General features: G+C 67.5%; 39 protein-coding genes. 17 read left to right on the plus strand and 22 right to left on the minus strand.

The window, feature by feature from the left end; genetic code table 11:
• The first annotated feature begins 162 nt into the window (after window positions 1-162).
• The 3 genes from NN4_RS36850 (at window position 163) to NN4_RS36860 (ending at window position 3,258) form a co-directional block, all read left to right on the plus strand.
• On the plus strand, window positions 163-1,239 hold the full coding sequence (locus NN4_RS36850) for an RNA polymerase sigma-70 factor (protein ID WP_147140868.1): 1,077 nt from the start codon (window positions 163-165) through the stop codon (window positions 1,237-1,239).
• A 98-nt stretch (window positions 1,240-1,337) separates the two neighbouring features.
• Window positions 1,338-2,426 (plus strand): NAD(P)/FAD-dependent oxidoreductase, encoded by a 1,089-nt coding sequence (locus tag NN4_RS36855; RefSeq protein ID WP_147140870.1) that lies wholly within the window; start codon window positions 1,338-1,340, stop codon window positions 2,424-2,426.
• Between the two features lie 103 nt (window positions 2,427-2,529).
• The gene (locus tag NN4_RS36860) at window positions 2,530-3,258 is read left to right on the plus strand and encodes a Clp protease N-terminal domain-containing protein (protein WP_147140873.1); all 729 of its coding nucleotides are present in this window, start codon (window positions 2,530-2,532) and stop codon (window positions 3,256-3,258) included.
• A gap of 45 nt (window positions 3,259-3,303) precedes the next feature.
• Here the strand turns inward: NN4_RS36860 and NN4_RS36865 are convergent, their stop codons facing one another.
• On the minus strand, window positions 3,304-3,978 hold the full coding sequence (locus NN4_RS36865; protein WP_147140874.1) for a suppressor of fused domain protein: 675 nt from the start codon (window positions 3,976-3,978) through the stop codon (window positions 3,304-3,306).
• A gap of 103 nt (window positions 3,979-4,081) precedes the next feature.
• The gene (locus tag NN4_RS36870) at window positions 4,082-6,148 is read right to left on the minus strand and encodes an NAD(+) synthase (RefSeq protein ID WP_147140876.1); all 2,067 of its coding nucleotides are present in this window, start codon (window positions 6,146-6,148) and stop codon (window positions 4,082-4,084) included.
• Window positions 6,149-6,235: 87 nt separating this feature from the next.
• Between NN4_RS36870 and NN4_RS36875 the strand changes: the two genes are divergently transcribed.
• Together NN4_RS36875 and groL are read left to right on the plus strand one after the other, a co-directional pair.
• Window positions 6,236-6,529: a hypothetical protein gene (locus NN4_RS36875; protein ID WP_107659693.1), complete on the plus strand. Its 294-nt coding sequence runs from the start codon at window positions 6,236-6,238 to the stop codon at window positions 6,527-6,529.
• 248 nt (window positions 6,530-6,777) lie between these two features.
• Window positions 6,778-8,403, plus strand: coding sequence for a chaperonin GroEL (gene groL / locus NN4_RS36880; RefSeq protein ID WP_147140878.1), 1,626 nt, complete (start codon window positions 6,778-6,780; stop codon window positions 8,401-8,403).
• A 138-nt stretch (window positions 8,404-8,541) separates the two neighbouring features.
• Here groL and NN4_RS36885 read toward each other — a convergent pair whose 3' ends face one another.
• Entirely contained in the window at window positions 8,542-9,546 is a 1,005-nt protein-coding gene (locus NN4_RS36885; protein ID WP_147140880.1) for an SMP-30/gluconolactonase/LRE family protein, read from the minus strand.
• 122 nt (window positions 9,547-9,668) lie between these two features.
• Here NN4_RS36885 and NN4_RS36890 point away from each other — a divergent pair, with 122 nt between their 5' ends.
• Window positions 9,669-10,133 carry a MarR family winged helix-turn-helix transcriptional regulator gene (locus NN4_RS36890; RefSeq protein WP_186818813.1) on the plus strand — a complete coding sequence of 155 codons (465 nt, stop codon included), beginning with the start codon at window positions 9,669-9,671 and terminating at the stop codon, window positions 10,131-10,133.
• A 38-nt stretch (window positions 10,134-10,171) separates the two neighbouring features.
• On the opposite strand, the gene NN4_RS36895 is transcribed toward NN4_RS36890, so the two are convergent.
• A complete protein-coding gene (locus NN4_RS36895; protein ID WP_147140883.1) occupies window positions 10,172-10,858 on the minus strand; it encodes a ZIP family metal transporter in 687 nt (228 codons plus the stop codon).
• Between the two features lie 465 nt (window positions 10,859-11,323).
• Here NN4_RS36895 and NN4_RS36900 point away from each other — a divergent pair, with 465 nt between their 5' ends.
• Both NN4_RS36900 and NN4_RS36905 read left to right on the plus strand, forming a co-directional pair.
• Window positions 11,324-11,956: a TetR/AcrR family transcriptional regulator gene (locus tag NN4_RS36900; protein WP_228540259.1), complete on the plus strand. Its 633-nt coding sequence runs from the start codon at window positions 11,324-11,326 to the stop codon at window positions 11,954-11,956.
• Window positions 11,957-12,006: 50 nt separating this feature from the next.
• Window positions 12,007-12,867 carry an alpha/beta hydrolase family protein gene (locus NN4_RS36905; RefSeq protein WP_147140885.1) on the plus strand — a complete coding sequence of 287 codons (861 nt, stop codon included), beginning with the start codon at window positions 12,007-12,009 and terminating at the stop codon, window positions 12,865-12,867.
• On the opposite strand, the gene NN4_RS36910 is transcribed toward NN4_RS36905, so the two are convergent.
• From NN4_RS36910 to NN4_RS36920, 3 genes are all read right to left on the minus strand, one after another.
• Window positions 12,864-13,517 carry a TetR/AcrR family transcriptional regulator C-terminal domain-containing protein gene (locus tag NN4_RS36910; protein WP_147140887.1) on the minus strand — a complete coding sequence of 218 codons (654 nt, stop codon included), beginning with the start codon at window positions 13,515-13,517 and terminating at the stop codon, window positions 12,864-12,866. The genes NN4_RS36905 and NN4_RS36910 overlap by 4 nt on opposite strands.
• Window positions 13,518-13,595: 78 nt before the next feature.
• On the minus strand, window positions 13,596-15,653 hold the full coding sequence (locus tag NN4_RS36915; RefSeq protein WP_147140889.1) for a prolyl oligopeptidase family serine peptidase: 2,058 nt from the start codon (window positions 15,651-15,653) through the stop codon (window positions 13,596-13,598).
• 41 nt (window positions 15,654-15,694) lie between these two features.
• Window positions 15,695-16,240 (minus strand): AMIN-like domain-containing (lipo)protein, encoded by a 546-nt coding sequence (locus NN4_RS36920; RefSeq protein ID WP_147140891.1) that lies wholly within the window; start codon window positions 16,238-16,240, stop codon window positions 15,695-15,697.
• A gap of 207 nt (window positions 16,241-16,447) precedes the next feature.
• On the opposite strand from NN4_RS36920, the gene NN4_RS36925 reads away from it, so the two are divergent.
• A complete protein-coding gene (locus NN4_RS36925) occupies window positions 16,448-17,422 on the plus strand; it encodes a dipeptidase (protein ID WP_147140893.1) in 975 nt (324 codons plus the stop codon).
• Here the strand turns inward: NN4_RS36925 and NN4_RS36930 are convergent.
• The 3 genes from NN4_RS36930 to NN4_RS36940 all read right to left on the minus strand — a co-directional run bounded on the left by NN4_RS36930 (window position 17,419) and on the right by NN4_RS36940 (window position 20,063).
• The gene (locus NN4_RS36930) at window positions 17,419-17,757 is read right to left on the minus strand and encodes an MmcQ/YjbR family DNA-binding protein (protein ID WP_147140895.1); all 339 of its coding nucleotides are present in this window, start codon (window positions 17,755-17,757) and stop codon (window positions 17,419-17,421) included. The two genes, NN4_RS36925 and NN4_RS36930, sit on opposite strands and share 4 nt — an antisense overlap.
• 95 nt (window positions 17,758-17,852) lie before the next feature.
• The gene (locus NN4_RS36935) at window positions 17,853-18,899 is read right to left on the minus strand and encodes an NADP-dependent oxidoreductase (protein WP_147140897.1); all 1,047 of its coding nucleotides are present in this window, start codon (window positions 18,897-18,899) and stop codon (window positions 17,853-17,855) included.
• Window positions 18,900-19,028: 129 nt separating this feature from the next.
• Entirely contained in the window at window positions 19,029-20,063 is a 1,035-nt protein-coding gene (locus tag NN4_RS36940) for an AraC family transcriptional regulator (protein WP_246181286.1), read from the minus strand.
• 144 nt (window positions 20,064-20,207) lie between these two features.
• On the opposite strand from NN4_RS36940, the gene lpdA reads away from it, so the two are divergent.
• On the plus strand, window positions 20,208-21,611 hold the full coding sequence (gene lpdA, locus NN4_RS36945) for a dihydrolipoyl dehydrogenase (protein WP_147140900.1): 1,404 nt from the start codon (window positions 20,208-20,210) through the stop codon (window positions 21,609-21,611).
• A 121-nt stretch (window positions 21,612-21,732) separates the two neighbouring features.
• Complete coding sequence (locus NN4_RS36950) at window positions 21,733-22,434, plus strand: polysaccharide deacetylase family protein (protein ID WP_147140902.1); 702 nt, start codon at window positions 21,733-21,735, stop codon at window positions 22,432-22,434.
• Here NN4_RS36950 and NN4_RS36955 read toward each other — a convergent pair whose 3' ends face one another.
• Window positions 22,435-22,851, minus strand: coding sequence for a PPOX class F420-dependent oxidoreductase (locus tag NN4_RS36955; RefSeq protein ID WP_107659679.1), 417 nt, complete (start codon window positions 22,849-22,851; stop codon window positions 22,435-22,437). It abuts the gene before it with no gap.
• Between the two features lie 54 nt (window positions 22,852-22,905).
• The gene (locus NN4_RS36960; RefSeq protein WP_147140904.1) at window positions 22,906-23,304 is read right to left on the minus strand and encodes a winged helix-turn-helix transcriptional regulator; all 399 of its coding nucleotides are present in this window, start codon (window positions 23,302-23,304) and stop codon (window positions 22,906-22,908) included.
• A 99-nt stretch (window positions 23,305-23,403) separates the two neighbouring features.
• Here NN4_RS36960 and NN4_RS36965 point away from each other — a divergent pair, with 99 nt between their 5' ends.
• On the plus strand, window positions 23,404-24,255 hold the full coding sequence (locus NN4_RS36965; RefSeq protein WP_147140907.1) for an SDR family oxidoreductase: 852 nt from the start codon (window positions 23,404-23,406) through the stop codon (window positions 24,253-24,255).
• A gap of 120 nt (window positions 24,256-24,375) precedes the next feature.
• On the opposite strand, the gene NN4_RS36970 is transcribed toward NN4_RS36965, so the two are convergent.
• On the minus strand, window positions 24,376-24,753 hold the full coding sequence (locus NN4_RS36970) for a VOC family protein (RefSeq protein WP_147140909.1): 378 nt from the start codon (window positions 24,751-24,753) through the stop codon (window positions 24,376-24,378).
• Between the two features lie 296 nt (window positions 24,754-25,049).
• Here NN4_RS36970 and NN4_RS36975 point away from each other — a divergent pair, with 296 nt between their 5' ends.
• The gene (locus tag NN4_RS36975; RefSeq protein WP_147140930.1) at window positions 25,050-25,772 is read left to right on the plus strand and encodes a TetR/AcrR family transcriptional regulator; all 723 of its coding nucleotides are present in this window, start codon (window positions 25,050-25,052) and stop codon (window positions 25,770-25,772) included.
• A gap of 9 nt (window positions 25,773-25,781) precedes the next feature.
• On the opposite strand, the gene NN4_RS36980 is transcribed toward NN4_RS36975, so the two are convergent.
• Complete coding sequence (locus NN4_RS36980) at window positions 25,782-26,315, minus strand: carboxymuconolactone decarboxylase family protein (protein WP_147140931.1); 534 nt, start codon at window positions 26,313-26,315, stop codon at window positions 25,782-25,784.
• A 317-nt stretch (window positions 26,316-26,632) separates the two neighbouring features.
• Here NN4_RS36980 and NN4_RS36985 point away from each other — a divergent pair, with 317 nt between their 5' ends.
• Both NN4_RS36985 and NN4_RS36990 read left to right on the plus strand, forming a co-directional pair.
• The gene (locus tag NN4_RS36985) at window positions 26,633-27,499 is read left to right on the plus strand and encodes a nuclease-related domain-containing protein (RefSeq protein WP_147140911.1); all 867 of its coding nucleotides are present in this window, start codon (window positions 26,633-26,635) and stop codon (window positions 27,497-27,499) included.
• A gap of 157 nt (window positions 27,500-27,656) precedes the next feature.
• The gene (locus NN4_RS36990; protein ID WP_147140913.1) at window positions 27,657-29,483 is read left to right on the plus strand and encodes an acyl-CoA dehydrogenase; all 1,827 of its coding nucleotides are present in this window, start codon (window positions 27,657-27,659) and stop codon (window positions 29,481-29,483) included.
• A 61-nt stretch (window positions 29,484-29,544) separates the two neighbouring features.
• Here the strand turns inward: NN4_RS36990 and NN4_RS36995 are convergent, their stop codons facing one another.
• Window positions 29,545-30,378 carry a TetR/AcrR family transcriptional regulator gene (locus tag NN4_RS36995; RefSeq protein ID WP_246181287.1) on the minus strand — a complete coding sequence of 278 codons (834 nt, stop codon included), beginning with the start codon at window positions 30,376-30,378 and terminating at the stop codon, window positions 29,545-29,547.
• Between the two features lie 75 nt (window positions 30,379-30,453).
• Between NN4_RS36995 and NN4_RS37000 the strand changes: the two genes are divergently transcribed.
• The gene (locus NN4_RS37000; protein ID WP_147140915.1) at window positions 30,454-31,677 is read left to right on the plus strand and encodes an MFS transporter; all 1,224 of its coding nucleotides are present in this window, start codon (window positions 30,454-30,456) and stop codon (window positions 31,675-31,677) included.
• A 767-nt stretch (window positions 31,678-32,444) separates the two neighbouring features.
• Here the strand turns inward: NN4_RS37000 and NN4_RS37005 are convergent.
• The 6 genes from NN4_RS37005 to NN4_RS37030 form a co-directional block, all read right to left on the minus strand.
• Window positions 32,445-32,759 carry a DUF3349 domain-containing protein gene (locus NN4_RS37005; RefSeq protein ID WP_147140918.1) on the minus strand — a complete coding sequence of 105 codons (315 nt, stop codon included), beginning with the start codon at window positions 32,757-32,759 and terminating at the stop codon, window positions 32,445-32,447.
• A gap of 17 nt (window positions 32,760-32,776) precedes the next feature.
• Window positions 32,777-33,112, minus strand: a complete 336-nt coding sequence (locus NN4_RS37010; RefSeq protein ID WP_147140920.1) for a DUF3349 domain-containing protein — start codon at window positions 33,110-33,112, stop codon at window positions 32,777-32,779.
• A gap of 10 nt (window positions 33,113-33,122) precedes the next feature.
• Window positions 33,123-33,407 carry a hypothetical protein gene (locus NN4_RS37015; protein ID WP_147140922.1) on the minus strand — a complete coding sequence of 95 codons (285 nt, stop codon included), beginning with the start codon at window positions 33,405-33,407 and terminating at the stop codon, window positions 33,123-33,125.
• A gap of 13 nt (window positions 33,408-33,420) precedes the next feature.
• Window positions 33,421-34,710, minus strand: coding sequence for an inorganic phosphate transporter (locus NN4_RS37020; protein ID WP_246181288.1), 1,290 nt, complete (start codon window positions 34,708-34,710; stop codon window positions 33,421-33,423).
• A gap of 92 nt (window positions 34,711-34,802) precedes the next feature.
• Window positions 34,803-36,038: a lipase family protein gene (locus NN4_RS37025; RefSeq protein ID WP_147140933.1), complete on the minus strand. Its 1,236-nt coding sequence runs from the start codon at window positions 36,036-36,038 to the stop codon at window positions 34,803-34,805.
• Between the two features lie 402 nt (window positions 36,039-36,440).
• A complete protein-coding gene (locus NN4_RS37030; RefSeq protein WP_147140924.1) occupies window positions 36,441-37,952 on the minus strand; it encodes an ATP-dependent DNA ligase in 1,512 nt (503 codons plus the stop codon).
• 93 nt (window positions 37,953-38,045) lie between these two features.
• Between NN4_RS37030 and ramB the strand changes: the two genes are divergently transcribed.
• Window positions 38,046-39,452, plus strand: coding sequence for an acetate metabolism transcriptional regulator RamB (gene ramB / locus NN4_RS37035; protein WP_147140925.1), 1,407 nt, complete (start codon window positions 38,046-38,048; stop codon window positions 39,450-39,452).
• Window positions 39,453-39,609: 157 nt separating this feature from the next.
• Here ramB and NN4_RS37040 read toward each other — a convergent pair whose 3' ends face one another.
• Complete coding sequence (locus NN4_RS37040; RefSeq protein ID WP_147140927.1) at window positions 39,610-40,497, minus strand: PDDEXK-like endonuclease domain-containing protein; 888 nt, start codon at window positions 40,495-40,497, stop codon at window positions 39,610-39,612.
• Window positions 40,498-40,648 lie beyond the last annotated feature (151 nt).

Below are 40,648 nucleotides of genomic sequence, written 5' to 3' on the forward strand. Positions count from 1 at the left end.
AGCGCAGGCCGGTGATCCGCCGCCCGGCGATCCGCGGCTCCACTGCTCGCCTGCGGTTACGCAGGCCGGGCGGCAAGCAGCGCGAAGGCAACGACCTGCCCCGCTGAGGCTGCTGGGTTTTCTTAAGGTCTTGGAAAGCCCGCCCAGGAATGCTCTTGCAGTATGGGCACGCTGGCGATAGGTGGCTTCGGTTTCAGTGGCTGGGGTGTCGGCGGCTTCGGCGTCGCCAGGTTCGGCCTGAAGCGGCTGCTCGGTATCGCGGATTCGGCGGTGACCGAATCCATGCGGCTGTCCACGCGGGCGAGCGGTACGGTCATACCCGGCGGGCGGGCGCGAAAGAGGGTAGCGATGGAGCCGGACGGGTTGGGCGTATTCATGACGCATCGCCCCCGCCTGTTCGCACTCGCCTACCGGATGCTCGGGTCCGCCGGTGAAGCCGAAGACGCCGTGCAGGAGACCTACCTGCGCTGGGACGCCGCCGATCGCAGCCGAATCCGTTCCGCCGAGGCCTGGCTGACCACCGTGCTGGTGAATCAATGCCGGGCCTGGCTGATTTCGGCACGGGCCCGCCGAGAGACCTACGTCGGGCCGTGGCTGCCCGAGCCGGTGGCCACCGAGCGCGGCGAGCTCGGTCCGCTGGAGACCGTCGAAGAGCGCGAGCTGGTTTCCTTCGCGCTGCTCACCGCGCTGGAGCGATTGACTCCGGTCGAGCGAGCGGTGTTCGTGCTGCGCGAGGCGTTCGGTTACGCCCATCGCGAGATCGCCGACATGCTCACCATCACCGAGGGCAACTCGCAGCAGATCTACCGGCGGGCCGGGCTGCGGGTGCGCGCGGGCCGGGCCCGCTTCGATGTGCCGTCCGAGTACGCGGGCGAGCTGATCAAGCGGTTCCTGAAGGCCGCGCGCAACGGCGACATCGAGTCGCTGGAACAGTTGCTCACCGCCGATGTGGTGTCGATCGCGGACGGCGGCGATCAGATCAACGCGGCCCGCAGGCCGATCGTCGGTGCGAACAAGGTCGCGCGGTACCTGGTCGGGTTGTTGCGGTGGGAGGTGCCCGGCATGGAGCTGCTCATCGAGGAGGTCAACGGCGCGCCCGCCGCGGTGGCCCGGGTGAACGGTGCGCCGATGCTCGTTGTCGGAATCGAGCTGGTCGACGGAGCGGTGGCTACGCTGCGGCTGGTCGTCAACCCCGAGAAGCTGGCCTACTTCGCCAAATCCACGGGCGCTGCGCAGTAATTCGCCGGCAGCGTGACGTGCTTCACGCCCGAAAGTTGTCAGCAATGGCGGGGCTGTCCGATCTGAAGGGTGTCGGCCGAACGAAAAGGAGCCACCTCATGACCGGACAGCATCGGATCGTCGTCCTCGGCGCCGGGTACGCGGGACTGGCGGCAGCGGGCCGCCTCGCGAGCAAGGCGCGTGGGGCGCGGATCACCGTCGTCGATGCCCGCACCGACTTCGTCGAACGGGTACGGCTGCACCAGCAGGCCGCCGGGCAACAGATTTCGAGCTGGAGCCTGCGGGAACTGTTGGACAGCAAGAAGATCCACTTCGTGCGCGCTCGCGCGACGGAGATCGATACCGCGAGTAAGCGGGTATTGCTGGATACCGCAACAGTTCTCGACTACGACACCCTCGTCTACGCGCTGGGCAGTACCGCGGACCGGGCCAGTGTTCCCGGCCTGGCCGAGCATGCCTACTCGGTGTCGACGCCGGAGGACGCGGGCCGTTTCGAAGCTCCCTCCGGCACTGTTCTTGTCGTCGGTGCCGGTGCCACGGGTATCGAACTGGCCGCGGAACTCGCTGAGTCACGTCCTGATTCGCGCGTGTGCCTGCTCAGCCCGGAGGAACCGGGGGCGTGGTTGTCGCCGCGGGCGTGGAAGCATATTCGCCGTGTGCTCGAGCGGCTCGGCGTCGAGATCCGCTCCGATGCCAAGGTGCTCGAGGTGACCGCGGCCGGAGTGCGGCTGGCCGACGGCACGCTGATCGAGGCCGCCGCGACCGTGTGGACCGCGGGTTTCGCCGTGCCGGATCTGGCGCGGCGATCGGGCCTCTCGGTCGACGGAACGGGACGGGTGCTGGTAGACGCTGCGTTGCGGTCGATCTCGCACCCGGACGTGTACGCGGCGGGTGACAGCGCCGTGATAGCCGGACCCGGCGGGCGCGACCTGCGGATGGCCTGCGCGACCGCGTTGCCCACGGGAAAGTACGCGGCCGATGCGATTGCCGCTCGGCTACGCGGCGCGGAACCGGGGAAGCTGCGGTTCCGGTACGTCGTCCAGTGTCTGAGCCTCGGCCGTCGGGACGGCCTCATCCAGGTGCTGCACGCGGACGACTCGCCTGCACGAACCGTGCTGACCGGGCGGCCGGCGGCGTGGGTGAAAGAGCAGGTCGTTCGTGGTGCGGGATGGGCGGCCCGCCGCTGAATCGCCAACGATTCCGGCGGCTACGGCACTGGCGTCCGATAGCGGATCAGGTTTCGTCAACTTTGGGTTGACGCTGTCGAATCGTCAACCTATCGTTGACGGCATGACGCAGCCATACCGCCTCGACGACCTGATCGACGGCATCAAAAAAGCCCGCCCCGACAATGTGCTCGACCAACTGTCCGACGCCGTGGTCACCGGCAATCACCTCGGCGAACTGGCCGATCATCTGATCGGCCACTTCGTCGACCAGGCCCGCCGCGCCGGCGCCTCGTGGACCGACATCGGCGCCAGCATGGGCGTCACCAAGCAGGCCGCGCAGAAGCGCTTCGTGCCGAAAGGGCCCGGCGGCCTCGGACAAGACGCCCTGATGGATCCGAGCGCGGGCTTCGCCAGGTTCACCGAGCGGGCCCGCGGGGTCATCATTGCCGCGCAGGAAGCCGCACGTACCGCGGGTAACTCGGAGATCAGCACCGCGCACCTGGTGCTCGGCCTGCTGTCCGAGCCCGACGGCATCGGCGCGAAAGAGATTCTCACCAGCGGTATTTCGCTGTCGGCCGTGGGCGAAGCGGTGGCCGCCGCACTGCCCGCCGGTACGGGCGACGTGCCGCCGCTCATCCCGTTCGACGCGGACGCCAAGAAGGCGCTCGAGCTGACCTTCCGCGAGGCACTTCGCCTGGGCCACAACTACGTCGGCACCGAACACATCCTGCTCGCGCTGCTCGAACAGGAGAACGGGGAAGGCCTGCTCACCGGTCTCGGCATGGACAAGACGAAGACCGAGGCCCACATCGTCGAACTCCTCGCCCCGTACATGCCCAAAAAGCAATGAGACGACGGTGGGCGGCCGGATGTACGCCGCCTGAAAGCCGCCGAGCTACGCCCGCCCGCGCAGGCCGCCACCCCAACGGGGCCATTGCGCTTGGGGTTTCGGCTCGGCAACCAACGGGTCGCGATCGATATCGGTGACGTACAGCGGAAGGCGCGGGGCCAGTTCCGCCAGTAGTTCCAACGCTTTACCGCCCTGCGCGGCTCGGTACTCGGGCATCGTCAGCCCGACCAATTGCAGGAATCGCATGCTGCCGTGCGGGGTTTCGATGGTGCCGAGCTCCGGGTCGACGGTGAAGCCGACGGCGCGGATGCCGGAGTTCGGTCGGTCGGCGGCGATCGGGCCGTTCGCTTTGATGGTGTGTCCGGGCTCGAACCACTTGCCGGACTGGAAGACATAGCGGGCGAGATTCTGCAGGAAGTTCGCGGGCCACACCGGCGGCTCGGTATCGGCGGGCTTGCGCACCAGCCGGAAGGTGAACTCGAACCCCCAGCCGGACTTCTCGGGGTTGTCCCACTCCTTCTCGTACAGCTCGGTCATGCCGTAACTGACGTAGTGCCAGTGCGGTACCGGTTCGGTGCGTGAGTACGCGCTGATCCCGTCGAGCGGGTCGGGACCGCCGAGCGACCAGCGGTGATCGGTGGCCCAATGGAAAGGTTCGATATCGCCGTACAACGGCCGCAGTGCGCCGTCGATGGCATTCCAGCCGGGTGCTTCACTCACCCCGCCACCATAAGGGGAACCGCCGCCGTCGTCGGCGGCCCGCGCGCGGACTCGGTCTCGAGCAAATGGTCGCCTGAGCCGGATGCCGTTGGCAGGCAGCCGATCAGGCGTCCGGCACGTTGCGCTCGAGCTCATCCAGCCAGGCCGCGGCCGACGCGTCGCTCGGCGCCCGCCAGTCACCGCGCGGGGACAGCGAGCCACCGGAGCCGACCTTCGGCGCGTTGGGCAGCGTCGAGCGTTTGAACTGGCTGGTCTGCACGAACCGGCGCAGGAACTCCGCGAGCCACCGCTTGATCGTGGCCAGCTCGTAGGCGTTGCGCTGGTCTGCGGGGATCAGATCAGGCCAGCGGCCGCGGTTCGGGTCGGCCCACGCGTGCCTGGCCAAATAGGCGATGCGGCTGGGGCGGTAGCCGAAGCGGAGCAGGTAGTAGAGGTGGAAATCCTGGAGCTCGTACGGACCGACGGTGGCTTCGGAGCTCTGACTCGGCGCCGCGGTGGTCGGGTCAGCGTTGTCGGGCACCAACTCCGGCGAGATCTCGGTCTGCAAAATCGAGGTGAGTACCTCGCCCGCCGCGGGCCCGAACTGCCCGGTCTCGACCGACCAGGCGATCAGATATTTGATCAGCGTCTTGGGGACCGAGGCGTTCACGCTGTAGTGCGCCATGTGGTCGCCGACGCCGAAAGTGCACCAGCCAAGGGCGAGTTCGCTCAGATCGCCGGTGCCGACGACGAGCGCGCCGTGCTGGTTCGCCAGCCGGAACAGGTGCGAGGTGCGCTCGCCCGCCTGCACGTTCTCGTAGGTGATGTCGTACTGCGGCACGCCGTCGGCGGCCGGATGGCCGAGGTCGCGCAGCATCTGCGTCGCCGACGGACGGATATCGATCTCCTGCGCGGTCACGCCGAGCGCGTCCATCAGCCGATGCGCGTCGGTGCGGGTTCGGGTGCTGGTCGCGAAGCCGGGCATGGTGTAGGCCAAGACATTTGCCCGGGGCAGGCCGAGCCGGTCCATGGTCTCGGCCGCGACGATCAACGCCTGGGTGGAGTCCAGCCCGCCGGACACTCCGATGACCACCCGCTCCATCCCGGTGGCGCGCAGCCGGGTGCTCAACCCCTCGACCTGGATGTGCTGCACCTCGGCGCAGCGGTCGTTGCGCACCGCAGGATCGGCCGGAACGTAAGGGAAGCGCTCGATCTCGCGTCGCAGCTCGACGACACCCCCGGGGATCGGCAGCTCCACCTCGACGCGCCGCAGCCGAGCCAGCCGTTCCCGGTGGTCGTGCACATTGTCGGCAAAGCTGCTGGTGCGCAGTCGATCTGCGGCCAGACGGCGCAAATCCAGGTCGGCGGTGACCAATTGCGGATGATCGGCGAACCGGACCCCCTCCGCGAGCAGATCACCGTTCTCGCACACCAGCGCCTGGCCATCCCAGGCCAGGTCGGTCGTCGATTCCCCGTGTCCCGCCGCCGAATACAGGTAGGCGGCCAGGTAGCGCGCCGAATGCGAGGTGCACAGCGCCCTGCGGTAATCGGCCTTGCCGATGACGATATTGCTCGCCGACAGGTTGACCAGCACCGTCGCCCCGGCCAGCGCGGCATAACCGCTGGGCGGCAACGGCACCCAGCCGTCCTCGCAGATCTCCAGATGGAACACGAACCCGTCGAGGTTGTTCGCCACGAACAGCAGGTCGGCGCCGAACGGCACCCGCTGCCCGGCGATCGTGACGTGCGTGTCCAGGTTCTCCCGTGCCGCCGCGAACTGCCGCTTCTCGTAGAACTCCCGATAGTTCGGCAGATAACTCTTCGGCACCGCACCGAGCACCGCGCCGCGGCACACCGCGACGGCGCAGTTGAACAGCCGGCCCTGGGCCCGCACCGGCGCACCGACCACCAGCACCGTGTCGAGGTCGGCGCTCTCGGCGACCACCCGCGCCAGCGCCGCCTGGACGGCGTCGTCCAGCGCGTCCTGGTGGAACAGATCGTCGGCCGTGTAGCAGGACAGGCCGAGCTCCGGGAAAACCGTCAGCACCACCCCGTCGGCTGCCGCTTCCCTGGCCAGCGCCAGGGTCTGCTCGACGTTGTAGGCGGGGTCGGCGACCCGCACCCGGGGCACGGCGACCGCCACCCGGGCGAAATCGTGCCGATAGAGCGACTCGAAGGGCAGTTCACGCACTGCCGTCCCCCTTCGCCGAGGCTGCCGGAAATGATCATGATTCCCCTCCGGAACCTACCCGCCATAGTGGCCCGCTAAGCTATAGCAATGGCGGATGAAACGGATTCCGACCTAATCGCGGGGGAACGACGCGCCGATCTGCTGCGTGCGCTTTCTTATGTGTCCACAGAGTCACAGCCGGACGGCAGCTATGTCGTCAACGGAGATCTTCCCCCCGAGGTGGCGCCCCCATTTATTCGGGCGATCATGCGGGTCGAAGCGGAGTTGTTGTTGCACGATGCCGAGCTCGTCACCGTGGAGGGCGGCGAGCCGAGGTCCCCGGAAGAGCGCAGGACCGACGCGTTCGTGGCCCTGGTGTTGCGGGTCGACGACCGGGCTTAGGCCCGGTGTGGAAAGTTGCGAGCCGAGCGGCGCGGGAGCACCCCGGACCTTGCACTCGGCACCTCCGAGTGCTAGAAATGGCGTTGGCACTCTAAAGCTGTGAGTGCCAGGTCGGGACGGTGAGACCGGGTTCCATCGACACCCTCGGTCGTCCGTCGCGGGCACCGCACCTGGCCAGCGTATTAGGGCGACCCAACCTGCGGTCGTTCCTGTGTGTCAGCCATATACATGTGGAGGATCTCAACGCAATGGCCAAGACAATTGCGTACGACGAAGAGGCCCGGCGCGGCCTCGAGCGGGGTCTGAACGCCCTCGCCGACGCGGTCAAGGTGACGCTGGGGCCGAAGGGTCGCAACGTTGTCCTGGAGAAGAAGTGGGGCGCCCCCACGATCACCAACGATGGTGTTTCCATCGCCAAGGAGATCGAGCTGGAGGACCCGTACGAGAAGATCGGCGCCGAGCTGGTCAAGGAAGTCGCCAAGAAGACGGACGACGTCGCCGGCGACGGCACCACCACCGCCACCGTGCTCGCCCAGGCGCTCGTGCGTGAGGGTCTGCGCAACGTCGCGGCCGGCGCGAACCCGCTCGGTCTGAAGCGTGGCATCGAGAAGGCTGTCGAGGCCGTCACGGCTCGCCTGCTGGAGTCCGCCAAGGAGATCGACACCAAGGAGCAGATCGCTGCTACCGCTGGTATCTCCGCGGGCGACTCGTCCATCGGTGAGCTGATCGCCGAGGCCATGGACAAGGTCGGCAAGGAAGGTGTCATCACCGTCGAGGAGAGCAACACCTTCGGGCTCCAGCTGGAGCTCACCGAGGGCATGCGCTTCGACAAGGGTTACATCTCGGGTTACTTCGTCACCGACCCGGAGCGTCAGGAAGCGGTCCTCGAGGATCCGTACATCCTGCTGGTCGGCTCGAAGATCTCGACCGTCAAGGACCTGCTGCCGCTGCTGGAGAAGGTCATCCAGGCCGGCAAGCCGCTGCTGATCATCGCCGAGGACGTCGAGGGCGAAGCCCTGTCGACCCTGGTGGTCAACAAGATCCGTGGCACCTTCAAGTCCGTTGCCGTCAAGGCGCCGGGCTTCGGTGACCGCCGCAAGGCGCAGCTCGCCGACATCGCCATCCTCACCGGTGGCGAGGTCATCAGCGAAGAGGTCGGCCTCTCCCTGGAGACCGCCGGTGTCGAGCTGCTCGGCCAGGCGCGCAAGGTTGTCATCACCAAGGACGAGACCACCATCGTCGAGGGCGCGGGCGACGCGGAGGCCATCAAGGGCCGCGTGCAGCAGATCCGTGCCGAGATCGAGAACTCGGACTCGGACTACGACCGTGAGAAGCTGCAGGAGCGTCTGGCCAAGCTGGCCGGCGGTGTTGCGGTGATCAAGGCCGGTGCCGCGACCGAGGTCGAGCTCAAGGAGCGCAAGCACCGCATCGAAGATGCCGTGCGCAACGCCAAGGCCGCCGTCGAAGAGGGCATCGTCGCCGGTGGCGGCGTGGCCCTGCTGCAGTCGGCGCCTGCCCTGGACGACCTGAAGCTCAGCGGTGACGAGGCGACCGGCGCGAACATCGTGCGCGTCGCCCTGTCGGCCCCGCTGAAGCAGATCGCCTTCAACGCCGGCCTCGAGCCGGGCGTTGTCGCCGAGAAGGTTTCCAACCTGCCGGCCGGCCACGGCCTCAACGCCGATTCCGGCGTGTACGAGGACCTGCTTGCCGCCGGTGTCGCCGACCCGGTGAAGGTCACCCGCTCCGCGCTGCAGAACGCGGCGTCCATCGCGGCTCTGTTCCTCACCACTGAGGCCGTCGTCGCCGACAAGCCGGAGAAGTCTTCCGCGCCCGCCGGCGACCCGACCGGTGGCATGGGCGGCATGGACTTCTGAGTCCAGCCACCAGGCAACACCTTTAGAAACCGGAAGCCGGTCCACCCTCGGGTGGACCGGCTTCCGGCGTCTGCGGAGTCCCTTCCGCTTGCTTCCTGATCGACTGTACAGGTTAGGCTAACCTACATTCAAATTGCCTCAGATGCCGTCGACGGCGAGCACGGCGAAGGGCTGTGGGGTACCGGGTCCCATCGGGCCGCCCTTGTCGAATTGTGAAGCGACCACCAGGAGTTGGTCGCCGGTGCGGACCAGCGTGGTGGGGATGCTCAGGGCCGCGTCGGTGATGCGCTGGTCCATCGTCGCGGTGGCGCCGTCGTCGGTCATGGTCCAGCGGGCGATGGCGTTGTCGGTGTTCTGCACCACCCACAGGGTGTTGTCGTGCAATTCGAGCCCGTCGCCGTGGATCAGGTTGCCGCCGTGCAGCGCGACCTTGCGGATCGCGTCCGCGGCGTTCGGCGCGAGGGCGATGCGGAACAGCTCGCCCGTGTCCATGTCGACAACGAACAAGTAGCGGCCGGCGGCGTCGGCCACGATGCCGTTCAGCGTGAAGCCACCGGGCGCGCGCGGCGCGAGAGCCGGGTTCAGATCGAATTGTGTTGTCATTTCGGCACGTCCGCCGTGTGCCGCGACGTGGGCGACCTCAGCTGCGGTGATGCGATAGACGACGCCGCGCACCGAGTCGGTCAGGTAGGCGGTGCCGTCCGGAGTGATGGCGACGTCGTTGACGAAGCGTGCCGCCGGGCCCGGCGCGTCGAACCGGGCGAGCAGGGCGCGGGACGCGGGGTCGTATACGGCGACCCCGGCGGTCGAGTCGGTCACCCATAGTCGTCCCGCCTGGTCGACCTTCAGGCCATTGGCGGTCTTGCGGCCGTCGGCGCCCTCGGGCAGGAAGATCTCGGCCCGCTCGGCTCCCCGTGCGGCCTTGTAGACGGCTCCGGTGCTGTACGAGCCGACGTAGGTGTCGCCGGTGCGCGGGTCGGCGGCGATGCCTTCGGGGTAGGCGCGGTCGCTCGGCAGGGCGTAGGCGGCGGTGATCCGCGCGGCGGGTTCCGCAGTGTTTTCGCTGGTACCGCAGGCCACGGCGGCAGTACAGGACGCCGCGATGGCGATGGTTGCCATGCGGCGGCGCGTTGCGTAGGACATGGTCGCCTCTCATCAGGTCTATCACTCGGATGTAGTCGCATCTGAGAATGAACACGAACATAGATTAGAGTTCTAATGATCGTCAAGAGTCTTAGGTGAGGACGGGCAGATACCATGCGGTCATGACGTCCCTGCCCTCCGCCGAGCGCCTCGGCTCCTACGTGAAGCGCGCCGAGCAGGCGCTGCAAACGGCGAAGAATGCCGCGCTGAAGCCCGCAGGCGTCACCGTCGCGCAGTACGCCGCGCTGCTGTTCCTCGACGAGAACCCCGGCATCTCGGCCGCCGCGCTGGCCCGGCTGTGCGGCGTGACGCCGCCGACGATGAACACGGTGCTGACCAACCTGCAGGACCGCGGGCTCATCGAGCGCACCCCGCACGCCTGGCACAAGAACATCCTGGAAACCCGCCTCACCGAAGCGGGCGCCGCCGTCATGCGGGATGCCGACGCCAGGGCGGTCCGGGTGGAACGCGCGGTGGCAGCCGGATTCACCGACGCCGAACGCGCGACCCTGCAGGACCTATTGACCCGCTGTGCCGACCTTTTCGACTCCGTCCGCCCCGAAACTCCTGCCGCCACCAAGAAGTAGGCAGGAGTTCGGCGTCGAGGGCGACGTAACCAGACGCGTCAGCCCAGCAGAAAAGCCACGAGAAAGCCTGCGGCGGTGGCCATTCCGACCCACCAGCCGCCTTCGCGGTAAGCCTCGGGCATCAGCGAGTCGGCGAGCACCGCGAGGGTCGCGCCGCCCGCGAACGCCTGCACGGTGCTGATGTTGGTCTGGGAAAGATTGTCCGACAACGCATTCCCCAGCACGGTGACCACCACGAGCACCGAACCCGTTGTCGCCCAGAGCCATAGCGGGCCGAGGCGCTGCACCCCGTGCTTGTCGCGCATCAGCGCGGCCCCGCTGATCGCCTCCGGCACATTGCCCACCGCGACGGCGACCAGCAGTGCCAGCCCGCCGCCACCGGCGAGGGTGACGCCGAGCGCGGTGTTCTCCGGAATACCGTCCAGCACCGTGCCGAGCAGTAGTGCCCATCCAATAGCGTTGGCGCCCAACTTGGTTTCGATCAGATGGTTGGCCACCACGTACACCCCCGCGCCGCCGAACAGCGCCACGGCCGCGATCAGCGCGCCCGCCTGATGGAACGCCGGCTCGAAGAGTTCGTTGGAGACCGCGGCGATCATGGTGCCCGCGCCGAACGCCATCAACGACGCGAGCATGGGCTTCGGCAAGGTCCACCGCAGGCCGATCGCGGCGCCGATCACCAGGGGTACGGCGGTGCCGAGCCCGTAGAGCAACGCAGTCAGCATGCGATTCACCCTAATGGGGCACGGTTGTTCGGGGGCGAGGTGCAGGTGGCGGTGCGTCCACCTCGAACTAATCGGCGCGCTATTGCGAAGTACCACTACTTCGCGAAGTTGCCTGTCGGACAGGACGAATCAGGCATAACCAGCGGACCAGTTCGGAAAAAGAATAATTCTACGAATTCCCGTCAAAATCGCGCGCTGCTCGCTCGGCGCCGCGGTATCGACTGGCTCGGCAAACACTCAGTGACAAGAACGCCGTGCGTGCGATTCGCAGACCCGGTGGGGCCGGTCCGCCTTAAAGCGTGCTTGCGTAGCGGGATTCGGTACTGCTCGCAAGGGGTTCGATGAGTGCGTGCCGAGTCGGTAACCAGCCTGCCAACTTTCGGCAAACGCCAGGTCAGTTGCGGGTTGATACCAAGGACCCGATCCATGTCGAGTGCTTCTCGGCCTTCTGTATTGTCTGGCCCAATGTCACAGGATGCGAATACGGGTCGAATGTATGCCGGGCAACCCGTCGAGGACCGGCAACGTCAGCGGCGTGCGCGTTTTCTGGAATCGGGCCTGACGGTCTTCGCGCGCGACGGTTACGCCAATAGTTCGGTCGGCGCCATCTGTAAGGACGCCGGACTCTCCTCGCGACAGTTCTACGAGGAGTTCACCGGGCGCGAGTCTCTACTACTCGAGCTCTACGAGCAGATCGATCGCGAGTCGCGCGACGCGGTCGCCAAGTCATTGGAGAGCAAGGCCGACGCGAGTGCGCTCGAGATCATCGATGCGTCCGTCCGGGCGTACGTCGAGTCCATCGGGTCGGACCCGCGCAAGGCGCGCGTCGCACTGGTCGAGGTGGTCGGTGCGGGCCCGAAGGTGGAGAAGTTCCGGCTCGAACTGCGCCGGGTGTGGGGTTCGCTGCTGGCGGGTGCCGCGGAGGACGCGGCCATGCACGGCGAGATCCCGACCGGCGACTACGAGATGCGGGTGCTCGCCATCATCGGCGCGGTCAACTACGTGGTGGATTCGTGGAGCGGTGCCGACCCGCGCCCGCCGCTCGACGACGTGATCAGGGTGTTGAGCAGGGTGATCATGGGGGCAGTCGGCGCCTGAGCGCCGAGCAGCCGAGGCGCGGCGGCAACGGGGCCGGTAGCGTGCGCGGGATGGAAACGGTTCCGATCCAAATGCCGGACGGCAGTACGGTTCCGGTGCGGCTGATCCCGGCCGCCGGCGCCCATCGACATCCGGTCACCCCGGATGCGCCGCGCCCGGTGCTGGTGATCGTGCCCGGGCTCGGCGTCCCCGGCGGGTACTACGAGTCGTTCGCCGCGAAACTGGCGGCGCGCGGCTTCGACCTGGCGATCGGCGAGCTGCGCGGCAACGGCGACAGCACGCCGAAGCCGAGCGCCGCCAGCGCGTACGGCTACCACGAGCTGGTGTCGGTGGATTTTCCGGCGATCTTCCAGGTGGTGCGCGACCGGTTCCCGGCCAGCACGCCGTATCTGCTCGGGCACAGCATGGGCGGGCAGTTCGCCGTCATGTACGCCGCGCGGATCCGCGGCAGGCTCGGCGGGCTGATCCTGGTCGCCTCCGGGACGCCGTATTACCGTGGCTACCCGGGACTTTCGAGTCCCGGCATCCTGGTCGGCACGGCGGCCGCTTCGCTGACCGCCAATCTGGCCGGTTTCTGGCCGGGGGACCGGATCCCCGCGGGCGGCTTCGGCCGCCAGTCCAAAGTGCTGATCGCGGATTGGGCGCGGCTGGCCCGCACCGGCCGGTTCCAGCCGGTCGGCGCGGACATCGACTACGAGGAGCGGATCTCCCGGCTGAAGCTGCCGGTGCTGTCCATCACCGTCACCGGCGACGACCTCACCCCGCCCGGATCCGCCGAGCACCTGCTGGCCAAGCTGCCCAAGGCCGAGGTGACCACCTGGCATCAGCCGGAATCGTTGGGGCACAACGGCTGGATCCGTGAGAACACCACCACCATCGATCAGATCGAGAAGTGGCTGCGCGATCGTTAGCCGGGCCTGCGGCCGACCTCGCGATGGCGGTCGAACCCGTCGAGCATGGCGTCCAGGCCCACATCGAAGTGGTCGGCCTCCGGCTCCGCGTGCTCCTCGGTGCGCTGCGCGGCGACCGTGGCGATGGCGTGGCTGAGGATGTGGCCGATCGTGTACTCGCGCAGGCAGCGAGTCAGCTGCCGCGCGACGGCCGCCGAAAAGCCCGCGCCCTGCAGGTGTTCCACCATCCAGCTGCCGGTCTCGACGGCCAGGTCGCTGCGCACCGGACGCGTCGCGAAGACCGGCACCGCGTTCGGATGCCTGCGCAGCGTGGACCGCAGCCGGTGCGCGTAGGCGCGCATCAGATCGCGCCAAGGTTCCTGCCACGGTAAGGATTCCATGTCGAGCTCGGCGAACATCGTGTCAGCGATGGCGTCGAACAGCTCCTGCTGATCGGTGAAGTGCCGGTAGGCGGCCATCGGATCGGCGCCGAGCGCGGTGCCGAGTTTGCGCATCGAGAATCCGTCGACACCGGTGCGATCGATGAGATTGAGCGCGACCGCGGCGATATAGTCGCGGTTCAACGCGGTCCGCGTCGTGGGTGCCGGGTTTGCGCGCCGGGTGCGGGTGCGCCGCGCGCGGGGCACCTCGACGGCGTTGTCGGAATCCACGACCAGCTCTCCTCTCGAACCCGGGTCTACGACGTAGACATCAGCTACACCGTAGGCCCAGGCCCTGGGAATCGGTCGTTATCCGCGCCGCTCGATCAGCATCTGCGTGAAGAACTCATAGATCAGCCCGGCTTGGAACGCCGACTGCTTGTTGTCCGCCGCGCCGCCGTGACCACCCTCGATGTTCTCGTGGTACCAGAACTCGTGGCCCTGCTCCTCGAGCAGCGCGGCCATCTTGCGGGCGTGCCCGGGATGCACGCGGTCGTCCCTGGTGGACGTGGTGAGCAGGATCGGCGGGTAGGCCACATCGGCCCGAGCGTTCTGATACGGCGAGTACTTGCTGATGTACTCCCACTCATCGGGCTTGTCCGGGTCCCCGTATTCGGCGATCCACGAGGCGCCCGCCAACAGCAGGTGATAGCGCTTCATGTCCAGCAGCGGCACCTGGCAGACGATGGCGCCGAACAGCTCCGGATAGCGGGTCAGCATCACCCCCATCAGCAGACCGCCATTGCTGCCGCCCACCGCGCCGAGCTGATCGGCGGTCGTGATGCCGCGTGCGACAAGGTCTTTCGCGATCGCGGAGAAGTCCTCGTAGACCTTGTGCCGGTTGGCCTTCTGCACCGAGGTGTGCCACTGCGGGCCGTATTCGCCGCCGCCGCGGATGTTGGTCATCACCCAGGTGCCGCCGCGCTCCAGCCAGCCCATCCCGGACGCGCCGCTGTAGGCGGGCGTGCGCGATACCTCGAAACCGCCGTAGCCGGACATCACCGTCGGGCCGGGGGTTCCTCTGCGGTCGCGATGGCGAATGACGAAGTACGGCACCTGTGTTCCGTCGTCGGAGGTCGCGAAGAACTGCTCGGTCTCGATGCCGTCGGCGTCGAAGAAGCCGGGCTCCTGCTTGAGCTGCTCGGTGGCGCCGCCCACCGAGCTGGTCAGCAGCGTGGCGGGCGTCGTGAATCCGCTTGTGGTGAGCATGAATTCGTCGCCGCCCTCGAGCGGGTCCAGGTTCAGCACGCTGGTGGTGGCCATCGGCGGGGTGTCGGCCAGTGACTCCTTGCGCCAGCCGTCGGTGCCCGGCGTCAGCACGTAGAGCTTGGTCTGCACGTCCTCGAGGGTGATGAGCAGCAGATGGTTCTCGGTCCAGCCGTAACCGTGCAGCGAGGTGTGCGGGCCCGGAGTGAAGATCACCTCGAATTCCCGTCCGCCGGCAAGGAACTTCTCGAAGTTCATGGCCAGCAGCGCGCCCGCGGGATAGGCGGTGGCGCCCACCTCCCACGGCGACTTCAGCCGGACCAGCAGCCAATCCTTGTACCAGGACTCGCTCGCGTCGGAGGGAATCTCCAGATGCCGTAGCGTGCCGTCGTTTTCGAGCAGATAGACCTCTTCGTTGAAGAAGTCGGTGGCGCGGCCGATGAAATGGCGCTCGTAGCCGGGGGTTCGGTCATAGCCCGCCGAGACCGCGACATCGCCGGGCTCGCCCTCGAAGACGGTCACCGCGTCGACCAGCTCGGTGCCGCGCTGCCAGCGCTTGGCGATGCGCGGGTAGCCGGATTCGGTCAGCGAGCCAGGGCCGAAATCCGTGCCGACGTACACCGAATCGATGTCGATCCAGCGCATCTCGGACTTCGCCTCGGGCAGGAAGAAGCCACCGTCGGCCGGGTCGATGAAGGTGCGCGTCGCCATGTCGAACTCGCGCACCACCTTGGCGTCCGCGCCGCCGCGTGACAGGCTGATCAGGGTCCGCGACTGCTCGGGGCGCAGCACAGCAGCCCCGCCCCACACCCAGTTCTCGTCCTCGGCGGCGGCCAGCGCGTCCAGGTCGATCAGCACGTCCCAGTCGGGTGACTCCTTGGCGTACTCGGCGAACGTCGTGCGCCGCCACAGCCCGCGCGGATGCTCGGCGTCGCGCCAGAAGTTGTAGAGCCAGCTGCCGCGCCGGCCCGGGTACGCGATTTTGGTGTCGGTGTCGAGCATGTCGAGAATGCGATGTTCGAGCTCGCTGAACCGGTCCGAGGAGGCGAATCGCTCCACGACCACACTGTTGTGTGCGCGCGCCCAGTCGAGGGCCCGCTCATCGGTCACTTCTTCGAGCCAGAGGTTAGGGTCCGTCACATTCTGCTCAACGCCGCTCATCCCAACATTGTTGCCGAGCGGGTCGGACCAGGTCCCTGGGGTTACCAGAAGTGCGCTACATCCACCACGACCCGTGCTCCGCTACCCGGTCCGTCGAGGGTGAACACCCGCATGGGCAGCCGTCCGCGGATGCCGAGACCGACCGTCGTCTGCCCCTCGAACGAGCCGGCCCAGGCCACCTGACGGAAGGTCTGGTACCCGGCCACATTCACCAGCTCATTGCGGTTCTGCGGCTGGTAGGTCGGTTGGCCCGCCTCGTTGTAAGCGGGCGCGTGCACGACCACATTCAGGAACGCCCCGCCACGCAGCGGCACGGGTGTGCCGGACCCGTCCATCGTCACCCTGTCGACGTAGCCGACGTGATAGCCGGGCGCCGAACCCGCGAGGTCGATGACGAGCCGATCGAAGCATTCGTGCCGACCGGACCGAACGCCGTTGACCGGGCCGGTCGACATCGGAGGGCTCGCTTTATCGAGCGAACCCCACACCAATCCGCAGTAGGAGGGAGTTGCCGCGGCCGGTCCGGGAATGATCCACAGGCCGACGAGAGTCGCGACGGAGGTGAACAACAGAAATATGCGACGCATGCCGCACCGCCTTCAGGCAGTAAGAACGAATTATTCGATGAATCGGGCGAATCGGGCAGAGCGTTACTGCCGCACCGCAGTCGAAAAGGATTCGTGACCTTGGTATATCGGTTCGATACGCGTTCGACACCGCACGCACCTGACGGTGGTCCTGGCACGGGCTCAGTAGGATCGCGAGTTCGACGCTGATCCGACCAGGAGGTTTCTTTGCCGCCGTTTCTCTGGGAGCAGCACTGCTGTTTACCGCTGGTGCCTTCGGCGCGGATCGCGGACCTCGCGCGCTATCCGCTCGGGTCGTATCTGTCGGTGAATGTCGGGTATTCGCCGCATACGACGGAGGATTCGCTGAAGCTGACCCGGCAATATCGCACGGACGCGCTCGCCGACGGTCGATTCCGGTTGGTGCACAGCCACTCCGATATCGGCGACCCGGAAACCATTGCCCTCGCCTTCGATCTGGAGGACTCGGGGCCGCTCGGTGGTGACCTGGACAATGTGGCGCTGTTCTATGAGTACGGCGTCCGTTCGATGCTGCCGACCTACAACAGCGCCAATGCCGCGGGGTGCGGCTGCCTCGATGCCGAGGACACCGGGCTCACTGCCTACGGCCGTGACCTCGTGCGCACGCTCAACGAGGTCGGCATGTTCGTCGACGGCTCGCACTGTTCGGTGCGCACCGGGCTGGATCTGGCTACGCACACGCAGGTGCCGATGATCTACAGCCACTCCAATTTCGCCGCGCTGTGGGCACATCCGCGCAATATCAGCGACGAACAGGCGAAGGCCTGTGCCGCCACCGGTGGCGTGATCGGAATCAATGGGGTGGGTATCTTCTTGGGCCACAACAGGGCTGACGAAGGCGCCGCTCGGATCGAGGCCATGGCGGATCACGTCGAGTACGGCGTGGAGCTGGTCGGCATCGAGCACATCGGGATCGGTTCGGACTATTCGTTCGACGCCGACGACTTCAACGGCATGCTCACCGACCATCCAGAGCTGTATCCCGAGTCGTACACCAAATGGGGCCCACTGCAATGGATTCCGCCAGAGGAGTTGCTCGGCACGGAGCGGGTGCCCGGCCTGGATGAGGTGCTGGCGCGGCGGGGCTTCAGGGCCGCCGATCGAGCGGCAGTGTTCGGCGGCAACTTCTCCCGGGTCGCCGCGCAGGTGTGGCGCGACTAACCCAGGTGCTCGGCGGACACCCGCTTGGGGACGCACATGCGCCAGGCCTCGACGACGAGTTCGGTCAGTTCCGCCTCATCGATGGCGGCCAGCCGCACCCGAACCCAGTTGTACCGCTCGTCCGACGGGCGCGGCATCATGAATTTGTCCGGCTCGGCGGCGACCAGTGCCGCCCGCTCGGCCTTGGGATAGGCGAAGCCCATGCGTGTTTCGTCGGCGGACAGCGCGAGGTAGACGATCCGGCCGATCCGATACTTGACCCGGTCGCGGACCAGCGCCTCGGTGGTTCGCGGCAGGCTCATCGCTATCCGGCGTACGTCGTCAGCTGTCACCATCGGTTCATTATTGCGACGGGGTGCGACAGGTAGGTCGGATCGAACCGCTGGAGACGCCTGTGGCGCGACCGTATCGGCCGCGCCACACCGCTGGTTCATCCGAGACGAACCAGCATCTTGCCTGTGTTGGCACCGGAGAGCACGCCGAGGAACGCGGCAGGCGCCTGCTCGATGCCCTCGTAGACGGTCTCGGTGGTGCGGATCGTCCCGTCGGCCAGCCAGGCGGCTGCCTTGCCGATGTACTCGCCGAAGATCGGGAAGTAACTGTTCACCAGCATGCCGCGCAGCGAAACCTCCCGCGTCGCAGCCTTGTACAGGTCGGGGCCCGGCTCGGCGGTGTCGCCGTTGTAGCCGCTGATCGCGCCGACGAGCGCGATCCGGCCCTTCGGCCGCATGGCCTCGACGGCGACCCGCAGGTGTTCGCCGCCGACACTGTCGAGGTAGACGTCGATGCCCGCCGGCGCGGCCGTGGCGAGCTGACCGGCCAGATCACCTGCCCGATAGTCGATCGCGGCGTCGAAGCCGAATTCGTCCAGCAGCAGCCTGGTCTTGGCGGGCCCACCCGCGGACCCGATCACTTTGGCCGCCCCGAGCGCCTTGGCGATCTGCCCGGCCACACTGCCCACCGCGCCCGCCGCCGCCGAAATGAACACGGTGTCACCGGGTTTCACCGGCGCCACATCGGTCAGTGCGGCGTACGCCGTGAGGCCGGTGGTGCCCAGCGCGCCGAGGTAGTGGTGCGCCGCGGCGAGCGAGGTGTCGATCGGGGTCACCGCAGCCGCGTCGAGCACCGCGTACTCCCGCCAGCCCGCGAAGTGCGACACCGTGCTGCCCACCGCGATACCCGCCGCCTTCGACGCGATCACCTCGCCGACCGCCGAACCCTCCAGTGCCGCAGCCAATTCGAACGGCGCGATGTAGGACGGTCGATCGTCCATCCGTCCCCGCATGTAGGGATCCACCGACATCCAGGTGTTGCGCACCAAGACTTGCCCGTCGGCAAGCTCCTCGATCGGCCGCCGCACCAACGCGAAATTCTGCGCGGTCGGCGCGCCGACCGGCCGCGCCGCCAGCTGAATCTCTCGCGAGATCTGCGGCAGTACGCCCTCGGTGACCGGTCCCTGAGTGGTCTGAATGCTCATCGCTCTGCCTCTACTTCGCTGTCTTCCCGAACCATTCGATCCGGTACCGAGAACGTTATGAGCCGAACCCCCCCACCCCCAGGTCCCGAAACGCCACCCCCCGGTCCAAACGCGACACGTCTGGCGGGGTCAGTTGGTTCGGAGGTGAGTGGGGGAGGTTCCGGCCCAGCGGTGGACGGCCTTGCGGAGGGCGCGGTCGTCGGTGAAGCCGAGGCGGTCGGCGATGGCGGAGGTGGTCAGATGTCCTTCGGCGAGAAGGGTTTTCGCCTGTTCGTAGCGGACCTGGTCGTACTCGGTGCGCCAGGTGGTGCCGTGCTCGGCGAGCTGCCGTTGCAGGGTTCGTGGGCTGACCGCCAGTCGGCGGGCGACGGTGGCCAGCGACGCGTCACCGGCGGCGAGGGCGGCGGCCAGCGCGACGCGGAACGCTTCCAGTGGGCCGGGGATCACGCGGGCGGTGGACAGGACCAGGTCGGCGTGGCTGCGTAGGAGGTCCGCGAGCATCGGGTCGGCGCGGGGCAGTGCGGCGGTGGCGTCCGCGGCGGTGAAGGTGATGGTGTCGGCCGGCGCGTCGAACTCGATGCGGTCGGTGCCGAACGCGTCGAGCAGTGCGTCGTGGTTGTTCGGCGCGGCCCGGCTGAACGCGACACGGGCCGGGATCACCTGCCGTCCGGTGGCTTCACGGGCACGCCGCAGGTAGTAGGCGAGCACATACTCGTTGATCACCGCGGCGACGGCCGGGTCACCCGCGGTGGTGCGGAACCCGACGGTGAGATCGCCGTCGTGCGCGAGGTCGAAACCCTCGGCCGCCGCCGTGACCAACCGGTGGTACGGCTGCGCGGCCCGCAGCGCGTCCGCCAGCGTCGGTCCGTTCGTGACGAGATAGTCCCAGGTGGTCAAGGTCCCGAGCGGCGCGGCAGTGACCACGGCGAGCCCAGCACCCGGCTCCGGCCCGAGCTCAGCGAGCAGCTCCCACAACCGCACCAGCGAGCTCAGCGGAATGCGATTGAGCTCCCCGGCGAGCACTCCGTCGTCGATGCCGTGGATCGCCGAGAGCTGGTCCGCTCCGACACCGGCCCGTCGGGCCGTATCACGGACGAGCCGGATGAGGTGTGTCGAAGCAGTGCCGTCGATAGGCGCCGCACCCCTTGACCGACTCTCCACCACGGCCACACAGTAGCGAGCCGATATGTCCGGTTCCCTACTCGATCGCCCGGGCGAACACCGAACTTTCGCCCAGGTGTGGCCTACGGCGCATTGTTGTGGGGGACCGGTGGGCCAACTCGTAGCGACAGAGTTAGGCTCGGTGTCGTGACTTCCCATTACGACGTTGTCGTTCTCGGTGCCGGTCCTGGCGGTTACGTCGCCGCCATCCGTGCGGCACAGTTAGGCCTCCGTACCGCGATCGTCGAGCAAAAGTACTGGGGCGGTGTGTGCCTGAACGTCGGCTGCATCCCTTCCAAGGCGTTGCTGCGTAACGCAGAGCTGGCGCACATCTTCACCAAGGAAGCCAGGACCTTCGGGATCTCGGGCGAGGTGAGCTTCGACTTCGGCGTGGCGTTCGACCGCAGCCGCAAGGTGGCGGACGGCCGGGTCAAGGGCGTCCACTTCCTGATGAAGAAGAACAAGATCGACGAGTTCGACGGCAAGGGCACCTTCACCGACGCGAACACGCTCTCGGTCGAGCTGTCCAAGGGCGGCACCGAGACCGTCACGTTCGACAACGCGATCATCGCGACCGGCACCGTCACCAAGCTGCTGCCCGGCACGCAGCTCAGCGACAACGTGGTCACCTACGAGGAGCAGATCCTCACCCGCGACCTGCCCGGCTCGATCCTCATCGTCGGCGCGGGCGCGATCGGCATGGAGTTCGGCTACGTCCTGAAGAACTACGGCGTCGATGTGCGCATCGTGGAGTTCCTGGACCGCGCGCTGCCGAACGAGGACGCCGACGTCTCCAAGGAGATCACCAAGCAGTACAAGAAGCTCGGCATCACCATCAGCACCGGTGCCGCCGTGCAGTCGATCGACGACGACGGCGCCAAGGTCACCGTCGCGATCAAGGACAACAAGTCCGGCAACGTGGAGACGGTCACCGTCGACAAGGTGCTGCAGGCCGTCGGCTTCGCGCCCCGCGTCGAGGGCTACGGACTGGAGGCGGCGGGCGTCCAGCTCACCGACCGCGGCGCCATCGCGATCGACGACTACATGCGCACCAACGTGTCGCACATCTACGCCATCGGCGACGTGACCGCCAAGCTGCAACTCGCGCACGTCGCGGAGGCGCAGGGTGTGGTCGCCGCCGAGACCATCGCGGGTGCGGACACCGTCACCCTCGGTGACTACCGGATGATGCCGCGCGCCACCTTCTGCCAGCCGCAGGTCGCCAGCTTCGGCCTGACCGAGCAGCAGGCCCGCGACGAGGGCTACGACGTGAAGGTCGCGACCTTCCCGTTCACCGCCAACGGCAAGGCGCACGGCCTCGGCGATCCGACCGGTTTCGTCAAGCTGGTCGCCGACACCAAGTACGGCGAGCTGCTCGGCGGCCACCTCATCGGCCCGGACGTCTCGGAGCTACTGCCCGAGCTCACCCTGGCGCAGAAGTGGGACCTCACGATCAACGAGCTCACCCGCAACGTGCACACCCACCCCACGCTCAGCGAGGCGCTGCAGGAAGCCTTCCACGGCCTCGCCGGCCACATGATCAACTTCTGATCGACCGCTGATCGCCGACGGTGGCGTCCGGGCCTGAAAGGTCTGGGCGCCACCGTTTTTCGTACCGCAACGGGCCGGTGGTCGGCTCGCCAACGTCGCGCCGGTCTGCTAGACAGCAGGGATGCGGAAGTGGCTCATCGGTGGTGCATTGGTGCTCGTCGTCGTGCTGGCGGCGGCGGTCGGCGGCTATTACCTGATGAATTCGCGGACGTACCAGTTGGCGGGGCGGTTGGTGGATCGGGTCGACACCACCGACAAGGTGGTCGCGTTGACGCTGGACGACGGCCCGACCGACAAAGCGCCCGAGGTGCTGAAAACGCTGGCGGACAACCAGGTTACGGCCACGTTCTATCTGAACGGGCGCGATCTGGCTGCCCACCCGGCGCACGGCAAAGCGATCGCCGAGGCCGGCCACGAGATCGGCAACCACACCTACAACCATCGCCGCATGGTCTTGGTCTCCGCCGACACCGTCCGCGACGAGATCGAACGCACCGACGCCGAGATCGCGAAAACCGGCTACCAGGGCCCCATTACGTTCCGTCCGCCCAACGGCAAGAAGCTGTGGGCGCTGCCGAAATATCTGTCCGACCACGACCGCACCACGGTGACCTGGGATGTCGAGCCCGACTCCGGCGGGAAGCCGAGCGCCGACAAACTCGTCGCCGACACCGTGGCGCAGGTTCGCCCCGGCTCGATCATTCTGCTGCACGTCATGCACGAGTACGCGGCGCCCGCGCTGGCCGCCATCCCGCGCATCGTCGCCGAACTCCGTGCCGCGGGCTACACCTTCGTCACGGTGTCGGATCTGCTGAAGCGCTGATCAGAGCATGCCGTAGGCGTGCGTCGGGGTGAGGATGGCCAAGGCGCGCCGATCGGCGACCATGGCTCGGCGGTAGTCGTCCCAGTCGGGGTGTTCACCGTTCGCGGCGCGGTAGTAGTCGACGAGCGCGTCCACGGTGGCGTCGTGTGGATCTTCGGCGACCGGCGTGACCGAGGCGATGGCCTCGATCACGGCGTAGGCGAAGAAGTCCTCGCGGCTGACGTGGATGGCGGCCCATGGCTCGCGCACCAGGTTGTGGTACTTCGCGCGGTCGGCGGTGATGGAGATGCGAATGAGGCCGTCGCCGCCGATCACGTGCAGCACGTTGGACTGTTGTGGGCGGCCGTTGCGCCGGATCGTGGTGAGGATCGACCTCTGGTGTTTGCGGGCGAAGTCGACTGCTTGGGCGAGTTCCATGGTGCTATTCAACCGCGTGTGATCCAGGTCTCTTCCCAGCGCGCGTAACCGGGATCAATCCCGGTGGTAGCTCTCCTGGGCGGCACGGACCTGCGGCATGCTCTGCTCCACCAGGTGGATCAGCGAGTGGAGCTGCTCGGCGACCTGCGCGCCGAGCTCGGTCAGCGTGTATTCGACGCGCGGTGGGATGGTTTCGTGCACCTCGCGGTGCACCATGCCGTCGCGTTCCAGCGCCTGCAGGGTCTGCGAGAGCATCCGCTCGCTGACGCCGTCGACGCGCCTGCGCAGTGCGCTGAATCGGTACGAGCCGTCACGCAGCGCGACCAGGGCGAGGATGCCCCAGCGGCTGGTCACGTTCTGCAAAACCGGGCGTGACGTGCAATCTTTCGCGAAAACGTCGGCTTCCAGCGTCGGATCGTCCAGATCTGGCGACGATGTGCGCTGCGTACTCATACACCCGATAGTACCTATCTTGACCAAAGTGGTGTATGAATGCATAGTACTTACTAATAGTTAGTGCTTGCTGAACCGTACATACTCTTGGAGGTAGTCATGACCGTTGCCGTCACCGGTGCCAGTGGACAACTGGGCCGTCTCGCCGTACAGGCTTTGCTGCGCGAGGGCACCACCTCGGTGGTCGCGATCGTGCGTGATCCGCAGAAGGTCGCCGACCTCGCCGAACTGGGCGCCGAGGTGCGCCAGGCGAGCTACGACGACGCCGACTCGCTCGATCGTGCGCTCGCCGGGGTCGATCGCGTGCTGCTGGTCTCCGGTAATGAATTCGGCGCCCGAGTGGCGCAGCACACCAACGTCATTCGCGCCGCCGAGCGCGCCGGCGTGCAACTGCTCGCCTACACCAGCATTCCGCGCGCGACGGAGAACCCGCTGATCCTGGCCCAGGAGCACATCGGCACCGAGGCGGTGCTCGCGGCGGCGACTGTCCCGCACGTGATTCTGCGCAACGGCTGGTACTGGGAGAACTACCTCGGCGGGCTCACACACGCGGTCGAGTCCGGTGTGCTGCACGGCGCGGCGGGGGAGGGCCGGGTGGCCGGTGCGGCGCGCGCCGACTACGCGGCGGTGGCCGCGAAGGTGCTCACCACCGACGGGCACGCCGGTCAGGTGTACGAGCTCGGCGGCGACGAACACCTCATGTATGCCGATCTGGCCCAGGTGATTTCGGAGGCGGCCGGTAAGCCGGTGCGCTACGAGAACCTGGCCGAGGCGGACTATGCCGCCGTGCTCGAGCAGGCAGGGCTGCCCGCTGCCTACGCGACGACTCTCGCCGACGCGGACGCCGGCATCGCGACGGGCATCCTCGATGTGCACAGCGGCGACCTGCAGAAGCTGCTGGGCCGGGCGTCAACGCCTGCGGTCGAGGTGTTCCGCGCGGCGCTCGGATAACCGTGCTGTACGGACACTTTCGCGAGCATTGCGCTGAATCGCCGCTCGACTCGGCGAAAGTGTCCGTCCAGGCCGGGGTGCACGGCGGGGTTCCTGATGCGGAACCCCGCCGTCAGCAGCTCACACCCACTGCACGAGCTGCACGATGATCCCGTTCGGATCCCTCATCTGGAAGTAGCGCTCATTCCACTCCTCGGTCTCGATCGGCGTGACGATCGGCACGCCCTCGCCCTGTAGTCGGGCGTACTCCGCGTCGATGTCGTCCACCACGAACACCACGAGCAGTCCCTCGCCCGCGCTGCCCGCCGCGCTGCTCGGCTTGAAGCTCTTCAGTCCGGTGCGCAGGTAGATCACGTTCAACCCGGCATCGGGCCGGTCCAGCGAGACGAATCCGTCGGCCGACATCTTCTCGACGAAGCCGAGGTGGTCGATCAGGAACTTCGCCGAGGCCTGCGGATCGGGAACGTTGAGCGAGATGGCGGAAGCGGTGATATTCATGAGCCCTCCTCGGGATCAATTAACTCTATACTTAGTACGCTATACTTTGTAGAAGAATTTCCGGGCGGCCGCACTATGACCTGCGTCACGCCGATACCATCGGGGCGACCAGGCGAGGAGGCAAGGTGGACGACGGTTCGGCGCAGCGGGGCAGCGAGGGTTCGGAGCAGCGCGTCGGCGATAACGCAGCAGAGCGCACCGGCCAGAACGCGGCAAACCGCACCGGCGGGAAGCCCGTCGATAAATCGCGTCGGGGCAGACAGGACCGCAGCAGCGCAGGCGATCCCGTTCGCACGCTGGAGTTGTTGTGGCGGGTCGCGGGCAGCCAGACGCCGACGCGCGGCCCGAAACAGCGCAGCAGCGTGGACGCCGTGGTCGCCGCCGCCATCGAGATCGCCGACACCGCAGGCATCGACGCGCTCACCATGCGCGCGGTCGCCACCGAATTGGGCCTGACCCCCATGGCCACCTACACCTATGTGCCGGGCAAGGCCGAGCTGATCGACCTGATGGTGGACAAGGTCTACGCCGAGATGGACCGCGCCGACCTGACGGAACTGCCGTGGCGCGACCGGGTCACCGCCATCGCGATGGCGAACCGCGCCATGCTGACGCGCCACCCGTGGGTCGCCTACCTGCCGACCACCCGCCCGCCGCTCGGCCCCGGCATGGCCGCCAAGTACGACTACGAACTGCGCGCGTTCGAGGGCCTCGGCCTGGACGACGTCACGATAGACGCCTCACTCACCTACGTTCTCGGTTTCGTCACCTCGGTGGCCCGCATCGCGATCGACGCCGCACGCGCGGCCGCGGACAGCGCGATGTCGGATCACCAGTGGTGGGAGCGCGCCGCGCCGTTACTGGAGCAGGTCTTCGACCCGCGGCAATACCCGGTCGGCGCCCGCGTCGGAGCGACCGCCGGGATGACTCACGACGCCGCCTACAGCGCCGACCATGCCTTCGACTTCGGCCTCGCCCGGGTCCTCGACGGTTTGGCCACGCTCATCGAAAAGCGCTGAGCGCCTGCGCTACACCCCGTCGCGCTGGATGCGCAGTGCGGTGATGGTGGCGGCCAGCCCTTCGTACTGGTTGACCAGCAGCACGATCTCGATGAGGCTGCGCTCGTCGTAGTGCCCGGCCAGTGCCGCCCAGTGCGCGTCGTCCAGGTCGCGGGTCTGCACCAACTGGTCGACGGCGGCGAGCAGGGCGCGGTGCTTGTCGGTCCAGCCCGGCGAGTCCGGTCCGGTGCGCACGCGGTCGAGGATCTCCGCCGTGACCCCGGCGCGCTTGCCGAGCCGGATGTGGTGGTCCATCTCGTATTCGCACTCACGCAGGTGCGCAACGCGCAGAATGACCAGCTCCGACTCGTGCCGGGGCAGCCTGCCCCCCGGCATGAGTTTGCCGGAGTAATGCAGCCAGCCGCGAAATAGCCCTCTGGTGCGGCCCAGTGTGCTGAACAGGTGGGCGTCGTCGGTGCCTGCAGCCTTGGAAAGCACCTGCCAGACAACCCAATTGATCGGGCCCAGCTCCCGCAGGCGTCCAGGTGAAATGCGTGGTCGCAGCGCTGAAACCATGCTCTGTCGGCTCCTCCGGGTACGAGGGGTGAGCGGCCGGGCGGCGCCGGGCCGAGCCGTCAGCCTACCGGCGAGTACGCCCGGGATCGATGGCCACGACCGACTCATAGTGCCGCGCAGGTCGGGCAGCTGCCGAATTGCCCGCGCAGCCTGGGGATTACACCGTTACGATCGATTTCGTGCGGATACGGGTACCTCGATGGGGCGCACAGAGCTCGCCATGCTCCAGACCGCGGCCCGGCAGCGCAGCTATGTGGCGCTGATCCAGCACGGCCTGATGATGCGGAGAGGCGGACAAGCTCGACATGCTGGTGAGGGTCAGGCCCGGGGCGCAGCTGTCCGGGGCCGAACAAGAATTCGTCGAATGTCTGCGCTCCTACCCTTCGGCCGCCCTCGCCGTGATCGATCTGCGGGTCGGCGACCGGCAGATCGACGCGGTGATCTGGACGCCGCGCGGGCTGACGGTGCTCGAGGTCAAGGGCTTTCGCCGCAGGCAGAGCGGCATTCTCAGCATCGCCGCCGAGGGCCCGTGGAAGATCAGTGACGCCGATGCGGACCTGGACGAGCCGGCGGGCAGCCCCTCCGATCGGCTGGAGCACGGAATTCACACAGTGAAGACCACGCTGGAGCGGGCGTTGCTCGATCCTGGGCACGTATGCGGCGCCGTCGTTCTCGTACCGTTTCGGGGCGCGGTGGTGCGCCCGTCGCGCACCAACCTGCGACCGGGTCTCGATGTCGTCGTCGGCAATGTCGCCGATGCCACCGAATTGCGCATCTATCTCGAAGGGTTCTCGGCCGGGGCGCGGAAGTGGACGGCCGACCGCGTGCTCCGGGACTGCACCGCACTCGGCCTCGCCGAGCTCGCGCCGTCCCGGGCGGACCTGATCGCCGCCGGTTTCGAAGAGGTGCCGCAGCAAACCCCGAGTGTCATACCGCGTCCGCCGAAACCGCGGGTCGAGCCGACGCCGGGGGTCCCTACGAAACGGCATTCCTATGCCGGGTGGACCGTGGTCGGGCTGGCGGTCGTCGGGATGCTCGCGGTGATCGGCGTGGTCGCCACCTCGTTGGCGCGAGATTCTTCCCATCCCACGCCCGAGGAGACGAGCACGACAACCCCGGCACCGACAACGACCCCGCCGACTACCTGCTGGCCGTTCCAGCCGGACTGCTGAGCACCGTTCGGGGGACCCGTTGTCCGGTGAACGCTGGCGGTTACCGGCTGGTGAACCTCGGTGAGGGGGCACCGAGCTTACGGTTGCGTAGTGTCGCCGCGGTACGGCAGGCTGCGTTTGTACATCGTCAGAACGGCCGAAACCTGGGAGGACCGTCGTGGGTCACTACAAGGCGAACGTGCGAGACATCGAGTTCAATCTGTTCGAGGTGTTCGGGCTCGACAAGCTGCTCGACACGGGCGCCTACGGCGATCTCGACTCCGACACCGTGCGGGAGATCCTGGCCGAGGTGAAGCGGCTGGCCGAGGGGCCGATCGCGGAGTCCTTCGCGGCCGCCGACCGTGATCCGATCGCGTTCGACCCGGCCACCTACTCGATCTCGGTGCCCGACGCGCTGCGCAAGTCCATCACGGCCGCACACGACGCCGACTGGAGCAGGCTCGGCCTGCCCGAGGGGATGGGCGGCACGCCCGCGCCCGCCGCGGTGGTCTGGGCCGTCCAGGAGATGATCGTCTGTGCCAACCCGGCGGCGTGCTTCTTCAACATGGGCCCGGTGATGGGCTCGGTGCTCTACAACGTCGGCAACGAACAGCAGCAGCGCTGGGCCGCCGAGGGTTACGAACGCGGCTGGCAGGGCACCATGGTGCTGACCGAGCCCGACGCCGGCTCCGATGTCGGCGCGGGCCGCACCAAGGCGATCGAGCAGCCCGACGGTACCTGGCACATCGAGGGCATCAAGCGGTTCATCTCCGGCGGCGATGTCGGCGACACCGCGGAAAACATGTTCCACCTGGTCCTCGCCCGCCCGGAAGGCGCGGGACCGGGCACCAAGGGCCTGTCGTTGTTCTACGTGCCGAAGTTCTTGTTCGATCCCGAGACACTCGAGCTCGGCGCCCGCAACGGCGTGTACGCGACCAATGTCGAGCACAAGATGGGCCTGAAGTCCTCGCCCACCTGTGAGCTCACCTTCGGCGGCGAGGTGCCCGCGGTCGGCTGGCTGGTCGGTGACGTGCACAACGGCATCGCGCAGATGTTCCAGGTGATCGAGAACGCGCGCATGGTGGTCGGCATCAAGTCCACCGGCACGCTGTCCACCGGGTACCTGAACGCGCTGGACTACGCCAAGCAGCGCATCCAGGGGGCGGACCTGACCCAGATGAGCGACAAGGCCGCGCCGCGCGTGCCGATCACCCGGCATCCGGATGTGCGGCGCTCGCTGGCGCTGCAGAAGGCGTACGCCGAAGGCCTGCGCGCGGTGTACCTGTACACGGCGGCGCATCAGAATCCCGATGTGGCGGAGCTGGTTTCGGGCGCGGACGCCGAATTGGCGCATCGGGTCGACGATCTGCTGTTGCCGATCGTCAAGGGTGTCGGTTCGGAGCGGGCCTATCAATATCTGACCGAATCCCTGCAGACGCTGGGCGGTTCGGGGTACCTGCAGGACTACCCGATCGAGCAGTACATCCGCGACGCGAAGATCGACTCGCTCTACGAGGGCACCACCGCGATCCAGGCGCAGGACTTCTTCTTCCGCAAGATCATTCGGGACAAAGGCGTGGCGATCGGGCACGTCACCGGGCAGATCGCCGCGTTCCTCGACACCAAGAGCGGGCGGTTCGAGACCGAACGCGAGCTGCTGCGTACGGCATTGGCCGACGTGCAGGCGATGGCGGCCACGCTGACCGGCTTCCTGATGGCGGGCCAGCAGGATCCGGCCGAGCTGTACAAGGTCGGTCTCGGCTCGGTGCGCTTTCTGCTCTCGGTCGGTGACCTGCTCATCGGCTGGCGGTTGCTGGTGCAGGCCGAGATCGCGGCCGCCGCACTGGCTTCCGAGGCGCCGGAGAAGGATCGGGCGTTCTATACCGGAAAGGTCGCTGCGGCAAGCTTCTTCGCGAAGAACGTGCTGCCGGAGCTGACCGCGAACAAGGCGATCATCGCCGCGATCGATAACGACATCATGCAGTTGGACGAAGCGGCGTTCTAGCCCGCAGCCGACCGAAGGCGTCCCGTACTCGCTCAGCCGGGTACAGGGCGCCTTCTGGCGTTCAGTCGGCGAGCAGCTTCAGGACCACCGGACGGGACAGGGTGCCTGAGACCTGGCGGGCCAGCTGGTTGGCGCTGGTGCCCTCGGCGTGCGCGGCGCGCAGGGCTGCGGCCAGCTCGTCGCGGGCCGCGTCGGCCGCTGCTTGGGCGTCGCGGAGTCGTTGCGCAGCGCGGTCGACACTCGTCGGGTGGTCCGCCGGAGTGGTCAAGTCATTGACCGGCGTGGTCTCCGTCGCCGTGGCGGGCTCCGGGGCGGGCGGGAAGTTGCGCATCGCCGCCCTGGCGAACTCCTGCATGAACTCCCGGGTCGCGTCCTTGTCCTCGGCGTTGTCGCCGAGCAGCAGGCGGGTGGTCTGCGGCACGGCCAGGCTCCAGTTGGACATGCCACAGAGGGCGAGCAGCAATCGGCCCGCGTACCGGGCGTCGACGCCGAATTGCTCGCTGGCCCTGTCGAATTTCTGCTCGTAGTGCTGGGCGCGCCAGCCGTCGATGTCGTGCGCGTCGACGCCGCGGTGCAGGCCCTCCCACAGCAGCAGGCGCAGCAGCTGCGGGTTGTTGTTGTGGTAGTCGAACAGCTTGCCGACGTAGCGGCCGGGGTCGGTCTCGGTCAACGGCTGGACCACGTCCATGAACTCGCGCATGGTGTCGATCAGGATCACGTCGAAGAGCTTGTCCTTGCTGCCGAACAGGCCGTAGATGCGTTCCTTGTTCACCCCCGCCGCGTCGGCGATGCGATCGACGCGCGCGCCCGCCAGGCCGTATTCGGCGAATTCGTCTCGGGCGGCACGCAGCAGCGCCTGTTTGGTCGCGTCACTGCGCTTCATCGTGGCCGTCATGGTCCCGACTTTACCATCTCATTAAACCAACTATTTGGTTGACAATGGCCGCGCGGCAGTCCTACTGTCGTCCCCATGGCTACGCCGACCCTTCCGCTGACGACCGGTACTCCGGCCACCGCGCCCGCCTCCCCGCGCGCCCACACCGCGCGCACCCTGCCCGTCTTCGTGCTCGCCGCGCTGCTCGCCACCGGCCAGATGTATGTGCCGATTCCCCTGTTCACGGCCATGAAAGCCGACTGGAACGTCGGCTCCGGTGTGATGACCTGGATCATCAGCGCGTTCGCCTTCGGCTATGCGGGCGGCTTCGTACTGTTCGGACCGCTGTCGGATCGCTACGGACATCGCCGGGTGCTGATGACCGGCATGCTGGTCGCCGCGGTGGTCACCCTATTGACCGGTCTGGCTTTCAGTGCACCGGTCGCCCTGGTGCTGCGCATCGTGCAGGGCCTCGTCGTCGGGTCCATTCCGCCCGCGATCATGGCCTACGTCGCCACCCGTATCGCACCCGCGCACCGTGCGGTGGTGACCATGTCCATCGCCACCTCGTTCCTCGCCGCGACCGTTGTCGCGCAGATCGTTTCGCAGGCCGTGGTCGCCTCGTTCCCGTGGCGCACCGTATTCCTCGGCTCAGCAGTCTTTTTCGCGGTGCTCGCGTTCGCACTGCGCGCGGTGATGCTCGACGACGCCCCGACCGGCCGGGATCTGCCGTTGCGGCACAGCTACGCCGCGATCCCCGCGGTGCTGCGTATCCTGCCGCTGCTGCCGATGCTGGTGGCCGGCGCGATGAGCATGGCGGTGATGGTCGGCATCTACACCGGACTCGAATTGACCGGTGTGGTCACCGATTCCGGCGAGCTGCTCACGCTGCGCGCGGGTGCGCTGCCGGTGATGGTGGCGCTGCCACTGCTGGCCGTGCCGTTGGCGCGGCTGTCCAAGCACAGTCAGATCGTGCTCGGGGTGCTGGTCGCCGCCGCCGCGATGGTGGCCGCCACCTTCGAGGGCACGCACCTCGCGGTGCTGACGATCCTGCTGGCCGTGCTCGTCGGCGGGCTCGGCATCATCGCGCCTGCGGTGTTGCAGAGCGCGGGCGAGCTGGGTGGCGAATCCCGTGCCGCCGCAATGTCGGTCGCGATGTTCAGCTTCTACGTGGGCGCCACCGCAGGCCCACTGGTCGCGGCCGCCGCTGCGCCGCACGGTTTTTCCGCCCTGGCCTGGACCCTGGCCGCCCTGCTCGTCGCCGCGTTGGCGATGACCCTCGTGGGCCTGCGCATTCAACGAAAGACATTGGCTACCTGAGTATTCGATGGAGTTGACGGCCGCGCTGCCGATCCGATCACCCGTCGCGCCGCTGCTGGTCTGCGGCGGGCTCGGCGGCTACCTGATCAGGTCGGGACCGTTGGCGGCTGCCTGATTAGACCCGGACCGTCACGGCTGCCTGGCTAGGTCGGCATTGTTGGCGGCTGCCTGATCAGGCCGGAACCGTTCGCGGCCGGCCCACCCGCAGATCTGCGCCACCATGTCCCGTTGACCATCTGGCTTTCCGCCGAGCGGGACATGAAGGCAGGCGTACCTGCTGGTTCACGCCACCATGTTCCGTTCACCGCCCGGCTTTCCGCCGAGCGGGACATGAAGGTAGGCGTACCTGTTGGTTCGCGCCACCATGTCCCGTTGACCATCCGGCTCCCCGCCTAGCGGGACATGATGGCGGGCACACCTGCAGATCTACGCCAGCACGCCCCTTTTGGTTTGGGAGTGGGCGGCCGGCGGCGCGGGCGAGGAGCGGGCGCCGCCGGCCGAGGGGTGGTGGGCCGGGCAGTGGCCCACCGGGTGAGTTGTCGGGGTGGTCAGGTGATTCCGACGAGGTCCAGCTTGCCTGGCGCACCTCAATGGTCGCCCCAGCTCCGCTGGGAGTCCGCTGGGAGCGGTGGTGAATTCGTTAGTGGCGCACCATGGAGGAGGCTTCTCGCGTTTCGCCGCAGCCATGTGCCACTGAACGTGGAGCGCCCGGACATCGAACGGTATTTACCCACGGTTCGATGTAGCCAGGCATCCCGGATCGACGACTAGGACGGCGGGTCGGGGTCCTCGGGGGCCGCGCCGTTCTGGGGCCAGGCGTGGGCTTCCAATCGCGTCTGCACGCGCGAAACGTCTGCCTCCGAGGGCATTTCGTTGGTGACCTTGGTGATCATCACTTGGATGTCGGTTTTGTCGGCGGGGAAATCACCGGAACCCGCTAGTTCGGCGGCGATTTGGCGGACCTCGTCGTCGGAGAGGCGGCGGCGGAGCAGGGCGAGCAGCGGGATGTAGTCGGCTTCCGGGACACCGTCCGGATAGCCGGCGCGCAGCCAGTCGATGATGGCGTTCAGGAAGGGTGGCATCGGTGAACGCTGCTTGCTCAGTCGAGGTCGGCGGGTGGGTCGGCGAGTGGCCAACCGCCTGCCGCGAGGTGCGAGGCGACCCTGGCGACGTCCACCTCGTCCGGCTGTTCCTTCGCGACCCGCGCGATGGCGTCCTCGATCTCGGCGCGGGTGATCTCGCTGTTCGGGTTCTCCGCCGCCAGTTCCTCGGCGATCGCGACCACCTCGAAGTCGGTGATATGCCGGTGCAGCACCGCGAACAAGGCGACATAGTCGGAGTGCGGGATGCCCTGCGGGTAGCCGGCCCGCAGCCAGCCGACGATCCGGCCGAGTACCTTCGGCCTGAGCTCTGCGGGTTTCGCTTGATCGGTCACATTGCGCCCTTCAGGACTGTCCGAACAGGTGAATGCCGAACCTCGCGGCGATGAAAGCCTTTGCCGTATAGAGGATCCCGGTGATGATCGCCGCGATGATCAGTCCGAAGCAGAGTAGCGCGACGGTCAGCGCGGGGTAGTTGCGTTGCGTCACCCGGCCGTCCGGGGTCACCGTTCCCGCCATCGACCAGAACCGGACGCCGACCGCGAACACCATAGGCAACCCCGCCCCGAGTATCAGCCCGGCCAGCGCGACCTTCCACAGGGAGTTCAGATTGGTGATGAGCGTATGCACGTCCTGCTCCTCTCTAAACCTGCGCCGACCGCGGCGACTTACCGGGTTCCGCGGCCGCGTTGCCGCCGCTCGGTGCCGAGTCCTTCGGGCCGCCTGATTCGTCCTGTTCGGCGGCCGGCTCGTCGCGGGCCGCCTCGGCCTTCGCAACACTGGTCGGCGCGCCCGGCGTGTCACCCGGCCATTCGTTGACGTTGGTGGTGTCGACCGGATCCTTGCGGGAGCGCAGATAGATCAGACCCGACAACGCCAGCAGGATCGCGAATACCACCAGCACACCGGCCAACCCGCCGATGAAGTGCGCGATCGCCCAGCACGCGGCACCGGCCAGACCGGCCAGCGGCAGCGTGAACAGCCACGCGACCACCATCCGCCCCATCACACCCCAGCGCACCTCGGCACCCTTGCCGAGCCCGGTGCCCAGGATCGAGCCGGTCGCGGTCTGCGTGGTCGACAGCGGCAGCCCGAAGTGGGCCGAGGTGAGAATGATCGCCGCCGACGCGGATTCGGCGGCCAGACCCTGCGGCGATTCGATCTCGACGAGACCCTTGCCGAGGGTGCGGATGATCCGCCAGCCGCCGAGGTAGGTACCGGCCGCGATGGCGACGGCACAGGCGGCCATCACCCACAGCGGCATCTCATCGTTCTTGGTCAGCGAGCCGTGTGCGACCAGCGCGAGGAAGATGACGCCCATCGTCTTCTGCGCGTCATTGGTGCCGTGCGCCAGCGAGACCAGCGACGCCGAACCGATCTGGCCCCAGCGGAAACCCGTCTCCACCTTCGCCGGATCGGACTTCTGGGTGATCCGATAGACCAGCCAGGTGCCGATGGCCGACACCATCGCCGCGATGATCGGCGCGAGCACGGCGGGCAAAATGATCTTGGTGAGCACGCCGTCCGAGCCGGCCGCCCAGATCACGCCGCTGAAACCGAGAGCGGCGAGGGTGGCACCGATCAGGCCGCCGAACAGTGCGTGCGAGGAACTGGACGGCAGGCCGAACAGCCAGGTGAGCAAGTTCCAGAGAATGCCGCCGACCAGTCCGGCGAAGACGATGATCAGCAGATCATGCCCCTGCACGGCATCGAGGCGGACGATGCCTTTGGCCACGGTGGCGGCGACGGCGACCGAGAGAAAGGCGCCGATCAGATTGAGCACCGCGGACAACGCGACCGCGACGCGCGGCCGGAGCGCGCCGGTGGCGATCGAGGTCGCCATGGCGTTGGCGGTGTCATGGAAGCCGTTGGTGAAATCGAATGCGAGTGCCGTGACGATGACGATCAGGAGAACCAGTAATTCGACGGTCACGTGTCCAGTGTGCGGCACGGGTCAATATGATTGCCGGGTGGTTGCGGTTAACCGCGCGTCGCCGGTGCGATAAAGTCGGATCCTGTCCCCTATCAGCCGAATCGGGTGCAGCCGGGGGGCACCGGCTTACCGGCGAAGCGGTCGTCTATCCAGGCATGGGTGCCGGGGATTCCGCTGGTACTGACGATGAAGTGTTCACCGGGATAAATCTGGAAATTCACCTGGGTACCGCCGCGGCACCAGTCGGTGTAGAGGTTCTCGGCCCCCGCCAGCGGCACCCAGAACTCGTTCAGACCGTGATACATGAACACCGGGACGGTCGGCGGCATGGCACCGAGCCGATTCTGCGCCAGGATCTCCCGAATGAACGGCAGCTCGGTCGGCGCCGCCACATCGGTGAGCGCCTGCACCGGAATCGGCGCCACGATGCCGACGAACTCCTCGGCGGCCATGCAGAAATCCTTGCCGATGCGCGCCATGCGCCAGCCGTTGTCGTTCATCAGGTCGAGCATCTCCGGGTACTCCCGCGCCAACCCCAAGGTCGCGGCGAGGAATACCCCGGACGCGGCATCGCGACCGTTCATGGTGTCGAGCAGCAGGGTGAAATCGGCGGGCACGCCACCGAACGCGGCGCCGACGAGATTGATCTCCGGGGCATACGCCGGCGCCAGTTGCGCCGCCCACCCCGACGCGATGGCGCCGCCGGAATAGCCGGTGACCACGGTCGGCGCGTCCGGCGCCAAGCCGAGTTCCGGCGTCTGGACCGCAGCGCGAATCGCATCGAGCACCGCATGCCCGGCCATCAGGCCCGCCGCGTACGCCTGACGCGGACCCTGATGATCCGGCACCAGCACCGCGTACCCCTTCGACAGCGGGATCTGCGCCTGCCACAGCTTGCTCGACACCATCCGCAGCTCGTAGGACGGCGCGCACCGGTGCCCGAGTGAATCGATCGCCGGGTTCAGGCTCACCAGCGGACGAGGGCCGGGGCCGGTCCACGGGGCCGTCGGCATCAGCAGGGTGGCCACCACCGGGACCGGATTGCCCTTCGCGTCGGTGGAGCGGATCAGCAGCTCCGTCGAGGTCAGCGGGACCATCGTCACCCCGGTGCCGCCCGGGCGCGACGCGAGTACCGTTCCAGGGTTGCGGCTTTCGAAGCCGACCGGCGGCACATAGAACGGATCGCCCAGCGGCGTCGGCATGATCCCGGCGACTTCGCGGGACGGGAACAGCAATTCATCGAGCGGACTGGCGTGCGAGTTGACGCCGAGCACCGCGCCGAACGCCACCAGTACCGCAAGGGCAACGGCACAGAACCGCCCCGTCATCGAACCCACTTGACCCCGCTCCCGAAGCAGAAACCTGCCGAACCCCTGCAGTCTGACGTGGACCTACACCCCTGAGGAGCCCACACTTGCAGTGGCAGAGCAATCTTCGCACCGGCCATCGCGAACCGCCCGACATCGGCCGGACTCCCGCGCGTCGGCGGCGAACGGGCGTGGCTGCGATCACCCGCGAGGTGCCCACATCCCAACCGCGCGACAGCGCACGGGACGTGGCTGCGGCGAAGTGTGAGTGGGCGCTCCGCCACGTCCCGTTCGACGGGCACGTTGTGCGCGCAGCGCGAGCGGACACTCCGCCATGCCCCGCTGTGCGATCGGGTTCTGCGTTGAGGGCGTGGAACGCTCCCCTCAGCGGTGCGGCACGGTGACGTCTTGCCCGACTGCCGGCTAAGGAAGAAGCGTGCGGACCGCGTCGATGGTGTCGGCTTCGGCGGGATCCTTGTCGGGGCGGTAGCGGACCACGCGGGCGAAGCGCAGCGCCACCCCGCCGGGATAGCGCGGGCTGACCTGGACGCCGTCGAGGGCGATCTCGACGACCAGTTCGGGCCACAGGTAAACGGTCTGCTCGTCGCGGGCGCGTTCGTGCCGGGGGAACTCGGCCGTCTGCCATTGCAGCAACGCATCGGTGAGGCCCTTGAAGGTCTTACCGACCATGACGGGCTCGCCGGTTTCCGGGTCACGAGCGCCGAGGTGCAGGTTCGACAGGTAACCGGTGCGGCGCCCGTAACCCCATTCCGCGCCGAGGACCAGCAGGTCGAGGGTGTGCGTCGGCTTGATCTTCTGCCAGGACCGCCCGCGCCTGCCCGCCGCGTAGGGCGCGGACAGCGATTTGATCATCACGCCCTCGTGGCCCGCGGCGAGCGCGCCGTCGAAGTACTCCGCGGCGGCTTCTTCGTCGGGCCGGATCAGCGCGGGAATGCTCTGCGCGGCGGCTACTTTGGTGAGCGCGGCGCGGCGCTCGGACAGCGGGGCGTCGAGCAGGTCGGCACCGTCCAGGTGCAGACAGTCGAAGAAGTACGGGTGCAGCAGCAGTTCCCTGGTGGAACTCACCTCGGCGAACCGGCTCATTGTTTCTTGGAAAGGCCGCGGCCGTCCGGCATCGGTGAGCGCGAGGGTCTCCCCGTCCAGCACAACGCTGGTGCAGTCGAGCCCGGCGACCAGCTCCACCAGTTCCGGCACGCCCGCGGTGATATCGCGCAGCGTCCTGGTGAACACCCACACCCGCGAACCATCGCGATGCACCTGGATCCGTGCGCCGTCCATCTTGATCTCGACGCTCACGTCCCCGTCGAACTCGGTCAATGCCTCGTCCAGCGAGGCGCCGGGCGAGGCGAGCATCGGCTGGATCGGCCGGCCCACCTCGAGCCGGAATTCGCTGAGTGCCTCGACGCCGCCGGTCAGTGCCGCGATCGCGGTCACCGGCAGCCGACCGGACAGCATGTACGCCCGGCGCACGAGCTCGACCGGCACTCCCGCAGCCACGGCGACGGCCTCGCTGACGATCGCGGTGAGCGCCCCTTGGCGCAGCTCACCGGTGAGCAGGCGCAGCAGGAACGCCTGCTCGTCCGCGGTCGCGGCGGTCCAGAGGGCGGAGAGCAGGGCCTTGCGCCTGGCCGCCGATCCGGCACCCGAAGTCTCGGCCAGGTCGGACAGTGCGGCATCGACCGCCGAAACCGTCAGCGTCGCAACGAGTGCCGGAGTAGTGTCCACCGCGGTGAGGGTGCGCCAGCCGGTGCCGATCCGTCCCTGCCGTAGCTCGCCGGATGCCCACGCCACCACCGGCGCGAGTTCGTCCGGCGCGGCGGCGGTCAACAGCTCGGCGAAGGTGGCGATCTTCGTCTTGCGTGACCTGGTCGCGCGGACCGTCTCCGAAGCCTGGACGACATGCGAGAACAACACGAGTCGACGGTAACGCCTCCCTGTGACATATCGCTCAGCACTGCTGCTAATTCCCCATTGGCAGGCTTGCGAAAACGCCCATAAACTGGACGCATGGCCAAGACTTACGTCGGGGCGCGGCTTCGTCAGCTGCGGACCGAACGGGGGCTGAGCCAGGTCTCACTCGCCCAGAAGCTGGAGATCTCGGCGAGCTACCTCAACCAGATCGAACACGACGTGCGTCCGCTCACCGTTCCGGTGCTGCTGCGGATCAGCGAAGTGTTCGGCGTCGACGCGACCTTCTTCTCGTCTCAGGACGACACCCGGCTCATCGCCGAGCTCCAAGAGGTCGTGATGGATCAGGAGCTGGGCATCGAGGCCGACACCCAGGAGATCGCGGACATGGTGTCCGCACACCCGAGCATGGCCCGCGCGCTGGTCAACATGCACAACCGTTACCGCAACACCTCCGCCCAGCTGGCCGCCGCCACCGAGGACCGGTTCTCCGACGGTTCGGGCAGCGCGGCGATCAGCAAGCCGCACGAGGAGGTGCGCGACTTCTTCTACCAGCGGCAGAACTACATCCACGAATTGGACACTGCCGCAGAGGAACTCACCGCCCGCATCCGGTTCCACGGCGGCGACGTGAACAGCGAGGTGGCGCGGATCCTGCGCGCGCACGATGTGCGGATCGTGGAGCGCATCGATCTCGGCGAGGGCGTGCTGCACCGGTACGACGAGCAGACTCAGCGGCTGGAGATCGCGCCGCACCTGTCCGGTGGTCAGCGCACGTTCAAGCTCGCCGCCGAGCTCGCCTATTTCGAATGCGGCGGACTGCTCGAAAAGCTGGTCGAGGAGGGCAATTTCGCCTCTGAGGACACCCGCAAGCTGGCGATGCTCGGGCTCGCCAACTACTTCGCGGCGGCAACCGTATTGCCCTACACGCACTTTCACGAAGTCGCCGAGGACTTCCGCTACGACATCGAGCGGCTCTCCGCGTTCTTCACGCAGAGCTACGAGACCATCTGCCACCGGCTTTCGACCCTGCAGCGGCCGAAACTGCGCGGCGTCCCGTTCTCCTTCGTGCGGGTGGACCGGGCGGGCAATATGTCGAAGCGGCAGTCCGCCACCGGGTTCCACTTCTCCGCCAGCGGCGGCACCTGCCCGCTCTGGAACGTCTACGAGACCTTCGCCTACCCCGGCAAGATCATGACGCAGATCGCGCAGATGCCCGACGGCCGCAAATACCTGTGGGTCGCCCGCACGGTTGAACGCCGGGCCACCCGCTACGGCCAGCCGAGCAAGACCTTCGCCATCGGTCTCGGCTGCGAACTGCGCCACGCGGGCCGGGTGATCTACGCCGACGGCATCGACCTCGACGAAGTCCAGGCCACCCCCATCGGCGCGGGTTGCCGGGTCTGCGAACGGCTCAACTGCCCGCAGCGGGCGTTCCCGCCGCTCGGCAAGGTCCTCGACATCAGCGAACACCGCAGCTCGGTGTCCCCGTACGTGCTGAAGTAGGCGTCAGACCGAGCGAGTCGTTCCCGGACAACGAGCTAGGCGGCGAACGGGACGTGGTGGCGGGGAAGTGCGGGTGGGGGCCCCGTCATGTCCCGTTCGGCGGGGAGCTGGGCGGCGGTCGGGACGTGGTGGCGGAGAAGGGCGGGTGGGGGTGTCGTTATGTGCCGTTGGGCGAAGGCCAGATCGGGGCGCCGTTGGCGTGGAGGGCTAGGCGGGTTCGGGTGAGGAATTTGGCGGGGTCGGTGGTGAGGAGGGTGGAGTTGACGCGGATGAGGGTCCAGCCGAGGGCTTCCAGGGTGGCGGTGCGGTCGATGTCTTTGGTGCGCTGGTGGGGGTCGGTCCAGTGTTGCTCGCCGTCGTATTCGACGGCGACTTGCCAACGGCGCCAACCCATGTCGAGGCGGGCGAGGCACCGGCCGAAGCGGTCGCAGACGCGGATTTGGGTCTCCGGCGTAGGCAGTCCTGCCTGGCATAACATGAGGCGGGTACGGGATTCTTGGATGGATTCGGCACCGCCGTCGATATAAGGCAGCACTTTTCGGAGCTTGCGGCATCCTCGGATACCAGGATGGCGGTCGATGAGCTGCTCGATCGCCGCCGACTCCAGACCTGTCGCCTGGCAGAGCGCGTCCAGTACTTCGACCGCCTCGGCGAACTCGAGGTGGCGCCCCAGGTCGAGGGCAGTGCGAGCCGGTGTGGTGCAACGAAATCCGTCGATCGAGCACACCTCGTCATCCGGGATGGCATCGCGATACACCCGGACACCCCGAGGCGCGCGCACATGCGCGGGCAACGTGATCTCCGCAGGCTTGCTGTCGAGCCATCGAGTGCCATGCATTGCCGCAGCCGAAAACCCACTCAGGACGGCCTTCCCCTTCGCCCAATACCCGGCCGCCAGCGCGCGCCCGCGCGCATCCAACGCAACCCCCTTGCGCAGGTACACATCCTGATGGATCCGCTCGTACTCGGTACGCAACTGCCACCGCCGCACCAGCCCGGCCCGCAACGCCCAACTACCAGGAAACGGCTCATCGAGTACCCCCATGCCCCAATCCTGCTCCACCCCAATGGCGTCCCGCCCCACCGCCAACCCTCCTGACCGCCACTTATCCCCAACCCCGAACCTATCCCCAGCTGTCGACCCACCCCCCCCGAATAGCCCGCCGCCATGTCCCCTTCGGCGCGCTACAGACCGG

This window comes from Nocardia ninae NBRC 108245 (assembly GCF_007990755.1).
GTDB classification, from domain to species: Bacteria; Actinomycetota; Actinomycetes; order Mycobacteriales; family Mycobacteriaceae; genus Nocardia; species Nocardia ninae.

What these genes read in the sequence shown, in the direction of transcription:
- NN4_RS36850 (WP_147140868.1), top strand. Translation starts at nt 163, where the DNA reads ATGGGCACGCTGGCGATAGGTGGCTTCGGTTTCAGTGGCTGGGGTGTC.
- NN4_RS36855 (WP_147140870.1), top strand. Translation starts at nt 1,338, where the DNA reads ATGACCGGACAGCATCGGATCGTCGTCCTCGGCGCCGGGTACGCGGGA.
- NN4_RS36860 (WP_147140873.1), top strand. Translation starts at nt 2,530, where the DNA reads ATGACGCAGCCATACCGCCTCGACGACCTGATCGACGGCATCAAAAAA.
- NN4_RS36875 (WP_107659693.1), top strand. Translation starts at nt 6,236, where the DNA reads ATGGCGGATGAAACGGATTCCGACCTAATCGCGGGGGAACGACGCGCC.
- groL (WP_147140878.1), top strand. Translation starts at nt 6,778, where the DNA reads ATGGCCAAGACAATTGCGTACGACGAAGAGGCCCGGCGCGGCCTCGAG.
- NN4_RS36885 (WP_147140880.1), bottom strand. Translation starts at nt 9,546, where the DNA reads ATGTCCTACGCAACGCGCCGCCGCATGGCAACCATCGCCATCGCGGCG.
- NN4_RS36890 (WP_186818813.1), top strand. Translation starts at nt 9,669, where the DNA reads ATGACGTCCCTGCCCTCCGCCGAGCGCCTCGGCTCCTACGTGAAGCGC.
- NN4_RS36895 (WP_147140883.1), bottom strand. Translation starts at nt 10,858, where the DNA reads ATGCTGACTGCGTTGCTCTACGGGCTCGGCACCGCCGTACCCCTGGTG.
- NN4_RS36900 (WP_228540259.1), top strand. Translation starts at nt 11,324, where the DNA reads ATGTCACAGGATGCGAATACGGGTCGAATGTATGCCGGGCAACCCGTC.
- NN4_RS36905 (WP_147140885.1), top strand. Translation starts at nt 12,007, where the DNA reads ATGGAAACGGTTCCGATCCAAATGCCGGACGGCAGTACGGTTCCGGTG.
- NN4_RS36915 (WP_147140889.1), bottom strand. Translation starts at nt 15,653, where the DNA reads ATGAGCGGCGTTGAGCAGAATGTGACGGACCCTAACCTCTGGCTCGAA.
- NN4_RS36920 (WP_147140891.1), bottom strand. Translation starts at nt 16,240, where the DNA reads ATGCGTCGCATATTTCTGTTGTTCACCTCCGTCGCGACTCTCGTCGGC.
- NN4_RS36930 (WP_147140895.1), bottom strand. Translation starts at nt 17,757, where the DNA reads ATGGTGACAGCTGACGACGTACGCCGGATAGCGATGAGCCTGCCGCGA.
- NN4_RS36935 (WP_147140897.1), bottom strand. Translation starts at nt 18,899, where the DNA reads ATGAGCATTCAGACCACTCAGGGACCGGTCACCGAGGGCGTACTGCCG.
- NN4_RS36950 (WP_147140902.1), top strand. Translation starts at nt 21,733, where the DNA reads ATGCGGAAGTGGCTCATCGGTGGTGCATTGGTGCTCGTCGTCGTGCTG.
- NN4_RS36955 (WP_107659679.1), bottom strand. Translation starts at nt 22,851, where the DNA reads ATGGAACTCGCCCAAGCAGTCGACTTCGCCCGCAAACACCAGAGGTCG.
- NN4_RS36960 (WP_147140904.1), bottom strand. Translation starts at nt 23,304, where the DNA reads ATGAGTACGCAGCGCACATCGTCGCCAGATCTGGACGATCCGACGCTG.
- NN4_RS36965 (WP_147140907.1), top strand. Translation starts at nt 23,404, where the DNA reads ATGACCGTTGCCGTCACCGGTGCCAGTGGACAACTGGGCCGTCTCGCC.
- NN4_RS36970 (WP_147140909.1), bottom strand. Translation starts at nt 24,753, where the DNA reads ATGAATATCACCGCTTCCGCCATCTCGCTCAACGTTCCCGATCCGCAG.
- NN4_RS36985 (WP_147140911.1), top strand. Translation starts at nt 26,633, where the DNA reads ATGCTGGTGAGGGTCAGGCCCGGGGCGCAGCTGTCCGGGGCCGAACAA.
- NN4_RS36995 (WP_246181287.1), bottom strand. Translation starts at nt 30,378, where the DNA reads ATGACGGCCACGATGAAGCGCAGTGACGCGACCAAACAGGCGCTGCTG.
- NN4_RS37000 (WP_147140915.1), top strand. Translation starts at nt 30,454, where the DNA reads ATGGCTACGCCGACCCTTCCGCTGACGACCGGTACTCCGGCCACCGCG.
- NN4_RS37005 (WP_147140918.1), bottom strand. Translation starts at nt 32,759, where the DNA reads ATGCCACCCTTCCTGAACGCCATCATCGACTGGCTGCGCGCCGGCTAT.
- NN4_RS37025 (WP_147140933.1), bottom strand. Translation starts at nt 36,038, where the DNA reads ATGACGGGGCGGTTCTGTGCCGTTGCCCTTGCGGTACTGGTGGCGTTC.
- ramB (WP_147140925.1), top strand. Translation starts at nt 38,046, where the DNA reads ATGGCCAAGACTTACGTCGGGGCGCGGCTTCGTCAGCTGCGGACCGAA.
- NN4_RS37040 (WP_147140927.1), bottom strand. Translation starts at nt 40,497, where the DNA reads ATGGGGGTACTCGATGAGCCGTTTCCTGGTAGTTGGGCGTTGCGGGCC.